Source organism: Pseudomonas sp. NPDC087690 (assembly GCF_044743175.1).
GTDB lineage: Bacteria > Pseudomonadota > Gammaproteobacteria > Pseudomonadales > Pseudomonadaceae > Aquipseudomonas.
In genome coordinates, this window is the sequence record NZ_JBIUVX010000025.1 from 1 (window position 1) to 49,392 (window position 49,392).

Here is a 49,392-nt window from a genome sequence, read left to right on the forward strand (position 1 = left end):
AGTCCGGTTGTTCCGGCGGCGTGTAGTTTTACTACAAATCTTCCGGCATTTCAGCCTTTCGGATGTATAGACGAGTAGTAAAACTACAGATGAAAGGCTTGTGGCCTCCGACTGCGTTGTGAGAATAATCGTTAAGGTTGGTCGATTACCATCCGTAAAAGGTGAAACTTTGATGTTGGATGCTAAAGAAGAAGAAATTTCAGCTATTTCTAACTTTTGTTCGACAGTCCTTCACGTAGCGGGTTTTCATCATTCACTACAAGCGGCCATTTACACGCCGATCAAGGATAGACCATGACCCTGCCCGTGCTTGCCGAACTGCCTGCCATTCTCCTGCCGTTGGTCACTCGATCCGAGCAGTCGTTCCGTACGGCCGTCGCCGCGCTTGAAGACGATCACGGCTTTGCCAACTGGACGCCAGAGCGCTGGGCGCAGTTCGCCCGCGTCACCGCCGCCAGCGAGTTTGTCATTGAACAGAGCGTTCGTGACCCTTTGATGTTGTTGGCGCTGGTGCAGTCCGGCGAGCTCGACCGGCCTTTTGCGCCGGGTGAATTGTGTGCGCAGATTTCTGCTGCCGTAAACGCGGCGCAAAGCGAAGACGAACTCGGTCGCGCCCTGCGCCGTCAGCGCGCCCGCCATCAGGTGCGGATCATCTGGCGTGACCTCACCCGTCAGGCCGATCTGGTGCAGACCTGCCGCGATCTCTCGGACATGGCCGACGCCACCATCGACCAGGCTTATCAATGGTTGTACAGCCGCCATTGCGAACAATTCGGTACGCCGACCGGGCGCCGCAGCGGTTTGCCGCAGCCGATGGTCATCCTCGGCATGGGCAAGCTCGGCGCCGTCGAGTTGAACCTGTCTTCCGACATCGACCTGATTTTCGCCTACCCCGAGGGCGGCGAAACGGTGGGCGTGAAACGCTCGCTGGATAATCAGGAATTCTTCATTCGTCTCGGCCAGCGCCTGATCAAAGCGCTGGATCCGATGACCGTCGACGGCTTCGTGTTCCGCGTCGACATGCGCTTGCGCCCATACGGTTCGTCCGGCGCGCTGGTGTTGAGTTTCAACGCGCTGGAGCAGTATTACCAGGATCAGGGCCGCGACTGGGAACGCTACGCGATGATCAAGGCGCGGGTGGTGGCTGGCGATCAGGTTGCGGGGGCGCAGTTGCTCGACATGCTGCGACCATTCGTTTATCGGCGTTACCTGGACTTCTCGGCGATCGAAGCGCTGCGCACCATGAAGCAGTTGATCCAGCAGGAAGTGCGGCGCAAAGGCATGGCCGACAACATCAAGCTCGGCTCCGGTGGTATCCGCGAAGTCGAGTTCATCGCTCAGGCCTTTCAGTTGATCCACGGTGGCCGCGACTTGAGCTTGCAACAGCGCCCTCTATTAAAGGTATTGAGTACGCTGGAGGGTCAGGGTTATCTGCCGCCGGCAGTGATCAGCGAGCTGCGCGAAGGCTACGAATTCCTTCGTTACACCGAACACGCGATTCAAGCGATTGCCGACCGCCAGACCCAGATGCTGCCGGATGGCGCGCAGGATCAGGCGCGCATCGCCTTCATGCTCGGTTTCGCCGATTGGGAGGCGTTCCACGAAAGACTGATGTTCTGGCGCGGCCGTGTCGCCTGGCACTTCGCGCAAGTGATCGCCGATCCCGACGAGGAAGACGGCACCGAAAGTGAAGTGGTGGTCGGCGGTGAATGGCTGCCGCTGTGGGAAGAAGAGCAGGACGAAGAGGCGGCTTGCCGACAGCTGGAAGAGGGCGGTTTCGCTGATGCGAGCAAAGCCCTGAAGGCGCTGGCCGGTTTGCGCAGCAGCCCGCAGTTGCGAGCTATGCAGCGACTGGGGCGTGAACGTCTCGATGCGTTTATTCCGCGTTTGCTGGCACAGGCAGTAGAGCACGCCAATCCCGATCTGGTGCTTGAGCGGGTGTTGCCGCTGGTGGAGGCGGTTGCCCGACGTTCGGCTTATTTAGTCTTGCTCACGGAAAACCCCGGTGCGCTGCGGCGCTTGCTGACGTTGTGCGCGGCGAGCCCGTGGATTGCCGAGCAGATCACCCGCTTCCCGCTGCTGATGGATGAATTGCTTAACGAAGGGCGTTTGTTCAAGCCGCCATTGGCGCCAGAGTTGGCCGCCGAATTGCGCGAGCGTCTGACGCGAATCCCGGAAGACGATCTCGAACAACAAATGGAAGCCCTGCGCCATTTCAAACTGGCGCACCGCCTGCGCGTCGCCGCCTCGGAAATCGCCGGCAGTCTGCCGTTGATGAAAGTCAGCGATTACCTGACCTGGCTGGCCGAAGCGATTCTCGAGCAGGTGCTGGCCCTGGCCTGGCGCCAGACCGTGGCCAAACACGGCACTCCGCTGCGCACCGACGGCACTTTGTGCGATCCCGGTTTCATCATTGTCGGTTACGGGAAAGTCGGCGGTCTGGAACTGGGACATGGTTCGGACCTGGATCTGGTGTTCATCCACGACGGCGACCCGCAGGCGGAAACCGACGGTGCCAAGCCGATTGATGGCGCGCAATTCTTCACCCGACTGGGGCAGCGGATCATTCATTTGCTGACGGCGCAGACCAACTCGGGTCAGCTCTATGAAGTGGACATGCGTCTGCGTCCGTCCGGTGCTTCGGGGCTGCTGGTGAGTTCGCTCGGCGCGTTTGCCCGCTATCAGGAAAATGAAGCCTGGACGTGGGAACATCAGGCCTTGGTACGGGCGCGGGTGCTGGTCGGCAGTCAGGATGTCGGTCAGGCGTTCGAGAAGGTTCGTGCGCAGGTGTTGGGCAAATCCCGCGATCTGGCAAAGTTGCAACAGGAAGTAAGCGAGATGCGCGCGAAGATGCGCGACAACCTCGGCACCAAGAGCACCGCGGCGGGTACAGCGGCAAATGCCTTCGACGCCACGGCGCCGTTCGACCTCAAGCAGGACGCCGGAGGTATCGTCGATATTGAATTTATGGTGCAATACGCGGCCCTGGCGTGGTCGCACAGCCACCCGCCATTGCTGCGCTGGACCGATAACATCCGCATCACGGAAGAGCTGGAACGCGAAGGGCTGATGCCCGCCGAAGACGCCAGCCTGTTGCGTGAGGCCTACAAAGCCTACCGCTCCGCCGCCCACCGGCAGGCCTTGCAGAAGGACCCGGGGGTGATTGCCGGAGACCAGTTTGTCGAAGAACGGCGGCAGGTTTTGCGGATATGGAAAGAGATGGGGCTAAGCTGAAACGCAGATGTAAGAATGAATGCAAAAACCTGTGGGAGTGAGCCTGCTCGCGATAGCGGAGTATCAGACGACAACAATGTTGAATGTAACGACCCCATCGCGAGCAGGCTCACTCCTACAATGGATCTGCGGTGAGTCGCAGATGTGTGAATAGATGCAAAACCATGTAGGAGCGAGCCTGCTCGCGATAGCGGAGTAACAGTCGACAGAAATGTTGAAGGTAATGACCCATCGCAAGCCGCCGGTGTTCCCACAGTGATTATCGAGGCGGGGAGGCGTAAATGCCTCCCCGGTTCGTTTTTGGAAACCACATGAATATTCTGATCGTTGGGCCCAGTTGGGTCGGTGACATGGTGATGGCGCAGACACTGTTTCAGTGTCTCAAACAGCGCCACCCGCAATGCGAAATCGACGTGCTGGCCCCCGAGTGGAGCCGGCCGATCCTTGAGCGCATGCCCGAAGTGCGCAAGGCCTTGAGCTTTCCGCTCGGCCACGGCGCGCTGGAATTGGCGACGCGTCGACGCATCGGCAAATCCCTGCGCGGTCAGTACGATCAGGCGATTCTGCTGCCCAACTCGCTGAAATCGGCGCTGGTGCCGTTCTTCGCCGGCATCCCGAAGCGCACCGGTTGGCGCGGCGAATTCCGCTACGGTCTGCTCAACGATGTGCGCACCCTCGATAAAGAACGCTATCCGCTGATGATCGAGCGTTTCATGGCCCTGGCCTATGAGCCGAACGCCGAACTGCCGAAACCGTATCCACGCCCAAGCCTGCAAATCGATCCGGTCACCCGCGAAGCAGCGCTGGCCAAATTCGGCCTGAGCCTCGATCGTCCGGTGTTGGCCCTGTGCCCCGGCGCCGAGTTCGGCGAATCCAAGCGCTGGCCGTCCGAGCATTACGCCAAAGTCGCCGAAGCGCGTATTCGCGAAGGCTGGCAGGTGTGGCTGTTCGGCTCGAAAAACGATCACGCGGTCGGCGAAGACATCCGCGCGCGGCTGATCCCGGGCCTGCGCGAAGAATCGGTCAATCTCAGTGGCGGCACCTCGCTGGCCGAGGCCATTGATTTGATGTCCTGCGCCGACTCGGTGGTGTCCAACGACTCCGGTCTGATGCACGTCGCCGCTGCGCTGAACCGCCCATTGGTGGCGGTCTACGGCTCGACGTCGCCGGGCTTTACCCCGCCGTTGGCCGAGCACGTCGAAGTGGTCCGGCTGGGGCTCGATTGCAGTCCGTGTTTCGACCGTACCTGCCGCTTCGGCCATTACAACTGCCTGCGCCAACTGATGCCGGACGCAGTCAACGATGCCTTGCAGAAACTGCAGGGCTCCGTGGTCGAGGTTCATTAAGTTGCGGGTACTGCTGATCAAGACTTCATCGCTGGGCGACGTGATTCACGCGTTGCCGGCGCTGACCGACGCCGCCCGGGCGATCCCCGGGATCAAGTTCGACTGGGTTGTTGAAGAAGGCTTCGCCGAGATTCCGACCTGGCACCCGGCCGTCGATAAAGTGATTCCGGTGGCGATCCGCCGCTGGCGTAAAAACATCTGGAAGACCATTACCAGCGGCGAGTGGAAACGCTTCAAGCAAAGCGTGCGCGCGAACAAATACGACTTGGTCATCGACGCTCAGGGTCTGCTGAAAAGCGCCTGGCTGACCCGTTACGTCAAAGCGCCGGTGGCCGGTCTCGACAAAGGCTCGGCCCGTGAGCCGATGGCTGCGCGTTTCTATGACCGCAAACTGGCCGTGGCCCGTGGGCAACACGCCGTCGAGCGTGTGCGGCAGTTGTTCGCCATCGCCCTTGGCTACGACTTGCCGAAAGGCTTGGGCGATTACGGCCTCAATGTCGAGCGTCTGGTCGAGCTGCCGCGCAAGAACGCTTTTGTGGTGTTCCTGCATGGCACCACGTGGGACACCAAGCACTGGCCGGAAGCCTACTGGCGCGAACTGACCGAACGCGTCGGCTACCTCGGCGTCGGCGTCAAACTGCCGTGGGGCAACCCGCAGGAAAAGGCCCGTGCCGAGCGTATTGCCGCCGGTTTCAAGCACGCCGAAGTGCTGCCGAAACTCAATCTGGCCGGCGTCGGCAAAGTCCTCGCCGGCGCGCAAGCCTGTGTAGCGGTGGACACCGGTCTCGGCCATTTGGCCGCTGCGCTGGACGTGCCGACCATCTCGCTGTTCGGCCCGACCAATCCGGGTCTGACCGGCGCCTACGGCAAATTGCAGATTCACCTGGCCAGCGACTTCCCGTGCGCGCCGTGCCTGCAAAAGAAATGTACCTATCAACCGACCGCGCAGGATGCCCGTCAGTTTGACCTGAAGCGTGAGCAGCCGCTGTGCTTCACGCGTCTGAACCCCGAGCGTGTCGCCAGCCGACTGAGCACGTTGTTAATGGCTGAGGAGCTGCGCTGATGCAATTGGCATTCGTCCTGTACAAATATTTCCCGTTCGGTGGCTTGCAGCGCGACTTCATGCGCATCGCCCTCGAATGCCAGCAACGCGGTCATCAGATCCGCGTTTACACGTTGATCTGGGAAGGCGAGGTGCCGCCCGGTTTCGAAGTGCTGGTGGCGCCGGTCAAGGCGTTCTTCAACCATCGTCGCAATGAAAAGCTCAGCGCGTGGATGGCAGCGGATCTGGCCAAACGCCCGGTGGATCGTCTGATCGGCTTCAACAAGATGCCCGGTCTGGACGTCTATTACGCCGCCGACGGCTGCTTCGAAGACAAGGCGCAGAACCTGCGCAATTCGCTGTACCGCCGCTGGGGCCGTTATCGCCACTTCGCCGAGTACGAGCGCGCGGTGTTCGCCAAAGACGCGAAGACCGAAGTGCTGATGATTTCCGAAGTGCAGCAGCCGTTGTTCATCAAGCATTACGACACGCCGCTTGAGCGCTTCCACCTGCTGCCGCCGGGCATCGCCCAGGATCGTCGCCGTCCAGCGGATGCTGATGAAATCCGCGCCGGTTTCCGCGCTGAATTCAATCTCAAGGATGACGAGCTGCTGCTGGTGCAGATCGGCTCCGGCTTCAAGACCAAAGGCGTTGATCGCAGCCTGAAAGCGCTGGCCGCATTGCCCGCGGAACTGAGAAAGCGCACCCGGCTGTTTGTAATCGGCCAGGATGACCCCAAATTGTTCCAGATGCAGAGCGCGACTTTGGGCCTGGGCGATAACGTGACGTTCCTCAAGGGGCGCAGCGATATCCCGCGTTTCCTGCTTGGCGCCGATCTGTTGATCCATCCGGCGTACAACGAAAACACCGGCACGGTATTGCTTGAGGCGCTGGTCGCCGGCCTTCCGGTGCTGGTCAGCGCGGTCTGCGGTTATGCCCATTACATCGCTGAGGCCGACGCCGGGCGAGTGCTGGACGAACCGTTCGATCAGGCGCAGCTGGCGCAATACCTGACTGACATGTTGAAAGACGACGCTGCACGCGCGGCCTGGAGCCGCAATGGTCTGGCCTTCGCCGAGTCGGCCGACCTCTACAGCATGCCGCAGCACGCGGCCGATGTGATTCTGGCGGAGCACGCTTAATGAAGTTGATGCTGGCTGAACCGTTCAAAAGCCTTTGGGCCGGACGCGACCCGTTCGCCGAAGTCGAAGGCTTGCAGGGCGAGGTATACCGCGAGCTGGAAGCACGCCGGACACTGCGCACGGAAGTCGACGGCAACGGATTTTTCGTCAAGATCCACCGTGGCATCGGTTGGGGCGAGATTTTCAAGAATCTGCTGACCGCCAAGCTGCCGGTACTCGGCGCGGGTCAGGAGTGGAAAGCCATCCAGCGTCTGCAGGAAGTCGGCGTGCCAACCATGACCGCCGTCGCTTACGGTGAGAAGGGCAGCAACCCGGCGGATCAGCATTCGTTCATCGTCACCGAAGAACTGGCGCCGACCATCAGCCTTGAAGACTTCAGCATCGACTGGGTCAAGCAGCCGCCCGAGCCGAGACTCAAGCGCGCACTGATCGCCGAAGTTGCGCGCATGACCGGCATGATGCACCGCGCCGGCGTCAATCACCGCGACTGCTACATCTGTCACTTCCTGCTGCACACCGATAAACCGGTGACGGCAGAAGATTTCAAACTCTCGGTGATCGACCTGCACCGTGCCCAGACCCGCGCGAAAATCACGCAGCGCTGGCGCAACAAGGATCTGGCGGCGCTGTATTTCTCGGCGCTGGACATCGGCCTGACCCGCCGCGACAAGCTGCGTTTCCTCAAGGGCTATTTCCAGCAGCCGCTGCGGCAGGTTCTCGCGGAAGAAGCGCCGTTGCTGAGTTGGCTGGAAGGCAAGGCCAACAAGCTCTATGCGCGCAAGCAGCGTTACGGGGATGCGCTCTGATGGCGGGTTGGATCCTTGAACCTGAATACAGCGATCTCGCCGACGACTTCGGCAGCCTCGAAGCGGTGTTCGCCCTGCAAGGCGAGCGCCTGACCCGCGACCCACTGTCGGAAGTCATCCGCGTCGAGCGCAATGGCGTCAACTACTACGTCAAACGCTACGTCGGTGCCGGTAAGGGCTTGCGCCGTTACCTCGGCAAGCCGCGGGTCAAGATGGAGTGGCAGAACCTCAAGCGCTTTGCCAAGTGGGGCATTCCCACCGCTGAAGTGGTGGCCTGGGGCCTGGAGCGACGTGGCGCGGCGTACGACCGTGGCGCGATGATCACCCGCGAACTGCCGCGTACCGAAGACCTCTCGGCGCTGGCTGAGCGCAACGATCCCAAGCTCAAGGATCGCGCCTGGGTCGATGGCGTGAGTCGGCAGTTGGCCGCTTATACGCGGATCATGCATGACCATCGCTTCACCCATAACGATCTGAAGTGGCGCAACCTGCTGATCGACGATCAGGCGCAGTTGTTTTTGATCGACTGCCCGAACGGCGATTTCTGGCGCGGTTTCTGGCTCAAGTACCGCATTACCAAGGATCTGGCCTGCCTCGACAAGGTCGCCAAATATCACCTGTCGAATACCCAGCGCCTGCGCTTTTACCTGCAATACCGTGGGCGTGATCGCTTGAATGCCGCTGACAAGAAGCGCATTCGCCACGTGGTGAGATTTTTCGAGGGACGCGAATGACTGATTTTCTGGCCGCTGAAGACCGTGCGCTGCTCGAGCGTAATGGCCTCGGCACTTTTGACGCCCTGTGGGCCAAGCAGCTCGAAGCGGTGGACGAACCGAACACCGACGGTGGCGGCTGGAGCAGCGTGTTTCGCCTTGAACTGGAAGGTCATGCCTATTACCTCAAGCGCCAGAGCAATTACCTGACCCGCACCTTGCACGCACCCTTTGGCGAGCCAAGTTTCGCCCGTGAGTTTCGCAATATCAGTCGTTACAACACGCTGGGGGTTCCGGCGCTGCAAGCGGCGTTCTTTGGGCAGCGCAAGGTCGACGGTGAAGTTCGCGCGATCCTGCTGACCCGGGCGTTGGACGGCTGGGATGACCTCGATTCGTTGTTGCAGCGCTGGTCAGAACTGACCGCCACGCAGCAATCGGCGATCCTCAAAGCCTGCGGGCAACTGGCGCGGCTGCTGCACGGTCTGCGTCAGGTGCACGGTTGTTTTTACCCGAAACATATTTTCTTGCAGGCCGACGGCGCGCAATATCAGGCGCAGTTGATTGACCTGGAGAAAACACGGCCACTGCTGTGGGGGATGCGCGATCGGGTCAAGGATCTGGAGCCGCTGCTGCGCCGCGCGCCACAATGGAACGAGGCGCAACTGCGCGAGCTGCTGGCGGCCTATGTCGATCAGTCGGTCGACAGCTCGCTGGTCAACGCGTGGGTTACGCGTCTGACCGCACGACGCAGTCGCAAGGAGACTCGCTGATGCACCTGTCCGACCTGAAAAATGCCGGGCGCACGCCAAGCCTGCCGCTGACGATTGCCCTGGCCGATGCCGCCGGGCCTGCCGATCTGCAGTTGCTGAGTCTGCTGCGGGTGTTGCCGGGGCAGCGTTATGTCGGTGCCGGTGTCTGGCGCGGTCGGCCAGTGCTGGCGAAGTTGCTGGTCGGCAGCAAGGCTGCGCGGCATTTTCAGCGTGAGCTCAATGGCGTGAAACTGCTGGCAGCGCAAGGCCTGACCACGCCGTTGCTGCTGGCCGATGGCTTGAAGGAAGGCGAAGGTGGCTGGCTGTTGTTCGAGTTTCTCGAAGGTGCCGAGAGCCTTGGCGATGCCTGGAGCCAGGTCGAGTCATTGCCGGTGCTCGCCGATGAGCAATCGGGGGTGCTGGCCGAAGCGCTCGGTGCGATCGCGCAACTGCACAGCAAAGGCCTGTGGCAGCAAGACCTGCACCTCGACAATCTGCTGCGCCACGACGGCCAGTTGTACTTGATCGATGGCGCCGGGATCTGCGCGGAAACCGCCGGTCAGCCGCTGTCACGGCAAAAGGTGCTGGAAAACCTCGGCGTATTTTTCGCCCAGTTGCCCAAATCGCTGGAGCCGTTTACCGAAGAATTGCTGGTGTATTACCTGCTGAGCAACGCTGAGCACGCGCTGCCGCTGGAAGCGTTGCAGAAGCAGATCGACAAGGTGCGCGCCTGGCGTCTGCGCGATTATCTGATCAAGGTCGGTCGTGAGTGCACACTGTTTGCGGTGCAGCGTGGTGCATTCGCTCTGCGCGCCATTCGTCGCGAGGAAGAAGCGGCGATGGTGCCGGTGCTGGAGCAGGCCGATGCGCTGCTCGATCAGGGGCATCTGTACAAGACCGGCGGTGCGGCGAGTGTTGGCAAGGTCGACGTGGCCGGGCGCACGCTGGTGATCAAACGCTACAACATCAAGAATTTTGCCCATTGGCTCAAGCGTTTCTGGCGCCCGAGCCGTGCGTGGCACTCGTGGCGTGAAGGCAATCGTCTGGCGTTCCTCGGCATCGCCACGCCGAAACCGCTGGCAGTGCTGGAAAAGCGTTTTTTGTGGCTGCGCAGCCGCGCTTATCTGATTACCGAATACCTGCCGGGGCCGGACATCATCGAGCGTTTTGCGCCGTATGTTGAAAGTGGCGATGCACCGGAAACCGAGTTGCAGGCACTGGATCAGCTGTTCGCGCGATTGATTGCCGAGCGCATCAGCCACGGCGATTTCAAGGGCCATAACCTGTTCTGGCAGGAAGATCGCTGGGCGCTGATCGATCTTGATTCGATGTGCCAGCATGGTTCGCTGGGGAGTTTCGCCCCGGCCTATGCCCGTGACCGGGCGCGTTTCATGCGCAACTGGCCGCAGAGCAGCGCGTTGTATCAAGTGATTGATCAGCGCTTGCCCAAAGACATCTCCGGCGCTGCCTGAGCCGCCTTCGCGAGCAAGCTCGCTCCCACATGAAATGCGTTCAGGATGTGGGAGCGAGCTTGCTCGCGAAGAGATCGGCCGAAACACTACAAATCCCCACGGGGAAACGGTGCACAACACCCACTGACTTCTCCTACAGCTTCTACAGAAGCCATGAACTGTGCGGCCTCCAGCCCCGATGCTAGTTTGCCTGACGACTTCGGAGGGCAACGCTTGATGATCAACAAGGCTGCAACACTGGCTGTTTTTTCATGGGTTTTATCGGGCTGCGGCAGTGCCCTGACCGTGCTGCAGGACGACGCCGACGTCGCCCGCGACATGCGCAAACAGAAAACCTACTGCCAATCCATTCCGCGCATCTACAGCGGTCTGGCCTTCGATTTCTGCGTATTGAACGCACCTCCCGATCCCACGGGCTTCCTGGTGCCCTTCGTGTTGCTGGACCTGCCGCTGTCCGGGGTATTCGACACGGTCTCGCTGCCGTACACGCTTTATCGGCAGATCGAAGATGGCAATCTGAATATTTACTGGCGTTCAGGTGGCGGGTAACTGGTTTGCCTTCGATAGCCAGGTACAGCGATGTCATCGTCTATGTCGATGAGAGCGGTGACCATGGGATGCAAACACTGGATCCCAAATATCCCGTTTTTGTGCTCGCGTTTTGCGCCTTCGACAAGCGGCATTACTGCGAAAAAGTCATTTCTGCCCTGCAGAAATTCAAGTTCACCCATATGGGCCACGACCTGATTGGTCTGCATGAACTTGAAATTCGCAAAGAGAAAGGCGCGTTCTCAGGACTTTTCATTTCCCGGGAGCACAAGAATGCTGTTCTTGAGGAGCTGACGTGCATCATTGAAGCCAGCAACTTCGTTCTGATCAGCTGCGTCATAGACAAGGCTGCTCTGCGCGAAAGGCAAGGCCCCAGCCATAATCCATACCACCTCGCTCTCGGCTTTTGTCTGGAAACGCTCTATGAGTTCTTGCAGGAAAAGAATCAGCAAGGGGCAACGACGCATGTGATTTTCGAGCGCCGAGGGAGGCGGGAAGATAACGAGCTTGAGTTGGAGTTTCGCAGGATGTGCGGTGGTGCGAATCGTTTGGGAATTCAACTGCCATTTGACATCGTCTTTGCCACAAAACAAGTGAATTCCACCGGTCTGCAGCTCGCTGATCTCGTTGCGAGACCCATCGGCATGAGCGTTCTGAAGGCTGGTCAGGAAAATCGTGCATTTGAAGTACTCAAGCGCAAATTTTACTGCAGCGGCGGGCGGAACAAAGTCGGACAGGGTTTCGAGAACTGGGGCTTGAATATTTTCCCCTCCCCAGAAAGCGAAAAGCCCCGGTGATCTCACCGAGGCATTAGCGCCGACCGGGATCCCCCAGTCCATTTGCGTACGAGCATATGACGAGAGGTACAGAGTGTCAACGCGCAGGCGCGGCAGTTCGGCTAGAGGCTTGTGGGCGCTTTTACGCTATAATCCCGCCCTTTAGCTGTCTCTCGCCCGGTGCGAGGGCACATCAATTTTCAAGGCGCATCGCGCCTGCATGCAGACTAAAGAGGCTAGACCCCTGTGGCATTGACGATTCTTGGCCTGTCCGGCGCCCTTAGCCATGATCCTTCAGCAGCCTTGTACATTGACGGCAAGCTGGTGGCGGCGGCTGAAGAAGAGCGCTTCGTACGCGATAAACATGCAAAGAACCGCATGCCCTACGAATCGGCGAAGTTCTGCCTGGAGCAGGCCGGTATCAAGCCGTCCGACGTTGACGTGGTGGCGATTCCGTTCGCGCCGATCAGCCTGTTCGGCGAGGCTCGCTGGCACTACGCCAAGCGCTACTGGTACGCGCCGGATCGCGCCCTCGATGCGATCCTGATGGGCAATCGTCGCTACAAGCGCTATCGCAACAAGATCGTCTGGTGCCTGGAACAGCTGGGTTTTGATCCGAAAAAGATCAAGATCGAGCCGGTCGAGCACCACCTGGCTCACGCCTCCAGCGCTTACCACTGTTCCGGTTTCCAAGAGAAAACCGCGATCCTCGGTATCGACGGCAAAGGCGAGTACGCCACGACCTTCTTCGGTTACGGCGAAAACGGCAAGATCCACAAGATCAAGGAATTCTTCGATCCGGACTCCCTCGGCGGCCTGTACGGCGCGATCACCGAGTTCCTCGGTTTCGAGATGCTCGACGGTGAGTTCAAGGTCATGGGCATGGCGCCGTACGGCGACGCCAGCAAATACGACTTCTCGCGTCTGGCCTCGTTCGAGAACGGCGAGCTGGTGATCAACACCGACTACGCCAACGTGATCGGCCTGCGTCGCTATAAAGAGAAGGGCAAAGGCTTCTACTTCTCGCCGAAGCTGATCGAATGGCTGGGTCCCAAGCGCGAAGGCGATATCGCTGACGAGCCGTACATCCATTACGCCGCAAGCATGCAAGCGCTGTTCGAAAAGATCTCGCTGCAGATGATCGACTACTACCTGGGCGACGTGCTCAAGGAAACCGGCAAGCTGGCGTTTGCCGGAGGCTGTGCGTTGAACGTCAAGCTGAACCAGAAAATCATCGCGCGCAATGACGTCAAAGAGCTGTTCGTCCAGCCGGCCTCCGGCGATGCCGGCACTGCTGTCGGCGCTGCCGCTTACGTTTCGCACGCCCGTGGCGTACCGGTCGAGAAGATGGAACACGTCTACCTCGGCCCGTCGTACAGCAACGAAGACGTGATTGCCGCGTGCGCCCGTCACGAAAACAAGCCGACCTGGCGCAAGCTCGACAACATGCCGGAGCAGATCGCCAGGATCATGGTCGATGGCAACCCGGTGGCCTGGTTCCAGGGCCGCATGGAATTCGGTCCGCGTGCATTGGGTGGTCGTTCGATCATCGGTTGCCCGAGCATTCCCGGTGTGGCTGACCGCATCAACCACCAGATCAAGTTCCGCGAGCGCTGGAGGCCTTTCTGCCCGTCGATGCTCGACACCGTTGCACCGCAGATGATCAAGATCGATCACCCGGCGCCGTTCATGACCTTCACCTTCGAAGTGGCGGATGAGTGGAAAACCCGCGTGCCGGAAGTCGTCCACGAAGACGGTACCTCCCGTGCCCAGGTGCTCAAGCGCGAATACAACCCGCGCTACTACGACATGATGAAGGCGCTGGAAGTCCTGACCGGCAACGGTGTGTCGCTGAACACCTCGCTCAATCGTCGTGGCGAACCGATGATCTGCTCGCCGACCGATGCGCTGAACATGTTCTTCGGCTCCGATCTGCAGTACCTGATCATGGAAGACATTCTGGTGGTCAAAGAGGGCGCAAACGCTTATGACTCGCTCGGCTGAACGCCATGTGCTGCAGTTCTGTCACGGCTATGACGGGCCGTTCCTCGACTGCGCACGGCAGTATGCCAGCCTGTTCGCGGGCACCGGTTATCGGGTGACCACGGTCTTTCTGACCGGGGTCGCCGATAGCGAGGTGGCCACCGCGTGTGCTTCCGATGAAGTGTTGTTCATGGAATACAGCTCCAAGGCCATTCGTGGCCTGAAGCTGGGCGCCATCGGCGATCTGCGCAAGATCGCCGCTTCCCGCAATTTCAGTTTCTGCATCGCCCATCGCTTCAAGCCGATCTATATCGCCTTGCTCGGCACTTCGTTGCCGGTGATTGGCGTGCACCACGCGTTTGACGATTACAAACGCGGTACGCGCAAGCTGTTTGCGCACATTTTCCGTAAGCGTCTGAGCCTGCTCGGCGTGTCCGATGCGGTGCGCGACGACATGCGTCGTTGCCTGCCGAAGTGGCCGCAAGAACGTATTCAGACGCTGTATAACCGTATTGATGTGCCTGCGCTGCAATTCAGTCAGGTGTCCGTCCGCGAAGCCCGCGAGACCCTTGGCCTTGCACCGGATGCGTGGATTGTCGGCAACGTTGGCCGGCTGCACCCGGACAAGGATCAGGCAACTTTGCTGCACGGCTTTGCTGCGGCTTTGCCGGGTTTGCCGGGCAACAGCCAGTTGGTGATTCTCGGCAAGGGCCGTCTGGAGCAGGACCTCAAGGAACTGGCGCGCGAACTGGGTATCGGTGATCGCGTGCTGTTCCTCGGTCAGGTGCCGGATGCGCGCAATTACTTCCGTGCCTTCGATGTATTTGCCTTGAGTTCCGATCACGAACCGTTCGGCATGGTGCTGCTGGAGGCCATGGCCGCCGGCGTGCCGCTGCTCGCCACTGCGTGCGGTGGCGCGAAGGAAGTGGTGGAAGGCGTGGGCATTCTGTTTCCGCTAGGCGATGCCGAACACTTGGCGCAAGGCCTGCAACATCTGGCTGGTATGGATGATCAACAGCGTCTTCAGTGCGCCGAGATGATGCTCGATCGTCTGCGTGAGCGTTTCTCCGACCGTGCGGTGCGTGACACCTTCTGGCGTCTGCCGCAAGTTACCGATCTGGCACCGAGGGGCTGATGCTCAACCGATTTCAAGGCTGGCGCGAACGTGGCTGGTCGCCCGTTGACGCCTCCACCTATGCAACCACCTGGCGGCGTTTCGGTGGCAGCGTTGCGACTCACCCATTGGTGGTGGAGCGTCTGGCTGATCTCGCCGGCATCCCGGTGCGTTACCTGGCCTGGGAGCAACAAGGCGAAATCAAGGCGGCGATCCCGACCTGGGGACGCGATCTGGCGTTGTCCAAGGACGTGCTCAAGCGCAATGGCAAAAAAGGCTTGTTCGACCTCGGCAATGCCGAGCTGATCCTGCCGGCCGCCGTTGAGGCCCAAGCCCCGCTGCGCCATCGCGCACGCTACCTGTCGGCCCTCAATGAAAGCCGCTTCAGCGGCCTGAAGTTGCAGACCGAACAACTGGCCATGGCCCGCACTCCGGAAGATCTGTCGAAGAAATTCCGCTACAACCAGCGCCGCGAACTGCGTTTGCTGGAAGAGGCGGGCGGCGTGGTGCGTGCGGTCAGTGAGTTCTCCAGCGCCGAACTGGCGGCGATCTACTGCGATCTGTTTCAGCGTCGCTGGGGCTTCCCCGCTACCGGCGCAGCGCGTATGGCTGATGTCATCGAGCTGCTGCGCGAGCTGCTGATAGGTTCGGTGATCTTCCTCAATGATGCGCCGATCGCGATTCAACTGGTGTACCGCGTCGAAGCGCCAGAGTGGATCAGCGTCGAATACATCAACGGCGGTGTCGATCCGCAAACCCGCGATTTCAGCCCCGGCAGCGTGTTGAGCTTTCTCAATACGCAAAGCGCCTGGGAGCACGCGCGAGCGCTGGACAAGCCGCTGCGCTTTTCCTTTGGTCGCGCCGACCGTGAATACAAGGATCGCTGGTGCAATCCTGTGCCGGTGTTCACCGTATGAGCCCGCCCATGAGTCGCAAACAACAATTGCTCAAGCGTCACCGGCGCAACAAACGCATCGGTCTGTTGATTGCGCTGGCCGTGTTGATCGCGGTCGGTGTACTGGTTGTTTGGTGGTTGCCGCTGGTGCTTGCAGTGATCGGCTGGATCACCCATGAGGCGTGGTTCGCCGATCATTTGTTCTATTCGCCGAAAGACGATTACCAGTACAGCTTTCCGCCGTTCACACCGCAGCCAAAAGTGCACCTTAACGGTGAACAATTGCGCCTCGATGAAGGCGTGATGCTGGTGGATGACGCCACGCTGATTCTCGCGGTGCACGTCAAAAGCACATGGCTGGGACGCTTCTTCGATCCGCGCATTGAGCTGGCAGGCGGTACGAATCCCGACGCGCAAACCTTTGAGCGCGGCGTCAACGGCCTGCGTTATCTGAACCTCAGCGGTCAGGCGCAAGCCTTGTCCCAAGGCGTGCTGCGCTTGCGCGGACGCTTCTGTCGCGTCTGGGGTGAGCCGCTGCTGTGGGCGCTGGAGCAAGCGGATTACCGCCGTTCGCGGGTGATGGTGATTGCTCCGCACGCCGACGATGCGGAACTGGCCGCCTACGGTTTGTACAGTCAGGCCGATGAAGCCTGGATCGTCACCCTGACTGCCGGCGAAATTGAAGCCGAACACTATCAGCAGATGGGCCTGAGCAAAGTCGAAGCCGCGCGGCTCAAGGGCCGATTGCGTGCCTGGGACAGCCTCGCCGTGCCGCGCTGGGCTGGCGTGCCACAGGAAAACTGCGTGCAGCTCGGTTATTTCTGTCTGCAACTGGCAGCGATGCAGGCTGCGCCGAGTCAACCGGTCGCTTCGCGCGAAGCTGATTTGAGCGATACCCGATTATTCCGTCAGTTGAATCCGTTCAGTTTGCCGAGCGACGTCGACGGCGCGCCGACCTGGAACAATCTGCTGGCCGACCTGCGCGAAGTGCTGCTGCGAGCGCGCCCTGACGTGATCGTCCTGCCGCATCCGTCGCTTGATCCGCATCCCGACCATCTCTGCAGTCAGCAAGCCGTGATGCAGGTGCTGAACAGCCTCGACTGGCAGCCGACCCTGCTCGGTTACGCCAACCATTTGCACGATAACGATCGCTGGCCGATGGGCAATGCCGGTGAAGGCGTTGCGTTGCCTCCGGCCTTCGATGGCGCCGTACCGATGCAGCCGCTGTGCTTGCCGCTAACCCTTGAGCAGCAACGCGACAAGGCCATGGCGCTGGGCATGATGCATGACTTGCAGCCGCCAGCACCGTTCAAGCGTCGTTTGCGCCGCTTGATTCAGCGCGTGCTGGCCGGGCGTGCGCCGTCGATATACGGCGAGAACGAGTTTTTTCGAAAAGCGGTCCGACGCCAGGAATTACTCTGGCTGCTGAAACCGGGTGAATCAGGCGTGAATCGGGGAGATTTATGAGTCAACGGTCAAAGGTTCTGCAGTTGCAACCTGACTACAACGTCAAAGCCCATGATTTCGCCGACCTTGCCGAGCAGATCGTCAAGGCGTTGCCGTCGGAGCGCTATGAGATCACTGCGGCTTTCCTGCGCGGTAAACCTGCGGCCGGTGAGCCAGTGAGTCGTGCTGACCGCTCGGTGTATTTCGAGTTTTCCGACAAGTCGCTCAAGGGCATGCGCCTGCGGGCGATGTGGCAGCTATACAAGTTCTGCCGCCGGGAAAAGTTTGACGTGGTGATCTGCAACCGCTTCAAACCGGTGAACATGATGCTCACGCTCAACCGCTGGTTGAAGGTGCCGTTGTGTATTGGCATCTCCCACGGTTTCGGCGAATACGACCGTTTCTATCGTCGTCGTCAGACCCAGCGCCTGATCGATCGGCACTGGCGTTTCGTCGGTGTTTCGCCAGCGGTCAAACAGTACCTGCTGGACTGCGATTGCGGGTTCACCGACCAGAATACCTACGCTATTACCAACGCCATCGACATCGAACAGGCCGAAGGCTTGCAACACAGCCGTGAAAGGGCTCGCGAACTGCTCGGTATCGATCCGGATGTGCGCCTGATCGGCGCGCTGGGGCGATTGGTTTCGGTCAAGGGCCATACCTATCTGTTGCAGGCGTTTGCCGCGCTCAAGGACAAATACCCGAACACGCAATTGGCAATCATCGGTGCCGGCCGCCTGCAAGCGCCGCTGGCTGCCGAAATTGAGCAGTTGGGCCTGGGCGGACGCGCACATTTGCTGGGCTTCAAGGAAAACGCCCTGCAATACGTGCGTGCCTTTGATATCTGGACCATGCCGTCGCTGGCTGAAGGCCTTGGCCTGGCTTTGCTCGAAGGCATGAGCGGGCACCTGCCGGTGATCGCCTCGAACGTGCCGGCCATGCTGCCGCTGATCGAAGGCGCAGGCGGGTTGTCGATTACCCCGAAAGATGTGCCGAGCCTGGTCGAGGCGCTGGATAATTATCTCGCGCTGTCCGATGACGAGCTCAAGGCCAAGGGCGAGCAGGCTTACCGCTATCTACAGGACCAGCATGATATCGAGGTGTTCCGTCAGGAATATCTGGACTTGATTGACTCTGGCCTGGAACAGGCTCGCAGGGAGCAGCCATGAGTGAACAAACAGCAACGAGCGAAGCGAACGCCCTCGTCACCGTCATCATCGCATCGTACAACCACGGGCCGTACATTGAGGAAAGCATCCTCAGTGTCATCAACCAGACTTACAAGAACATCGAACTGCTGGTGATCGATGACGGCTCGAACGACGACAGCGTCGAGCGCATCAGTGCTTTGCAGGCGCAGCACGGTTTCGATTTCCGTGTGCAGCAGAACCAGGGCCTGACCAATACGCTCAATGGCGCCATTGCGCGCGCCAAGGGCAGCCTGATCGTGCCGTTCGGCTCTGACGACATCATGTATCCGGAGCGTATTGCCACGCAGGTGGCCTACATGGCCGGCAAACCCGAAGTCGGGATCTGCGCCGGCAACATCGAACTGATGGACGCCGATGGCAATCTCTACCCGGAAAAACGTCAGCGCCGCGACGTACCGTTCCGCCGCCTCGATTTCGACGACATGTTCCTTGAGCGCAAACCGTATCCGCCGGCGCCGACGCTGATGATCCGGCGCGAAGCGCTGGACAAGGTCGGCGGGTTCGATCCAGCGATTCGTCTTGAAGATCTGTATATCGAGTTGAAGGTGACGCGTGCCGGTTATTTCATCGACGGCTTGAACATGGTCATGGCGCGCTACCGCAAGCACGCCACCAACTCGTACAAGAATCACCGTTTCATGATCGAAAGCATCCTGCGTATCTACGCATTGTTCAGCGATCATCCGCTGTATGACGAAGTGCGTTACAAGGCGCTCAACTCGATGTTCCTCAAGACCGCCAACCGCAATCGCAAGCTGGCGCGGGAACTGCTGGCGCAGATCCCGTTCAAGGCGTGGAACAAAAAGACCTGGCGCGGTCTTGGACGGTTACTGTTTTCGCCGCGGGAAAAGAGTTGAAACAGCGGTCGCCCGCGCTTAGCGGGCGACTTTCTCCGAGAGCTGCTTATCGCCTTTCTGGCGCGAGCGAATCCACAGCAGGACTTTTTTGCCGGCGGCCATGCCCGGCAACTCGATGTACAGAAAGCTCAGGCTGCTGATCAGAATCAGCAGGCACGTGCAGATCGCGATCAGCGGCAGATAGACATCCGCCTCCCGCGCGTCGAGATTCAGCAGCAGCGGCAGACGCTGCACCATCAGCCACAACACGAAACCGTGCAGCAGATAGGTGCTGTAGCTGATCTCGCCGAGCCAGCGGATGCTGCGTGGCTTGAGCGCACCGAACAGGCTGTTGCCCGACGCCACGATCACGAAAAACAGTGACAGCAGGAACAGCGGCCCGGTCTTGAAGGCACGGTTGAACGCGGTGAACGCAATCACCAGCGCCAGCAACGCAATGATTCCCGCCAGAGGTGTACGACTCCACGCCACCAACGCCGGTCGGCGAATCCAGTACGCCGCCGCGATGCCGCCGAGAAAACTGGCGATGAAGTGCTTCTTCAGCGAATGCTCCCAACCGACCACTTGATACAGCGCATAGATGCCGATCAGGCACAGCACCACTTGTACCCAGTTGCCGCGGTAGATGAAGACCATTGCGGCCAGCGGCAGCGCCAGATAGAAGAATACTTCATAGGCCAGCGTCCAGGTGACGTTGGAGATCAGCATGCCGGTTTGCGGATATTGGTTGATGTCGGGGCGGTCAAAAGTCAGCCACGCCAGAATCTGTTTGAACAGGGCGCTGCCAGGCTCCTTCAGCTCCCAGTTCTGCAAATGGAACACGGTGACAAAGACAATCAGCATCAGCGGAAGGTACAGCGGATAAAGTCGAAACACCCGCGAAATGCCAAACGCCAACCAATCGTGCTGACGCCCTTGGGTCAGCAGACGGTTCCAGAACAGAAATCCGGTGATCATGAAAAACAGCGCAACGCTGCCCTGACCGATCATCGAGTAAAAGTTGCTGGGCGGAAATCCGAACTCTCCAGTGCGCAGAAAAATCCAGGTAATGACCGTGTGGTGCACGAAAACACCAAACGCCAGATAGCCGCGCAAGCCATCAATGCTGGCATAGCGGCTTTCACCGGAATGCTGCAGATGGCGGGCGATTTTTGGCACGACGCGCAGCAATAGCGCGGCGGATACGATGGCCAGCGCATAGGCGCCCAGCGCAATCAGGGGGTTAGTCTCGATCATCAGTGAACTCGGGCCGGAGTGTTGCCGGCCAGCACTTGCCTGTGCAGATTATCCACCGCAGATTGCGACGCCGTGACGGCGTAGCCCTGAAGCAGTGCTTCGAAGTGTTCTTCGAACAGCCAGCGTTTGTCGACGGTGTAACGCTGCATATGGCGCAAATTTCGCTGGCGCAGGGCCAGACTGAGCGGGCTAGGGTAAACGCGCAGGTCAGCCAGATCAATCAAGCCGAACTCGCCATCCTCCAGCACCAACACGTTGCCTAAGTGCAGAGAGCGGAAATAGACGCCTTTCTCATGCAGTTGCGCCATGAACTTGCCAAAGCGTTCCACCAGCGCCTGACGAACGGCCGGTGCGGTAATGCTCTGCAATACCTGACGCAGAGTGTGGCCGGGCAGGGGGGCGTAGTGCACGGCGCTGCTGCCATCGTTGAGGCGATACAGGTTGAGCACTTGCGGGGTTGGAATGCCCATCAGGCGCAACTGTTCACTGTTGACGGCAAAGCGTTCGGAGTACGGATTGAAGTTGCCCGAGGTGTACCAGCGACGACGGCGGAACAGCTTGAGGAAGCTGCCATCGGTCAGGCGCAGGACTTTCGGGCCCAAACCATCCTCTTCGATCACCTGAGCGGCGTTGCTCAGATTTTGCAGGCCGGTGACGGTGAGTTTTTGCACCGGCATTGTCAGCAGGCGCCGCGCACGTTGATTGATGCTCAGTGCCGCGATCAGTGCCAGCGGAATCCACAACAGGAACCAGTGCTCCTTGGGCCGTGAAATGATTCCGCCACCTTCGGTCAGTCCGGCGCCGATGCCAAAGATCAGCAGCGTCGAGGCAACAATCAACAGTGGTTGTACGCGCTGGCGCCAACTGCTCAGCAGGCCCCAGAAAATGAAGAACAACCACGGCAACAGGCCGAAGATGCCGACGTAATAGAGAACGCCCAGCACGAAACTGTGCGGCTCCTGGAAGTTGATGCCGACACCGGGGTCGACAGACAGCGTGGCGCTGTAGCCGTGACCGATCCAGGGATGGTCGGCAATCATGTGCAGCACCTGTTTCCAGATTTCCAGTCGATACGAATCGCCACGTTCGATGATCATTTGTGCAAACAGGACGGCGACCGTTACACCGCTGAGCGCCAGGCCGATCAACAAGCCTATCGAGCGACGGTTCCAGCAAATGAAGCACAGCCACAACGCGGCCATGGTCAGCGCCACCAGCGGCGTTCTGGACCCGGTGCCGATTACCGCCATAAACATGATTGCCATTGCCGGCACACTCAGCCACATCATCTGGCGGCGTTTGCAGGTCATGGTCACGCTCAGCCAATAGGCGCTGAAGAAACCGAACAGGTGCGAGCTGAGCAGTGGGTTGTCAAAAGCGCCACCGCCGATCAGACGCATGCCCGGTTCGTAAATACGGGCGAATCTGAACAAGAACCACGTCGTTGCGACCAACGCCACCAACGCGGCGCCGAACAGCAGAGGTTGCAGGATCTCACTGCGATAACGCACCAGCAGATAGGTGCCGGCAAACAACAGCAAGGTGTGCAGTGACGGTTTGAACATCCCGGCGATACCTTCGTCGCGCGGTCCCCAACTGAGGCTGAGCAAGGCCCAGGCGACAAACACCAGCAGCGCGACGAACACCGGCTCGCGTAGCAACTCCTTGAGTTCACGCGGACGCAGGCACAAAGCGACCAATGTCGGAATGCTGAACAAGCCGTAAAAAAGCTTGTGATGCAGACTTCGGCCCGGCAGAAAAAACAGCGCGCACAAGAGCAGGAAGTAGCCGGCGGGAAGAATCCACAGGCTAATGAAATCGAATACTCGATTGGACGTACTGTTGAAGCCGCGAAGTTGCATGCTGTGAGATTCAATCCTGAAGTTGATCGACCATTCGGGTGATGGCTATTTGATGCTGAAAAACGTGCCTAACAATAACAGCCTTTCGCTGTTTGCCAGAACCCTGAAGAAGCTGTGCTAAAGTCACCGTCCTTTTTATCGACTTTCGCGTGATATGACCGATTCCAGTACCGCCGCAAGCCCTTCGAGCTTGAAAATCTACTTCCGCCTGCTCGGCTATGTTCGGCCGTACATCAGTCTGTTTCTGATCAGCATCGTCGGGTTCCTGATTTTCGCTTCGACCCAGCCGATGCTTGGCTACATCCTCAAGTATTTCGTCGACGGCCTGTCCAACCCGGAAGCGGTGCTGTTTCCAAGCGTACCTTACCTGCGTGATCTGCAACTGTTGCAGGCCGTTCCGCTGCTGATCATCCTGATCGCCGCGTGGCAGGGGCTGGGATCTTATCTGGGCAACTACTTTCTGGCCAAGGTTTCCCTCGGCCTGGTGCACGATCTGCGGGTGCAGTTGTTCAACAACCTGCTGGTGCTGCCGAATCGTTATTTCGACAAGCATAACTCCGGTCATCTGATTTCGCGTATCACCTTCAACGTGACCATGGTCACGGGGGCGGCAACGGATGCGATCAAGGTCGTAATCCGTGAAGGCATGACGGTGATCTTCCTGTTTGCTTCCCTCCTGTTCATGAACTGGAAGCTGACGCTGGTGATGGTTGCCATCCTGCCGCTGATTGCCGTAATGGTGCGCACGGCGAGCAAGAAATTCCGCAAACAGAGCAAGAAAATCCAGCTGGCCATGGGCGATGTCACGCACGTGGCTTCGGAAACCATTCAGGGCTATCGCGTGGTGCGCAGCTTCGGTGGCGAGGCTTACGAAGAAAAACGCTTCCTCGCTGCCAGCCAGAGCAACACCGACAAACAACTGCGCATGACCCGTACCGGCGCGATCTACACGCCGATGCTGCAACTGGTGATCTACAGCGCCATGGCGGTGTTGATGTTCCTCGTGCTGTTCCTGCGCGGCGATGCCTCCGCAGGAGATATGGTCGCCTACATCACCCTGGCCGGCCTGCTGCCGAAGCCGATCCGCCAACTGTCCGAAGTCAGCTCGACCATCCAGAAAGGCGTGGCGGGTGCCGAAAGCATTTTCGAACAACTGGACGTCGAGCCTGAAGTCGATACCGGTACGGTCACGCGTGACTCGGTGACCGGTCGTCTGGATGTGCGCAACCTGAGCTTCACCTACCCGGGCACCGAACGTCAGGTGCTCGACGGCATCAGTTTCTCCGCCGAACCGGGGCAGATGGTTGCGCTGGTGGGGCGTTCGGGCAGTGGCAAGTCGACCCTGGCCAACCTGATTCCGCGTTTCTATCACCACGACAAGGGTGAAATTCTCATCGACGGTGTGGAAGTCGAACAGTACAAACTGCTCAACCTGCGTCGTCATATTGCCCAGGTTACCCAGCACGTCACCCTGTTCAGCGACACCGTGGCCAATAACATTGCCTACGGCGATCTGGCCGGTGCGCCGCGTGAGGATATCGAGAAAGCTGCGCGGGACGCCTACGCGATGGACTTCATCGAGCAATTGCCGGAAGGCCTTGACACTCAGGTCGGCGAAAACGGCGTCCTGCTTTCCGGTGGCCAGCGCCAGCGCCTGGCAATTGCCCGGGCCTTGCTCAAGAATGCGCCGCTGCTGATTCTCGATGAGGCCACTTCGGCACTCGACACCGAATCCGAGCGGCACATCCAGGCCGCACTGGATCAAGTGATGAAAGGCCGCACTACGCTGGTGATTGCCCACCGTCTGTCGACCATCGAGAAAGCCGATCTGATCCTGGTCATGGATCAGGGGCGTATCGTCGAGCGCGGCACGCATGATCAATTGCTCGCGCAAAATGGCTATTACGCCCGTCTCAACGCCATGGGCCTCGATGCCCCGACTGAAGACATCGCCTGATAACCGGCAAAATCCCGTGGGAGCGAGCTTGCTTGCTCCCGCGTTTGTATCCAGTCCTTTACCCATCTTGACCAAACGGGAATAAATCCCGCTGCCGCGCTTGTTAAGGTTCCTCCACGAACTCTGAACTTGATTGAGGGGCTATCCCCTTCGCGCGGTGATCTGCATGTTGCAACGATATTTCTGGAAACTGCTGCCCAAGGCGCAGCGAGCCTTTTTGCTTGGGCGGCTGTCGGTGGTTGACCGTCAGGTCGTCAACAAATCGATGTCGGCCAGTCTGAATTTTCCGCAAGCGTTCACGCAACATGCCTGCCTGTTTATCCATGTGCCCAAATGCGCTGGCAGCAGCGTGTGCACGGCCATGTTCGACGGCTGGCGCCCAGGGCATTTGCCCCTGTATTGGTACGAAGAGCAGTTTCCCGAGCAGTTTGCGACGATGTACAAGTTCGCCTTTGTCCGTGATCCGCTGGAGCGTGCTTACTCCGCTTATGCCTTTCTGCACGGAAACGAACTCAGTGGTCGCGATCAAGCCGCACAGCGACTGGTTCGGCAGTACCGTGATTTCGATGATTTCGTCGCGCGCTGGCTGCACCCGGAAAACATTCCGCGACAATTGCATTTTGCAGCGCAAACCGACTTTCTGACCGACTCGCTGGGCCATCTGGCGCTGGACTTCATTGGCTATCAGGAGCATTTGCAACGGGATTTTCGGTTGGTTTGCGAGCGTTTGGGGGTGACCAGCCGGTTACCCCACGTCAACGTTTCTCGACAACGCCAACAGTTGCCCGCGCGTGAGTTCTGTTCTTTGCGTACACGGCGCCTGGTGCGACGGGTTTATCAGCGCGACTATGAGCTGCTCGGTTATGAATGAGTGCTTGTCTTTGCCGGCACGGACGCTGGATATCCATCCCTATGGCCTGGCGTTGTCGAGTCAGGCGCGTGCCGCGCTCAAGGCGCAACGCCCGAGCTGTGTGTGGCTGACCGGATTTTCCGGTGCTGGCAAGTCTACGTTGGCCAATGCTCTGGAGATGCATCTGCATCAATCCGGCCTGCACACGTTTCTGCTCGATGGCGACAATGTGCGCAACGGGCTGTGTCGGGATCTGGGCATGGGCGATGCTTGCCGCCGCGAGAATACCCGCCGTATGGCTGAAGTGGCGCGGTTGATGGTCGACGCCGGACTGATCGTGATTGTCGCCGCCATTTCGCCGTTTCGTGCCGAGCGCGAAGCGGCGCGGCAACTGTTTGCCCACGGCGACTTTATTGAAGTGCATGTCAGTACGTCACTCGAGGTCTGTGCCCGGCGTGACCCGAAAGGGTTGTATCAAGCCGTGAGGGAAGGGCGAATCAAGCATTTCACCGGCGTCGACAGTCCTTACGAGGCGCCGTTGGCAGCCGATTGGCAAATTGATACCGAGGATCTGCACTTGTCCGAAGCGTGCCGCCAACTGACTGCTCTGGTGCTCAAAAAATGAGCAAAAAAGCCAGCTGTTTCATCCTGTTGCAGCCCGCGCACAAGCCTTCGCCAACCCTGTGTTAATATCGCGCCCCTGTTCATTTTGTATGTGGGTTGCTCCATGAAGTTGTCCATGCCGCGATTCGATCAAGCCCCTGTCTTGGTGGTCGGCGATGTCATGCTCGACCGTTACTGGCATGGTGGTACCTCACGGATTTCCCCTGAGGCGCCGGTTCCGGTCGTTAAAGTCGAGCAAATCGAAGATCGTCCGGGCGGCGCTGCCAACGTTGCCTTGAACATCGCCGCTCTGGGTGCGCCGGCGTCGCTGGTCGGTGTGACCGGCGATGACGAAGCCGCCGACAGCCTGAGCAACAGTCTCAAGGGTGCGGGCGTACGCGCGTTGTTCCAGCGCATTGCGCATCAGCCGACCATCGTCAAGTTGCGGGTCATGAGCCGGCACCAGCAATTGCTGCGTATCGACTTTGAAGAACCGTTCGCCACTGATGCCCTGGCCCTGGCCTCGCAGGTCGATGACCTGCTCGAAGGCATCAAGGTGCTGGTGCTGTCGGACTACGGCAAAGGCGCGTTGAAAAATCATCAGGCCTTGATCCAGGCAGCGCGTGCCAAGGGTATTCCGGTTTTGGCCGATCCCAAGGGCAAGGATTTCTCGATCTATCGCGGTGCTAGCCTGATCACGCCGAATCTCAGTGAATTCGAAACCATCGTCGGCGGTTGCGCCGACGAGCACGAGTTGGTGAGCAAGGGCGCAGCCCTGATGCACGACCTCGATCTCGGTGCGCTGCTGGTCACTCGCGGCGAGCACGGCATGACCCTGTTGCGCCCGGATCATCCGGCGTTGCACTTGCCGGCCCGCGCCCGTGAAGTGTTCGACGTGACGGGTGCTGGTGATACGGTGATTTCGACGCTGGCGGCGGCGATTGCGGCCGGTGAAGAATTACCTCACGCCGTGGCTCTGGCCAATCTGGCGGCGGGCATCGTCGTCGGCAAACTGGGTACGGCGGCAATCAGCGCGCCGGAACTGCGTCGTGCCATCCAGCGCGAAGAAGGCTCCGAGCGTGGTGTGTTGGGCCTGGAGCAACTGATTCTGGCGGTGGCCGATGCCCGTGCGCATAACGAGCGCATCGTCTTCACCAATGGCTGCTTCGATATTCTCCATGCCGGCCATGTCACCTACCTCGAACAGGCGCGCGCACAGGGCGACCGTCTGATCGTGGCGATCAACGATGACGCGTCCGTCAGCCGTCTTAAAGGTCCTGGCCGTCCGATCAACAGCGTCGACCGGCGCATGGCGGTGCTCGCCGGCCTCGGTGCGGTGGACTGGGTGATCAGCTTCCCGGAAGGTACCCCGGAAAACCTCCTGCGCGAGGTCAAGCCGGATGTGCTGGTCAAGGGCGGGGATTACGGCATTGATCAGGTGGTCGGCGCCGATATCGTCACGGCCTATGGCGGTACGGTAAAAGTGCTGGGGCTGGTTGAAAACAGCTCGACCACGGCGATTGTGGAAAAAATCCGCGGTCATTAAGGTCAAAAGATCGCAGCCTGCGGCAGCGCCTACAGGGAAATACATTCCAATGTAGGCGCTGCCGCAGGCTGCGATCTTTTTGCTTTCAGGAATTCACTTTCTTGCGCGGTACGATTTTTTTCAGCAGTTGCCTGGCCTTGCCGCGCAACCGCGCCAGACCAGTCGCCTTCTCCGGCGGCGTGAGCCCCTGTTGGCGCAGCCAGTCCTTCCAGCGAATCCGCTCCTCACGCACCAGCCAGCCATCCTGTTTGGCGAAGCTCTCGGCCAGATACAGACCGCGAGTGCCTGCCGGGTACAACTGACCCTTTTTCAACGTATACAACTCAGGCAGCGGTTCGCCGTCCTGCAATGGCATCAGGTACAGATCCGGCCGTTTACGATCCAGCCGCGCCACCAATTGATCACCTTCCAGCCGCTCATCGACATGAAACAGGCTCAAGGATTTGGCTTCCTTGGGCACTTCCAGTCGCAGGTCGTAGATCAATTGCAGTGAAGCAGTGGGCAGATGCACATACGCCCGTGGGCGTTCCTGCAGTTGCAGATTGGCGCAGCGCACCGGGCGCGCCGAACCGGATAGTGGCGTCAGGCGAAAAGGCAGGGCTTCGCGATAATGCAGGGCCGTCGCATAAGGCGCTGGCAGCCAGGTGTCATTGAAACGCCCGCCAAGCCAGCCTTCCGGAGTTTCCAGCAGGCACTCTTCAGCAATTTCCTGAATGGCGGTGTGCAGGGGAATGTTCAGCTCGTGGGCCGGCACATAACCGGAAATCAGCTTGAGCACCACGTCGCCGCGATCCTGCCGACGCTGGCGCACCAGAACCCAATAGTCGCGATTCTGCCAGTGCAGGGTCAGGCGCACCGATACCCCAAGGTTGGCCAGCTCCAGCGCAAAGCGCTCGGCGTCCGCTACGCTGACCGGTTTGCGCCGTTGCAGGGTCTGGGTGAAATTCAGCGGCATGCCAACGCTCTGGTAGGTCAGGCCTTCGGGCGTGGCTTCGACGAACAATGGCAGGGTCTTGAAGTTGCTCGGGTTCTTTCTGATGAGCGTGCGCGGCATATCGGCTCCTGCTTAAGGCCGCGAAGCGGCGTCAGTGACCACGAAGGACCTGGGCAACGGTCGCAACGTTGTGGGCGAGGTGCAGCGGATTGATCGTGCCGACAATAGCACTGGCCACGCCAGGCTGGGCGAACAGCAATTCAAAGCTGGCGCGCACCGGGTCCACGCCCGGGCTCAGGCAAACATGACCGCTGGCCAAGGCTTTTTTCACCAGAATGGCTTTGCCGTGCGCAGCAGCATAGTCAATGACAGTCTTCTCGTTTTGTTCGTTCAGATTGTAGGTGACCATCGCGCAGTCGCCTTGCTCCAATGCTTTCAAGCCGCCTTCGACGGTTTTGCCGGAGAAGCCGAAGCCACGAATCTTGCCCTCGGCCTTGAGCGCCGCGAGGGTGGCGTACACCTCTTCGTGCTCGAGGATCGCCATGTCATTGCCGTCAGAGTGCACCAGCACCAGATCGATAAAATCGGTTTCAAGACGTTGCAGGCTGCGCTCGACCGACATTCGCGTGTGCGTCGCGCTGAAATCGTGGTGGGACAGACCATCGGCAAACTCTTCGCCGACCTTGCTGACGATCACCCAGTCCTGACGCTGGCCGCGCAATAGCGGGCCGAGGCGTTCTTCGCTGCGACCGTAAGCCGGGGCAGTGTCGATCAGGTTGAGGCCCAGCTCGCGCGCCTGACGGAGCAGCATCCGTGCTTCGTCGTCGCCGGGAATCTGGAAACCGTTGGGGTATTTCACCCCTTGGTCGCGGCCCAGTTTCACGGTGCCCAGGCCCAGTGGCGAAACCATCAGGCCAGTGCTGCCCAGCGGACGGTGCAAGTCATGCAGGTTGGCGATACTCATGGCAGCAATTGCTCCCAGGCTGGAACGCCCATCGGGGGCTGCGGCAAAGCCGGAAACGGTTGGTGGGCCTGCGGCTGGATGCCGTCGCGTTGCAGGGCGGCGATCACACGGTCGGCGAAATCTGGCGCCAGCGCCAGTTTGGTCGGCCAACCCACCAGCAGGCGACCTTCTTCGGCAAGGAAAGCGTGGTCCGGGCGAGTCAGCCCGGTTTGCAGTGGTTCGGCGCGATCCACCCGCAGGGTCGCCCATTGCGTGGTGCTGAGGTCGATCCACGGCAGCAACTGGGCGATTTCTTTTTGCGCGGTGGCGATTTGCTCGGCGGGCTCGCGATGGACACCTTCGCTCTCGGCGATGTCGCCGCCCATGTACCAGACCCAGTTGCCATCCGCCGCCGGGTGCGTGGTCACGGTGATGCGCGGTTTGGTGCCGCCGCCCAGGCAGTGTGCGTACAGCGGCTTCAGCCCCGGGCCTTTGGCGATGATCATGTGCAGCGGGCGGCGTTGCATGGCCGGGCGGCTGAGGTTCAGGGTTTCGAGCAATTGCGCGGTGCCGGCGCCCGCGCTGAGAACGATACGTTGTGCGCGAATCTCGCGGCCATCGACTCTGAGGCCGACCAGCACACCGGCTTCCAGCAGCGGCTCGATGATTTGTCCGGCAAGCAAGCCATCGCCGGCCAGATCGGCCAGGCGCTGAACCAGGCTCGGCACATCCACCACCAGCTCGGCCAGGCGGTAGACCTTGCCTTTGAAGCGCTTGTCTTGCAGGGCTGGCGGCAGTTGCTCGCCCTTGACCTGATCAACCCGGCCACGCACGGCTTTACTGGCGAAGAAACTGGTGAGGTTGCCCGCCAGTGTGCCCGGCGACCACAGGTAGTGAGCCTCGGAAAGCAGGCGCACACCGGACAGGTCCAACTCGCCGTCGCCGGCCAACGCTTCACGCCAGCGGCGCGGCATGTCGGCGATGGCTTCCGAAGCACCCGTCAAGGCACCGTGCAGCGCGTATTTGGCACCGCCGTGGATGATCCCTTGCGACTTCACAGTCTGCCCGCCGCCGAGGCTGGCGCTTTCCACCAGCACGGTCGAAAAACCCTGACGGCGCAGACGCGCATTCAGCCAGAGGCCGGCGACACCAGCGCCGACAATCAGAACGTCGGTGGAAATAACGGATGGCATGCAGCGACCTCAGTGTTCAAGACGAGGGCGCAGTATACAGACTCGGGAAAGAGGCGGATTTGTCGATGATCAACAGAGGGAATGCAAACCTGTGGGAGTGAGCCTGCTCGCGATAGCGATCTGTCATTCAACATTTATGTCGTCTGATAGACCGCTATCGCGAGCAGGCTCACTCCTACAGGGGGATGCGTTTTGTCTTTAGTGGCCGGCGGTTTTCGAGAACAGCTGGATCACGACGACGCCGAGCACGATCAACGCCATCCCGAGCATCGCCGGCACATCCAGTTTTTGCCCGTAGATGAACAGCGCCGCGACGCTGACCATGACGATGCCCATCCCGGCCCACACCGCGTAGGCCACGCCGACCGGAACGGTGCGCACTACCAGGATCAACATCCAGAACGCGATGGCGTAGCCCACGATCACCACCAGCAGAGGCAGCGGCGTGCTGAAGCCTTTGACCGCTTTCATCGAGACGGTGGCCATGACTTCGGCACAAATGGCGATGGCAAGGTAGGCGTAGGCGTTCATGTGTATTCCTCAAGTGGAGCGTTACTGTCTGAGGTCGGCATTCTAGTGATTCTCCAGATGCGGTAAAGTCATTACCTATCTGTTGGAAAGATGGGTTGGGCGCGCAGCATGCAGTGGAATCTAGATCAATTACGCACATTTATCGCGGTCGCCGATCAACGCTCGTTCTCCGCCGTGGCGCGTCAGCAGCGCAAAGCGCAGTCGGCGGTCAGCAGCGCGATTGCCATGCTCGAGGACGATCTGGGCGTCAGTCTGTTCGAGCGCAGCAGCGGCCGCCAGCCAACCCTCACCGAAGCAGGTGAAGCGCTGCTCGAAGAAGCACGGGAAGTGCTGCGCCAGTGCGAACGCCTTAACGGGCGTGCCATGGCGATGATGCGTGGCCAGGAAGCGCAACTGCGCGTCGCCCAGGACGAGGCGATGCCGTATCAGGCGCTGGTGGAAAGTTTCGGCGCCCTCGCCGAGCAATTCCCCAGTCTCGAAGTGCAACTGACCAGCGCCGCCCAAGGTGAAGTCGCGCGCAAACTGGTGGAGCGGCGCGCCGATCTCGGCCTGCTGTTCTATCACGATGAAATCCCTGAGGCGCTGGAGCGGCGCGTGCTCGGCAGCGTGGAAATGGTCACGGTCTGCGGGATCAATCATCCGCTGGCCAAACAGTCCTACGTGACCTGCGAGCAACTGGCGCAACACCGGCAGTTGTTGATGTCGACACAAACCAGCGTCTATCCGGGCAACGAGCCGGCCAGCCCGCAGGTGTGGCGCGCCGACAGTTTCTATGTGATGGCTGAGTGGCTGGTGCGCGACCTTGGCTGGGCCTGGCTGCCCCGGCATGTGGTGCAATACTCGGCGTATCACGGCCTGATGGTCGAACTCGACAGTGAATGGACGCCGCCGGCGCTGGTGGTCGAATTGGTCTGGCGCCGCGACGAGCCCCTTGGCCCGGCCGCGAGGTGGCTGGCCGAACGTTTTGCCGTGCACTTGCGCGCGATCGGCGACAAAAGTCGATAAACTCCGCCGCCATGAATAGAACTCTCTACACCGCGCTGTTTTATCTGGGGCTGCCATTGGTGGCGATTCGGCTGTGGCTGCGGGCGCGCAAGGCGCCGGCGTACGCCAAGCGTATCGGCGAACGTTTCTCTTACGGGATGCCGGCGCTGCAACCGGGTGGCATCTGGGTACATGCGGTATCTGTTGGCGAGAGCATCGCCGCCGCGCCAATGATTCGCGCTTTGCTGCAGCGTTACCCACAACTGCCGATCACCGTGACCTGCATGACCCCGACCGGTTCGGAACGGATTCAGGCGTTGTTCGCCAACGAGCCGCGCATCCAGCATTGCTACCTGCCGTATGACTTGCCATGTGCAGCGGCGCGCTTTCTGGATCGCGCGCAACCGAAGCTTGCGGTGATCATGGAAACCGAGTTGTGGCCCAACCACATTCACCAGTGCGCCAAGCGCGGCATTCCGGTGGCGCTGGCCAACGGGCGTTTGTCCGAGCGCTCCGCCAGAGGCTATGGCCGTTTCAGCAAACTCACCGCGCCGATGCTTGCCGAGATGAGCCTGTTCGCCGTGCAGACCGAAGCCGAAGCCCAGCGTTTCCGCGATCTCGGCGCGCGTCCGGAAACAGTCGATGTCACCGGTTCGATCAAATTCGACCTGACCATCGACCCGCAATTACTGCAGCGCGCCGCTGATTTGCGCGGCCAATGGCAAGCGCAAGAGCGCCCAGTGTGGATCGCCGCCAGCACTCACGAAGGCGAAGACGAGGTGGTACTCAATGCCCATCGTCGCTTGCTGGCCAATCACCCGGACGCGCTGCTGATTCTGGTGCCGCGTCATCCCGAGCGTTTCAATTCGGTGTTCGAGCTGTGCCAGCGCGAAGGCTTCGCCACGGTGCGGCGTTCGACCGGGGTCGATGTCGATGCGCAAACGTCAGTGCTGCTCGGCGACACCATGGGCGAATTGCTGTTTCTCTACGCACTGGCGGACAGCGCGTTTGTTGGCGGCAGCCTGGTGGCGAACGGCGGGCACAATCTGCTGGAGCCGGCAGCACTGGCGAAACCAGTGATCTGCGGCCCGCACTTGTTCAACTTCCTCGACATTGCGGCGCAGCTGCGTGAAGCCGGGGCGTTGGCGGAAGTGGATGATGCCGAAGGGTTGGCGGTGGAGGTGCAGCGACTGTTCGAGCTGCCGCGTGATGCACAGCGCATGGCCGAGGCCGGGCTGGCAGTGATGCGCCGTAATCAGGGCGCGTTGCAGCGGTTGCTGGATGGCTTGGGCCGACTGATCAAATAAAGCAAAAAGATCGTCCGATCGCGGCCCGAGCCTGCGGCAGCTCCTACATTGGAATGCATTTTCCTGTAGGAGCTGCCGCAGGCTCGGGCCGCGATCGGACGATCTTTTGCTTTTTAAGGGCGGGCCTTGAGCTGCGCTTCGGCTGCCTTGGCCAGATCCGGCGGGAGGAAATCCTTGTCCGGGTTGTAGTCGGCCTTCAGATAACGCCGCAGATCTTCCAGATCCCCCGGATTCAACGTCCCCGCTGCCTGTTTCAAGCGCAGGTTGTCGAGAATGTAGTCGTAACGCGTGTTGTTGTAGTTGCGCACCGAGGTGTACAGCTGACGTTGCGCATCGAGCACGTCAACGATATTGCGCGTACCCACCTGATAACCGATTTCCGTGGCTTCCACCGCGCTTTGGTTGGAAATGATTGATTGCTTGCGCGCCTGGACCTGCTCGACGTCGGTGTTCACCGCGCGATGCAGGTTGCGGGTGTTCTCGACGATCTGCCGACGCAGGGATTCGCGCTGCTGCTCGCTCTGATCCAGTTGCGCGTAAGACTGGCGCACCTGCGAACTGGTCAGCCCGCCGCTGTAGATCGGGATGTTCAGTTGCAAGCCGACCGTGCTCTGTTCGACGTTGCCACCGTAAGGCGCGCCGAATGAATTCGGGTTGCCGAAGCCAAGGGCGTCGTTGTCACCTTTTTCGTATTTGGCCACGGCGTCGAGGGTCGGCAAGTGGCCGGCCTTGCGCTGCTTCAGGGTTTGCTCGGCCGAGCTGACGGCAAAATTGCTCGCCAGCAGATTGAGGTTCTGTTTCGCTGCGGTATCGACCCAGGCCTTGGCGTCATTCGGCGCCGGCGGCAGGATCGGCAGTGAATGGACGATGCCTTGAATCGAGTTGTACTGACGGTTGGTCAGGGTGATCAGCGCTTCAAACGCATCATCGACCTGACGCTGGGCGACGATACGGTTGGCGCGTGCGGTGTCGTAACTGGCTTGCGATTGCAGGACGTCGGTCTTGTCCGACAGACCGACATCGAAGCGCTCGTTGGACTGATCGAGCTGGCGCTTGAACGCGGCTTCTTCAGCCTTGGTCGAGGCCAGGTTGTCCTGGCTGCGCAGCACGTTGAAATAGCTTTCGGCCGATTGCAGGATCAGATTCTGCTCGGTCGCCGACAGTTGCAGTGCCGCTTGCTCATTGACGTCCTTGGCCGCTTGGTACTGGAACCAGCGATCGGCGCGGAACAACGGTTGCGCAAGGGTCGCCTGATACGAGTGCGCGCTGCGATTGGCAATGGCCGAGGGCTGATCGATCGAGGTGCGCACGTTGGCGGTCTCGGCACCGCCGGAAAGATTCGGCAGCAACCCGGCGCGGGCCTGCGGCACCACTTCTTTCTGCGCGCCGTACTGGGCGCGCGCAGCGGCCAGATCGGCATTGTTGTCGACCGCTTCCTGATAGACGCTGACCAGATCGGTTTTGGTCGACAAGGGCGCTTCTGCTGCCCAGGCCATTGCGTTGGACGCACAAGACACGGCAACAGCCAGTGAGAGTTTGCGCAGCATGAGGCGATCCCTAGCATTAATATTATGGAAGTAATCCGGGCGCCAAAGGTACGGCGCAGGCCCCGCAGCGTCAAGGCGTGGCGGGGCAAGGCGAGTGTAGTTGCGCAATCGGTTCACAACAATCGGCCAAGCCCCTGTATTTGCGCCATTCATCATGGTGATTGCTGCGGTGTTGGCGTTCTTTGCCAGTTGTGTCTAGACTGGCCGGGTTCTTGTCGGGGTGCCTTGCTATGAGGCTGAGATCGAATAATTTCGGATCCCGTTGAACCTGATCAGGTTAGCGCCTGCGTAGGGAACAAGATTTCTCGTCACCCGGCGAGTCCTCTTGTGCTTCGTCCGGGAAATTGTTCGACAATCGAACGCTCGACGACGATGCACAGCACCGGTCCTGGTGCGTCCGTGCCTTTCAGGTTCTGCTCCGACAATCCACTGCCTGGATGCTGTCTGGAGAGCCCGTGATGACTACAAAATCAAAAAACGCGATCAACCTGAGTGACTCGGCCAAGGTCGACGAACAATCGGTCAAGCCGTTCACCCGTTCGCAAAAAGTCTACGTTCAGGGCTCGCGCCCGGACATCCGCGTACCGATGCGCGAAATCACCCTCGATGTGACCCCGACCGACTTCGGCGGCGAAATCAACGCGCCAGTCACCGTCTACGATACCTCGGGCCCGTACACCGATCCGAACGTGGTGATCGATGTGCGCAAAGGCTTGGGCGACGTGCGTTCGGCGTGGATCGATGACCGTGGCGACACCGAGCGCCTGGCAGGCCTGAGCTCCAACTTCGGCCAACAGCGTCTGGCCGATGCCGAGCTGACCAAGCTGCGTTTCGCCCACGTCAACAACCCGCGCCGCGCCAAGGCCGGTGCCAACGTCAGCCAGATGCATTACGCCCGTAAAGGCATCATCACCGCCGAGATGGAATACGTCGCCATCCGCGAAAACATGAAGCTGCAAGAGGCCCGCGCCGCCGGCCTGTTGACGCAGCAACACGCCGGCCACAGCTTTGGCGCAAGCATCCCGAAAGAAATCACTGCCGAATTCGTCCGCGAAGAAATCGCCCGTGGTCGCGCGATCATTCCGGCCAACATCAACCACGTTGAACTGGAACCGATGATCATTGGCCGTAACTTCCTGGTGAAGATCAACGGCAACATCGGCAACAGCGCGCTGGGTTCTTCGATCGAAGAAGAAGTGGCGAAACTGACTTGGGGCATTCGCTGGGGTTCGGACACCGTGATGGACTTGTCCACCGGTAAACACATCCACGAAACCCGCGAATGGATCATCCGCAACTCGCCAGTGCCGATCGGTACCGTGCCGATCTATCAGGCGCTGGAAAAAGTGAACGGCGTCGCCGAAGACCTGACCTGGGAGCTGTTTCGCGACACGCTGATCGAGCAGGCGGAGCAGGGCGTCGACTACTTCACCATCCACGCCGGCGTGTTGCTGCGCTACGTGCCGTTGACCGCCAAGCGCGTGACCGGCAGCGTTTCCCGTGGCGGCTCGATCATGGCCAAGTGGTGCCTGGCGCACCACAAAGAGAACGTCCTCTACACCCACTACGACGAAATCTGCGAAATCATGAAGGCCTACGACGTCAGCTTCTCGCTGGGCGATGGTCTGCGTCCGGGCTCGATTGCCGATGCCAACGATGAAGCGCAGTTCGGTGAACTGGAGACCCTCGGCGAGCTGACCAAGATTGCCTGGAAGCACGACGTGCAGTGCATGATCGAAGGCCCGGGCCACGTGCCGATGCAGTTGATCAAAGAGAACATGGACAAGCAGCTGGAGTGCTGCGACGAGGCGCCGTTCTACACCCTCGGCCCGCTGACCACCGACATCGCGCCGGGCTATGACCACATCACCTCGGGTATCGGTGCGGCGATGATCGGCTGGTTCGGTTGCGCGATGCTTTGCTACGTGACGCCGAAGGAACACTTGGGCCTGCCGAACAAGGATGACGTGAAGACCGGGATCATCACCTACAAGATCGCGGCGCATGCGGCGGACTTGGCCAAAGGGCATCCGGGCGCGCAGATTCGCGACAACGCCTTGAGCAAGGCGCGTTTCGAGTTCCGTTGGGAAGACCAGTTCAACCTCGGTCTCGACCCCGACACCGCCCGTTCGTATCACGATGAAACCCTGCCGAAGGATTCGGCCAAGGTCGCGCATTTCTGTTCGATGTGCGGGCCGAAATTCTGCTCGATGAAGATCACCCAGGAAGTCCGCGAGTACGCGGCCAACCAGCGCATCGATGCGGTCGACGTGGACGTTGCCCAAGGCCTGGCGGAACAGGCCGAGCGGTTCAAGAAGGAAGGCAGTCAGCTGTACAAGAAAGTTTGACCCCGTACTGATCGTTCCCACGCTCCGCGTGGGAATGCAGCCCGTGACGCTCCGCGTCACTGGACGCAGAGCGTCCCTAGAGGCATTCCCACGCAGAGCGTGGGAACGATCACAACACAACAAAAATGTCCCTCTGAGATAACACCCTTGAGCATTCAACCCAGCACTTATTCCCCCGACCTCGCCGTGCCCGCCGACAAGCGTGTGTTCGGCGGTCGTGATCTGTTTTCCCTGTGGTTTTCCCTCGGCATCGGCCTGATGGTTTTGCAGACCGGTGCATTGCTCGCGCCAGGCTTGGGCCTGTCCGGTTCGCTGCTGGCGATTTTCCTCGGCACGCTGGTCGGCGTGCTGCTGTTGGCCGCCGTCGGCGTGATCGGCAGCGATACCGGTCTGTCTTCGATGGCCGCGCTGAAACTCAGCCTCGGCAGCAAAGGCGCGAGCCTGCCGGCGCTGCTCAACTTGCTGCAACTGATCGGTTGGGGCTCGTTCGAAATCATCGTCATGCGCGACGCTGCGAGCCTGCTCGGCACCCGCGCGTTCAGCGAAGGTTCGCTGTGGTCGAACCCAGTGTTGTGGACGTTGTTTTTCGGCGCCCTCGCGACGTTGCTGGCGGTCAGCGGGCCGCTGACTTTCGTCCGGCAGATTCTACGCAAGTGGGGCATCTGGTTGCTGCTGGCAGCGTGCATCTGGCTGACCTGGAACCTGTTTGCCAAAGCCGATCTGGCCGATCTCTGGTCGCGTGCCGGTGACGGTTCGATGCCGTTCGCCGTGGGCTTCGACATTGCTATCGCGATGCCGCTGTCGTGGCTGCCGCTGATCGCCGACTACTCGCGTTTCGGCAAGCGTGCGAAGAATGTTTTCGGCGGTACCGCCGTCGGTTTCTTCATCGGCAACTTCTGGCTGATGAGCCTCGGCGTCGCCTACACCCTGGCCTTCGCGCCAAGCGGTGAAGTCAACGCGCTGTTGCTGGCACTGGCCGGGGCTGGGCTGGGCATTCCGTTGCTACTGATTCTGTTGGACGAGTCGGAAAACGCCTTCGCCGACATTCACTCGGCAGCGGTTTCGAGCGGGATTCTGTTGCGCCTGAAAGTCGAGCATCTGGCCTTGGCCATAGGCGTGATCTGCACGCTGATCGCCCTGCTGGCGCCGTTGGCGCAGTACCAGAATTTCCTGCTGCTGATCGGCTCGGTGTTTGCGCCGCTGTTCGGCGTGGTGCTGGTCGATCACTTCATCCTGCGCAAGCGCAGTGCTCAGGTCGCGTCAGCCGCGTTGCGCTGGCCGGCGTTGTTGGCGTGGCTGGGTGGCGTGAGCACCTACCATTTGCTGGCGAATCTGTATCCGGATGTCGGCGCAACCCTGCCGGCGCTGGTGCTGGCAGGGCTGTTGCAGCTAGTACTCGGTCGGGCCTTCAGTTACGGCCGGGAAACAGCTCGGGCTTGAGAATGCCGTTCAGACGCGGATAAGGAATCTTCAGTTCGACGTGGCCCAGCGCGTAAGGCGCGATGGTGGTCACGTCGTACTTGAGGATCACGCCGCCATAGGTCAGCGCCACGTTCGGGGTTTTCACGAACGGCCAGTTCGCCACGAACTCCGGCTCCTGATCGAGCTTGGTGCTGATCAACCAGCTGTTGTGCGCCACCTGCGCCGCTTTCCAGAATGCGTCTTCCTGACCTGGCAGCAACATGTCGGACAGGTTCAGCACCTTGTGCTGCTGGCGCGAATAGTTGATGAAACCGCGACCCGGTGTGCCATGCGCGCCGCCGGTGTCGAGGTAGCTCGACACCTCGATGATCACCAAGCCGTCATGCTGTTCGCGTACTTTTGCTTGCAGGTAGCTGCTGTTGCGCGGGCCGGCGCTGGCCAGAAACTGCTCGCGATAGGCCGCCAGGGTGGGCGCCACCGGCGCGTTTTTCTCGGTGCGGGTCATTTGCAGCAGACGTTTTTCGATGATGCCGTCCAGCGCAGGTTCGGCCGGGAAGCGCAGGGTGTCGATGTTCACCAGTGGGCAGTCAGGGTTGGAACAACCGGGTTTCAGTTGTTCCGACGCATCGCGGGTGGTTTCCAGCGGCGTGCGGTAGTTGGGCTGGAACAGGCTGGCGCACGCGCCCAGGGTCAGGGCGATGGCGGCCACGGAGGCAATTTTGAAAAGCGACATGGGCGTCCTTTCGAAAGCAAGGGAAGGCAAAAAGTTACCGCTTCGACTCTCCACGAAGCAGTCAGTTCGCCACTAAGCTAATTAGAGTGCGTTTCGCCGCCACCGTCCATCCCGCTGACGGTAAAGGGGCTGCATCAAACCGTGCGGGCGCGTTAGGATGGCGCGAAGTCGAGGTTGCCAGTCACACACAGCAACCTCGTAATGGATCTGCAGTAAAGAGGATGCTCATGACTGATTTTGCCAACGCCATTCCGACCGCCGTCGATATCGTGCGGCGCGAAAAATGCTACGAGGGCTTTTACAAGCTCGACCGTGTTCACCTGCGCCATGAATTGTTCGCCGGTGGCATGAGCCGCGAAATCAACCGTGAAATATTTGTCCGCCACGATGCCGTGTGCATGCTGCCGTACGATCCGCAGCGCGACGAAGTGGTGTTGATCGAGCAGTTTCGCATCGGCGCCATGGGCAAGACCGACAATCCGTGGCTGGTCGAGCTGGTCGCTGGTCTGATCGACAAGGATGAACAACCGGAAGAAGTTGCTCACCGCGAGGCGCAGGAGGAAGCTGGGCTGGACATCAAGGCCCTGTGGCCGATGACCAAGTATTTCCCGTCGCCGGGCGGTAGCAACGAATTCGTGCACTTGTACCTGGGGCGTTGCAGCACCGAAGGCGTTGGCGGCCTGCATGGTCTGGAAGAAGAGGCAGAAGATATCCGCGTCACGGTCTGGGCCTTTGAAGATGCCTTGCAGGCCGTCCGTGACGGACGCATTGCCAATGCGGCGAGCATCATCGCCTTGCAGTGGCTGGCGCTGAACCGCGCCGAAGTGAGGGGGTTATGGTCGTAAACAAGTTGCGCGATCGCTATCGAGTCGACCTCGCGGGGCTGCAAGCCGCCTGCGAGGCCAACTACGCGCGTCTGATGCGACTGGTTCCGGACATGCGCAACGAGCCCGAGGCGCGGCGCATCGCCGTGACTCAAGGCGAGCAGATGCTCGGCGTGCTGGCCCTCGAAGTGCTGCAAACCTGCCCATACACCACGACGTTGCAAGTGCGCCAGGAACACAGCCTGCCGTGGTTGCCGGTGCCGCAACTGGAAGTGCAGGTCTATCACGACGCACGCATGGCCGAAGTGGTCAGCGCCGAACATGCACGACGCTTTCGCGGCATCTATCCTTATCCGAACGCGGCCATGCATCAACCGGATGAAAAGGCCCAGCTCAATCTGTTCCTGGGGGAATGGCTGAGTCATTGCCTGGCGTTGGGGCATGAGTACGAAGTCGTACGCTAGTTGTGAACTGCGTCCGGTTCGACGGTTTCCTCTTTTACTGATCCCCCAGCATAATTGCGGCACTCGATCGATTCCGTGCTTTTGCCTTGGGAGAACGCCTTGCCGAGCGTATCCACGTTGACCACCGCCGATCCGGCGTTGCTGGTGCAGTTGTCCGACAGCCATTTGTTCGCTGACGCGGACGGTACGCTGCTGGGCATGAATACCCGCGAGAGCCTGCAAAAAGTCATTGAGCTGGTACTGGGGCAGCAGCCGCAGATCGACCTGGTTCTGGCCACCGGGGATATCTCGCAGGACGGCACGCTGGAGTCGTACCAGCAGTTTCGTCAGATGAGCACGCAGATCGATGCGCCGGCGCGGTGGATTCCCGGTAATCACGACGAACCGATGATAATGGCCCAGGCCGCCGTGCAGAGCACGCTGCTGGAGCCGGTGGTCGATATCGGCAACTGGCGGGTGACGCTGCTGGATTCGGCAGTGCCGGGCTCGGTGCCGGGGTATCTGCAGGACGATCAACTGCAACTACTCGCGCGCTCTTTGAGCGAAGCGCCGGAACGCCATCATCTGGTGTGCTTTCACCATCATCCGGTGCCGATCGGGTGTGCGTGGGCAGAGCCTATCGGCCTGCGCAATCCAGACGCGTTTTTCGAAGTGCTGGATCGTTTTCCACAGGCTCGTGCGGTGTTGTGGGGGCATGTGCATCAGGCGTTTGATCGCGAGCGCAACGGCGTGCGCCTGATGGCATCGCCGTCGACCTGCATTCAGTTCGAGCCGGGCAGTGAGGACTTCAAGGTCGGCGAGCAGGCGCCGGGGTATCGCTGGTTGCGGTTGTTACCGGATGGTCGCTTGGAAACCGGCGTCGAACGCGTCAGCGGTTTTGCCTTCACGGTTGATTACGGTTCCAACGGCTACTGATCGAATCAAAAGCCCCTCACCCCAGCCCTCTCCCGGAGGGAGAGGGGGCCGACCGAGGTGTCTTTCGCTATCCATCGACCTGAAGCAGCGTTGTCGATTATGGATTCACAGCAAGGCGTTCAGGTCGATGTAGTTCGTAAATATCCCCCATTCGGTCCCCTCTCCCTCCGGGAGAGGGCTAGGGTGAGGGCCGCTCCTGCTGAATGACCAATTTCTCGAAACCACCCCCCAATCCAATCTTCTCTCCCTGTAAACTCCGCAAACCCAAACCGACACTCAGGGAGCTCAAATGTCCGGTTCGATCCTCTATATCCACGGTTTCAACAGCGCCCCGGCCTCGAAAAAGGCCTGTCAGCTGGTAACGGTGATGGAGCAACTGGGTTTGAGCGAGCAACTGCGTGTTCCGGCCCTGCATCACCATCCGCGCGAAGCCATCGGTCAGTTGGAGCGAGCAATCGCCGAGCTGGGCAGCCCGCTGCTGGTGGGAAGCTCCCTCGGCGGCTACTATGCGACTCACCTGGCCGAGCGCCATGGTCTGAAAGCCCTGCTGGTCAACCCGGCGGTCAGCCCGCACCGGATGTTCGACGGCTATCTGGGCACGCAGAAAAACCTGTATACCGATGAAACCTGGGAATTGACCCACGACCACGTCACGGCCCTGGCCGAACTGGAAGTGCCTGCGCCGCAGGATGGCCAGCGCTATCAGGTATGGTTGCAGACTGGCGATGAAACACTGGATTATCGCCTCGCCCAGCAGTATTACCGCGCCTGTGCCTTGCGCATTCAGGCCGGCGGCGACCACAGTTTTCAGGGTTTTGCCGGGCAATTGCCGGCGCTGCTGAGTTTTGCCGGCATTGGCGCCGATGTGTATTCGGCAATCGATTTCACCGCACTGTGAAGTCTTGCCCCTATTTCATGAATGACTGACGACGAGACCCTATGGCCACTCCCAGCGCTAGCTCTTATAACGCCGACGCCATCGAAGTCCTCTCGGGCCTCGACCCGGTGCGCAAACGCCCCGGCATGTACACCGACACCAGTCGGCCGAACCACCTCGCCCAGGAAGTCATCGACAACAGCGTCGACGAAGCCTTGGCCGGCCACGCCAAATCGGTGCAGGTCATCCTGCACGCCGACCACTCGCTGGAAGTCAGCGACGACGGCCGTGGCATGCCGGTCGACATCCATCCGGAAGAGGGTGTGTCGGGCGTCGAACTGATCCTCACCAAACTCCATGCGGGCGGCAAGTTTTCCAACAAGAACTACCAGTTCTCTGGCGGTCTGCACGGTGTGGGTATTTCCGTGGTCAACGCCTTGTCGACCGAAGTCCGCGTACGTGTAAAACGTGATGGCAACGAATACCAGATGACTTTCGCCGATGGCTACAAGGCCACCGAGCTGGAAATCGTCGGTACTGTCGGCAAGCGCAACACCGGTACCAGCGTGTACTTCGCGCCGGACCCGAAATACTTCGATTCACCAAAATTCTCCATCAGCCGCCTCAAGCACGTGCTCAAGGCCAAGGCTGTGCTGTGCCCGGGGCTGCTGGTCAGCTTCGAAGACAAAGGCACCGGCGAGAAAGTCGAATGGCATTACGAAGACGGCCTGCGCTCCTATCTGGTCGATGCCGTCAGCGAATTCGAACGCCTGCCGAACGAGCCGTTCTGCGGCGCTTTCGCCGGTAACAAAGAGGCGGTCGACTGGGCGCTGCTGTGGTTGCCGGAAGGTGGCGATGCGGTACAGGAAAGCTACGTCAACCTGATCCCGACGGCGCAGGGCGGTACCCACGTCAACGGTTTGCGTCAGGGCTTGCTCGATGCCATGCGCGAATTCTGCGAATTCCGCAGCTTGCTGCCGCGCGGCGTGAAGCTGGCGCCGGAAGACGTCTGGGAGCGCATCGCGTTCGTCCTGTCGATGAAAATGCAGGAGCCGCAATTTTCCGGCCAGACCAAAGAACGTCTGTCGTCGCGTGAAGCGGCGGCGTTCGTCTCCGGTGTGGTCAAGGACGCCTTCAGCCTGTGGCTCAACGCCAACCCGGAAACCGGTCTGGCGCTGGCTGAACTGGCGATCAACAACGCCGGCCGCCGCCTCAAGGCGAGCAAGAAAGTCGAGCGTAAGCGCGTCACCCAGGGCCCGGCGTTGCCGGGCAAACTGGCGGATTGCGCCGGGCAGGACCCGATGCGTTCCGAGCTGTTCCTGGTCGAAGGTGATTCCGCCGGCGGTTCCGCCAAGCAAGCGCGGGACAAGGAGTTCCAGGCGATCCTGCCGTTGCGCGGCAAGATTCTCAACACCTGGGAAGTCGACGGCAGCGAAGTGCTCGCCAGCCAGGAAGTGCACAACATCGCCGTGGCCATCGGTGTCGATCCGGGCGCGGCGGACATGAGCCAGCTGCGCTACGGCAAGATCTGCATCCTCGCCGACGCCGACTCCGACGGTCTGCACATTGCGACATTGCTCTGCGCCTTGTTCGTCCAGCATTTCCGCCCGCTGGTGGATGCCGGTCACGTCTACGTCGCCATGCCGCCGCTGTACCGCATCGACCTGGGCAAAGAGATCTACTACGCCCTCGACGAAGCCGAGCGCGATGGCATTCTCGACCGCCTGGTCGCCGAGAAGAAACGCGGTAAGCCGCAAGTCACCCGATTCAAGGGGCTGGGTGAAATGAACCCGCCGCAGCTGCGCGAAACCACCATGGACCCGAACACTCGGCGTCTGGTGCAATTGACGCTGGGCGAAGACTACGCACAAACCTCGGAAATGATGGACATGCTGCTGGCGAAGAAACGCGCCGGCGACCGCAAGACCTGGCTCGAATCCAAAGGCAACCTCGCCGAGGTGCTGACCTGATGCAGTTTGGCTGGGCCTTGGCGGGAGCCTTGCTGCTGAGTTCAATGAGCGTGTCGGCCGAGCCGATACAGGAATTGCGCCTGCTCGCCGAGCATCCGGTCGACGGCATGCGCGGCGGCAACCTGTCGGGGCTGGCGTTGTGCGGCAATGAGTTGTGGACGGTGTCTGATCGCGATGACGATCAGATTTACCGTCTCGATACCCGCGATCAGGTCTGGCAGGCCGAAACCGTGCACATCGACGTCCCGCCGGTGCCTGAAAGCGGCTTGCCGTGGGGCCTCAGCTCGCGTACCTGGGCGGCGTCGTTTATCCGTGGTGGCGAGCTGGACTTCGAAGGCATCACCTGCGACAGCGCCGGCAACCGCTACATCGTCAGCGAGGCGCATGCAGCCGTGTTGCAAGTGCCACCTCAAGGCCCGGCGTCGTGGCTGAAAATCTCGCCGATGCTGGTGAAAGAAGCCCGGGCCAGTGGCATGTTGCTGCACTTCAATGCGTTGTTCGAGGGCTTGGCGATCAATCCGGCGGGCGATCAGTTGTGGTTGGCGGCCGAGCGCGAGCGTCGCGGCCTGCTGAAGATCAAGCGCCAGCAAACGGTCTGGGATTGCGACGGTGCTTGCGTGCTGCTCAGCGAAGCCGGGGTCGAAATGCAGCCGTCGCAGTTTCCCAAGGCGCGCGCCGTGACTCGCGATTTTGCTGACCTGTCGCTGTTCAATGGCAAGCTGTTTACCCTTGAGCGTAATGCCTTTCAGATCTGCCGCCGCGATGCAGTAACCGCTAAGGTCGAGCAATGCTGGTCGTACGCCGAAGACGCTTTGCAGCCGCAACGCCGCTATTCCCAGGCCTATGGCCTGGCGGAAGCGCTGGTGGTGGATGCGCAGGGCGCATGGATCGGCCTCGACAATAATGACGGCGTCCGTGCCGACGGCGAAAAACGTCCGATCGTCTGGCGTTTCGCCGCACCTGACGGTGGCTGGAGCGCCAAGCCGTGAGCCAGCAACCGCCGGGCAAGCGCGCCGGTCGCGTGCTGATGATTCTGGCGTGGTGCGCGGCGCTGTTTCTGGCTACGCGGTTCTTTGGCCAGTGGGAGCAGCGTCAGCAGAATCCGAATGTGGTGGTCAGTTCGCAGCAAGGCGAAGGTTTTATCGAAGTGAAACTGGCGGGCAACGCCCAAGGGCATTTTGTCGCCAGCGGTCAGATCAACGGCGAACCGGTCGAGTTCATGCTCGACACCGGCGCAACCGATGTGGCGATCCCGGCGGATCTGGCCAAGCGATTGAAGCTGGAAGAAGGTTTCGGTGTGACCCTGAGCACGGCCAATGGCCTGAGCCAGGGCTACCGGACAAAAATTGCCCGCCTGCAACTGGGCGACATCGTGCTGCGGGATGTTCGCGCACTGGTGGCGCCGGGGCTGCATGGCGATCAGGTGCTGCTTGGCATGAGCGCCCTGAACAAACTTGAATTTACTCAGCGCGGTGGCACCATGCTGCTGCGCCAGACAACGAACCGATGAGGCCTGCATGAGCAACCCCCTTGATCTCAGCCTGGACGGTGTAGAACGCCGCTCGCTGGCCGACTTCACCGAAAGTGCCTACCTCAACTACTCCATGTACGTGATCATGGACCGTGCTCTGCCGCATATCGGCGACGGCCTGAAACCGGTACAGCGTCGCATCATTTATGCGATGAGCGAGTTGGGGCTGGACGCCGATTCCAAGCACAAGAAATCGGCGCGTACCGTCGGTGACGTGCTCGGTAAATTCCACCCGCACGGCGACTCGGCGTGCTACGAAGCGATGGTGCTGATGGCCCAGCCGTTCAGCTATCGCTACACGCTGGTCGACGGTCAGGGTAACTGGGGTGCGCCGGACGATCCGAAGTCCTTCGCCGCCATGCGTTACACCGAAGCGCGTTTGTCGCGTTATTCCGAAGTGCTGCTCAGCGAGCTGGGTCAAGGCACTGCCGATTGGGGCCCGAACTTCGACGGCACCCTGCAGGAACCGCTGGTGTTGCCGGCGCGTCTGCCGAACATTCTGCTCAACGGCACCACCGGCATCGCCGTGGGCATGGCCACCGACGTGCCGCCGCATAACCTGCGTGAAGTGGCGACCGCTTGCGTGCGTTTGCTCGATGAGCCGAAAGCCACGGTCGAGCAGCTCTGCGAGCACATTCAGGGCCCGGACTATCCGACCGAAGCGGAAATCATCACGCCGCGCGCCGACCTGCTGAAAATGTACGAAACCGGCAAGGGCTCGGTGCGCATGCGTGCCGTGTACCACGTCGAGGACGGCGACATCATCGTCACCGCGCTGCCGCACCAGGTCTCCGGTGCGAAAGTGCTGGAGCAGATCGCCGCGCTGATGCAGGCGAAACCGTCGAAAGCCCCGCAGATCGCTGATCTGCGCGATGAATCCGACCACGAAAACCCGTGCCGCATCGTGATCATTCCGGTCAACAGCCGCGTTGATCACGACGCGCTGATGCAGCACCTGTTCGCCAGCACCGAGCTGGAGTCGACCTACCGGGTCAACGTCAACATCATCGGTCTGGACGGCAAGCCACAGCTGAAAAACCTCCGCGCCTTGCTGGTTGAATGGCTGGAATTCCGCGTGCAGACCGTGCGTCGCCGCCTGCAATTCCGCCTCGACAAGGTCGAGCGTCGTCTGCACCTGTTGGACGGTTTGTTGATCGCTTACCTCAACCTGGATGAAGTGATCCACATCATTCGTACCGAGGAACACCCGAAAGCCAAGCTGATCGAGCGTTTCGCCCTCAGCGAGATTCAGGCCGACTACATCCTCGACACCCGTCTGCGTCAGTTGGCGCGACTGGAAGAGATGAAGCTGCGCGACGAGCAGGACGAACTGCTTAAAGAACAAGCCAAGCTGCAAGCGCTGCTGGGCAGCGAAGCCAAGCTGAAGAAGCTGGTGCGCACCGAACTGCTGAAAGACGCCGAAACCTATGGCGATGATCGCCGTTCGCCGATCGTCGAACGTACCGAAGCGAAAGCGCTGACCGAGCACGATCTGCTGCCGAACGAGAAAGTTACCGTCGTGCTGTCGGAAAAGGGCTGGATCCGTTCGGCCAAGGGCCACGACATCGACGCAACCGGCCTGTCGTACAAGGCTGGCGACGGCTTCAAAACTTCGGCGGCGGGGCGTTCCAACCAGTCTGCCGTGGTGATTGACTCCACTGGCCGCAGCTATTCGGTCGCCGCGCACACGTTACCGTCGGCCCGTGGCCAGGGCGAACCGTTGACCGGTCGTCTGACGCCACCGCCGGGTGCGACGTTTGAATGCGTGCTGATGCCGGAAGACGATGCGTTGTACGTGATCGCGTCCGACGCCGGTTACGGTTTCGTCGTCAAAGGTGAAGACCTGCAAGCCAAGAACAAGGCCGGCAAGGCTTTGTTGAGTCTGCCGAACAACGCCAAGGTGATTGCGCCGCGTCCGGTGGCTGATCGCGAGCAGAACTGGCTGGCCTCGGTGACGACCGAAGGTCGCCTGCTGATCTTCAAAATCAGCGATCTGCCACAATTAGGGAAGGGCAAAGGCAACAAGATCATCGGTATTTCCGGTGAGCGGGTGGCCAGTCGCGAAGAATATGTTACGGACATCGCCGTCATTCCGGAAGGCGCCACCCTGGTGCTGCAGGCCGGAAAACGGACCCTGTCGCTGAAGGTTGAAGACCTCGAACACTACAAAGGTGAGCGCGGTCGACGTGGTAACAAGCTTCCGCGTGGCTTCCAACGGGTCGATGCGCTGCTCGTCGAAAACCTCAATTAGGCGTCCTAGAGGCGTCGATCCACGATTTAACGCGTAGATCGACGCTTTGGCGCTGGAGTCGGAACGCATATTCACGGATGATATGCCCTTTCCAAGCGCCGGCGTGGCCGAGCGTTCTTCATATTTATTGAGTATTTTCACTGTGGTCAGCCTTGTGGCGGCCACCTGGACGGGATGATGACTGCTCTGCGCCCCCTTATTTTTCTGCTCGCCGGCGTTTTGGGCCTGGCGGGTTGCAGCGTTCACCAGCCGGTGTCGCTGTATCAACTGGACAGCGGAAGTCCGGTTCAGCCTGCGCAAAGCGCAGGCATGGCGGTTTTGTTAGGGCCGGTGGTCTTGGCCGACTACCTGCAACGTGAAACATTGCTGCAACGTCAGCCGGACGGCAGTCTGCAGGCGGCGACCGACGGTCGTTGGGCCGGTAGTCTTTCGTCGGATATTGACCAGCTGTTGATGCGTCAGGTTGCAGGTCATCTCGACAGCCAGCGTGTGGTGCTGGCACCGGCCACCAGTGGGTTTACCCCGGATGTGCAGGTGTTGCTGACCATCACGCGTCTGGACTCCGGCGAGAAACAACCGGCGATCCTTGATGCGCAATGGCGATTGATCGATCGTCGTGGTCAGGTGCGCGATAACCGTATCGTCCATCTGCAAGAGCTGCATGCCGGCAGCACGGCTTCGCAGGTGCAGGCGCAGGGCATTTTGCTGCAGCGTCTGGCCGAGCAATTGTCCGTGGCACTCAAGCCACTGGCCAATCAGCCTCCGGTGGCCGAGGCACCGCGTAAATCGGCACCAAAACCGGCCGCGCCGGCGGCGGAAGCCGAGAAGCAGCCGAAGATTCCGATGGCTTCGCCGATTCGTACGGATATGGAAGTGTTCCGCTTCTAACGCCGGATCGAATCAAACAGAGCCCGCCTTGTGCGGGCTTTGTTGTGTCTGGGGTTCTGCGTGAAAGATCAAAAGCCCCTCACCCCAGCCCTCTCCCCGAGGGAGAGGGAGCTGACCGAGGTGTCTGGCGCTATGCATCGACCTGAAAGAGCTTGGCGATTATGGATTCCGTAGGGCAGGGGCAGGTCGGTGTGGCTCTGGAATATCCCCGGGTCAGTCCCCTCTTCCGGAAGGAAAGGGGACTGACCGAGGTGTCTGGCGCTATGCATCGACCTGAAAGAGCTTGGCGATTATGGATTCCGTAGGGCAGGGGCAGGTCGGTGTGGCTCTGGAATATC

At 60.3% G+C, this 49,392-nt stretch carries 40 protein-coding genes, 1 pseudogene and 1 riboswitch; of the genes and pseudogenes, 33 read left to right on the plus strand and 8 right to left on the minus strand.

What is annotated here, in order from left to right:
- The first annotated feature begins 294 nt into the window (after positions 1-294).
- From glnE to ACIPIZ_RS20435, 16 genes and pseudogenes are all read left to right on the plus strand, one after another.
- Positions 295-3,234 (plus strand): bifunctional [glutamate--ammonia ligase]-adenylyl-L-tyrosine phosphorylase/[glutamate--ammonia-ligase] adenylyltransferase, encoded by a 2,940-nt coding sequence (gene glnE, locus ACIPIZ_RS20360; RefSeq protein WP_150647786.1) that lies wholly within the window; start codon positions 295-297, stop codon positions 3,232-3,234.
- 311 nt (positions 3,235-3,545) lie between these two features.
- Positions 3,546-4,580, plus strand: coding sequence for a lipopolysaccharide heptosyltransferase II (waaF, locus tag ACIPIZ_RS20365; RefSeq protein ID WP_064387782.1), 1,035 nt, complete (start codon positions 3,546-3,548; stop codon positions 4,578-4,580).
- 1 nt (position 4,581) lies between these two features.
- Positions 4,582-5,643, plus strand: coding sequence for a lipopolysaccharide heptosyltransferase I (gene waaC / locus ACIPIZ_RS20370; RefSeq protein WP_053116715.1), 1,062 nt, complete (start codon positions 4,582-4,584; stop codon positions 5,641-5,643).
- Complete coding sequence (locus ACIPIZ_RS20375; RefSeq protein ID WP_401167039.1) at positions 5,643-6,764, plus strand: glycosyltransferase family 4 protein; 1,122 nt, start codon at positions 5,643-5,645, stop codon at positions 6,762-6,764. The genes waaC and ACIPIZ_RS20375 overlap by 1 nt, the downstream gene beginning before the upstream one ends.
- On the plus strand, positions 6,764-7,570 hold the full coding sequence (rfaP, locus tag ACIPIZ_RS20380; protein ID WP_401167042.1) for a lipopolysaccharide core heptose(I) kinase RfaP: 807 nt from the start codon (positions 6,764-6,766) through the stop codon (positions 7,568-7,570). Before ACIPIZ_RS20375 ends, rfaP begins: the two co-directional genes overlap by 1 nt.
- Positions 7,570-8,304: a lipopolysaccharide kinase InaA family protein gene (locus ACIPIZ_RS20385; RefSeq protein ID WP_064387786.1), complete on the plus strand. Its 735-nt coding sequence runs from the start codon at positions 7,570-7,572 to the stop codon at positions 8,302-8,304. The genes rfaP and ACIPIZ_RS20385 overlap by 1 nt, the downstream gene beginning before the upstream one ends.
- On the plus strand, positions 8,301-9,053 hold the full coding sequence (locus tag ACIPIZ_RS20390) for a lipopolysaccharide kinase InaA family protein (protein ID WP_064387787.1): 753 nt from the start codon (positions 8,301-8,303) through the stop codon (positions 9,051-9,053). Before ACIPIZ_RS20385 ends, ACIPIZ_RS20390 begins: the two co-directional genes overlap by 4 nt.
- Positions 9,053-10,504 (plus strand): lipopolysaccharide kinase InaA family protein, encoded by a 1,452-nt coding sequence (locus ACIPIZ_RS20395; protein WP_401167046.1) that lies wholly within the window; start codon positions 9,053-9,055, stop codon positions 10,502-10,504. Before ACIPIZ_RS20390 ends, ACIPIZ_RS20395 begins: the two co-directional genes overlap by 1 nt.
- 216 nt (positions 10,505-10,720) lie before the next feature.
- A complete protein-coding gene (locus ACIPIZ_RS20400) occupies positions 10,721-11,053 on the plus strand; it encodes a YceK/YidQ family lipoprotein (protein ID WP_177430978.1) in 333 nt (110 codons plus the stop codon).
- A gap of 20 nt (positions 11,054-11,073) precedes the next feature.
- Positions 11,074-11,850, plus strand: a pseudogene (locus ACIPIZ_RS20405) (DUF3800 domain-containing protein); the annotation flags it as partial.
- Positions 11,851-12,075: 225 nt separating this feature from the next.
- Positions 12,076-13,833, plus strand: a complete 1,758-nt coding sequence (locus tag ACIPIZ_RS20410) for a carbamoyltransferase (RefSeq protein ID WP_064387790.1) — start codon at positions 12,076-12,078, stop codon at positions 13,831-13,833.
- A complete protein-coding gene (locus ACIPIZ_RS20415; protein WP_064387791.1) occupies positions 13,817-14,947 on the plus strand; it encodes a glycosyltransferase in 1,131 nt (376 codons plus the stop codon). The genes ACIPIZ_RS20410 and ACIPIZ_RS20415 overlap by 17 nt, the downstream gene beginning before the upstream one ends.
- Positions 14,947-15,843 carry an antimicrobial resistance protein Mig-14 gene (locus ACIPIZ_RS20420; RefSeq protein ID WP_401167050.1) on the plus strand — a complete coding sequence of 299 codons (897 nt, stop codon included), beginning with the start codon at positions 14,947-14,949 and terminating at the stop codon, positions 15,841-15,843. The genes ACIPIZ_RS20415 and ACIPIZ_RS20420 overlap by 1 nt, the downstream gene beginning before the upstream one ends.
- A gap of 8 nt (positions 15,844-15,851) precedes the next feature.
- The gene (locus ACIPIZ_RS20425) at positions 15,852-17,288 is read left to right on the plus strand and encodes a PIG-L family deacetylase (RefSeq protein ID WP_401167053.1); all 1,437 of its coding nucleotides are present in this window, start codon (positions 15,852-15,854) and stop codon (positions 17,286-17,288) included.
- Positions 17,285-18,439 (plus strand): glycosyltransferase family 4 protein, encoded by a 1,155-nt coding sequence (locus tag ACIPIZ_RS20430; RefSeq protein ID WP_064387794.1) that lies wholly within the window; start codon positions 17,285-17,287, stop codon positions 18,437-18,439. The genes ACIPIZ_RS20425 and ACIPIZ_RS20430 overlap by 4 nt, the downstream gene beginning before the upstream one ends.
- Entirely contained in the window at positions 18,436-19,338 is a 903-nt protein-coding gene (locus ACIPIZ_RS20435; protein ID WP_064387795.1) for a glycosyltransferase, read from the plus strand. Before ACIPIZ_RS20430 ends, ACIPIZ_RS20435 begins: the two co-directional genes overlap by 4 nt.
- 18 nt (positions 19,339-19,356) lie before the next feature.
- Here ACIPIZ_RS20435 and ACIPIZ_RS20440 read toward each other — a convergent pair whose 3' ends face one another.
- Together ACIPIZ_RS20440 and ACIPIZ_RS20445 are read right to left on the minus strand one after the other, a co-directional pair.
- Positions 19,357-20,574 carry an acyltransferase gene (locus ACIPIZ_RS20440; RefSeq protein WP_064387796.1) on the minus strand — a complete coding sequence of 406 codons (1,218 nt, stop codon included), beginning with the start codon at positions 20,572-20,574 and terminating at the stop codon, positions 19,357-19,359.
- Complete coding sequence (locus tag ACIPIZ_RS20445; protein ID WP_122661082.1) at positions 20,574-22,436, minus strand: bifunctional O-antigen ligase/aminoglycoside phosphotransferase family protein; 1,863 nt, start codon at positions 22,434-22,436, stop codon at positions 20,574-20,576. Before ACIPIZ_RS20445 ends, ACIPIZ_RS20440 begins: the two co-directional genes overlap by 1 nt.
- A 154-nt stretch (positions 22,437-22,590) precedes the next feature.
- Here ACIPIZ_RS20445 and msbA point away from each other — a divergent pair, with 154 nt between their 5' ends.
- The 4 genes from msbA to hldE all read left to right on the plus strand — a co-directional run bounded on the left by msbA (position 22,591) and on the right by hldE (position 27,392).
- Positions 22,591-24,393 (plus strand): lipid A export permease/ATP-binding protein MsbA, encoded by a 1,803-nt coding sequence (gene msbA, locus ACIPIZ_RS20450; protein ID WP_105705930.1) that lies wholly within the window; start codon positions 22,591-22,593, stop codon positions 24,391-24,393.
- 166 nt (positions 24,394-24,559) lie between these two features.
- Positions 24,560-25,264 carry a sulfotransferase family 2 domain-containing protein gene (locus ACIPIZ_RS20455; protein WP_401167056.1) on the plus strand — a complete coding sequence of 235 codons (705 nt, stop codon included), beginning with the start codon at positions 24,560-24,562 and terminating at the stop codon, positions 25,262-25,264.
- On the plus strand, positions 25,257-25,868 hold the full coding sequence (gene cysC / locus ACIPIZ_RS20460; RefSeq protein ID WP_105705928.1) for an adenylyl-sulfate kinase: 612 nt from the start codon (positions 25,257-25,259) through the stop codon (positions 25,866-25,868). The genes ACIPIZ_RS20455 and cysC overlap by 8 nt, the downstream gene beginning before the upstream one ends.
- 102 nt (positions 25,869-25,970) lie before the next feature.
- Positions 25,971-27,392, plus strand: coding sequence for a bifunctional D-glycero-beta-D-manno-heptose-7-phosphate kinase/D-glycero-beta-D-manno-heptose 1-phosphate adenylyltransferase HldE (gene hldE, locus ACIPIZ_RS20465; protein ID WP_064387801.1), 1,422 nt, complete (start codon positions 25,971-25,973; stop codon positions 27,390-27,392).
- An 85-nt stretch (positions 27,393-27,477) separates the two neighbouring features.
- On the opposite strand, the gene ACIPIZ_RS20470 is transcribed toward hldE, so the two are convergent.
- The 4 genes from ACIPIZ_RS20470 to ACIPIZ_RS20485 all read right to left on the minus strand — a co-directional run bounded on the left by ACIPIZ_RS20470 (position 27,478) and on the right by ACIPIZ_RS20485 (position 30,993).
- Positions 27,478-28,446: a hypothetical protein gene (locus ACIPIZ_RS20470; protein WP_064387802.1), complete on the minus strand. Its 969-nt coding sequence runs from the start codon at positions 28,444-28,446 to the stop codon at positions 27,478-27,480.
- A 31-nt stretch (positions 28,447-28,477) separates the two neighbouring features.
- The gene (locus ACIPIZ_RS20475; RefSeq protein WP_236428616.1) at positions 28,478-29,290 is read right to left on the minus strand and encodes an aldo/keto reductase; all 813 of its coding nucleotides are present in this window, start codon (positions 29,288-29,290) and stop codon (positions 28,478-28,480) included.
- Positions 29,287-30,462, minus strand: a complete 1,176-nt coding sequence (locus tag ACIPIZ_RS20480; protein WP_401167061.1) for an NAD(P)/FAD-dependent oxidoreductase — start codon at positions 30,460-30,462, stop codon at positions 29,287-29,289. Before ACIPIZ_RS20480 ends, ACIPIZ_RS20475 begins: the two co-directional genes overlap by 4 nt.
- A gap of 198 nt (positions 30,463-30,660) precedes the next feature.
- Complete coding sequence (locus ACIPIZ_RS20485) at positions 30,661-30,993, minus strand: multidrug efflux SMR transporter (protein WP_105705923.1); 333 nt, start codon at positions 30,991-30,993, stop codon at positions 30,661-30,663.
- Between the two features lie 108 nt (positions 30,994-31,101).
- On the opposite strand from ACIPIZ_RS20485, the gene ACIPIZ_RS20490 reads away from it, so the two are divergent.
- Together ACIPIZ_RS20490 and waaA are read left to right on the plus strand one after the other, a co-directional pair.
- Positions 31,102-31,998 (plus strand): LysR family transcriptional regulator, encoded by an 897-nt coding sequence (locus ACIPIZ_RS20490; RefSeq protein WP_064387813.1) that lies wholly within the window; start codon positions 31,102-31,104, stop codon positions 31,996-31,998.
- 11 nt (positions 31,999-32,009) lie between these two features.
- The gene (gene waaA, locus ACIPIZ_RS20495) at positions 32,010-33,284 is read left to right on the plus strand and encodes a lipid IV(A) 3-deoxy-D-manno-octulosonic acid transferase (protein ID WP_064387805.1); all 1,275 of its coding nucleotides are present in this window, start codon (positions 32,010-32,012) and stop codon (positions 33,282-33,284) included.
- A gap of 113 nt (positions 33,285-33,397) precedes the next feature.
- Here waaA and ACIPIZ_RS20500 read toward each other — a convergent pair whose 3' ends face one another.
- A complete protein-coding gene (locus ACIPIZ_RS20500) occupies positions 33,398-34,831 on the minus strand; it encodes a TolC family outer membrane protein (protein WP_064387806.1) in 1,434 nt (477 codons plus the stop codon).
- Between the two features lie 206 nt (positions 34,832-35,037).
- Positions 35,038-35,143, plus strand: a riboswitch (TPP riboswitch).
- Between the two features lie 146 nt (positions 35,144-35,289).
- Between ACIPIZ_RS20500 and thiC the strand changes: the two genes are divergently transcribed.
- Entirely contained in the window at positions 35,290-37,179 is a 1,890-nt protein-coding gene (gene thiC, locus ACIPIZ_RS20505; protein ID WP_401167067.1) for a phosphomethylpyrimidine synthase ThiC, read from the plus strand.
- A gap of 147 nt (positions 37,180-37,326) precedes the next feature.
- Positions 37,327-38,619, plus strand: coding sequence for a putative hydroxymethylpyrimidine transporter CytX (cytX, locus tag ACIPIZ_RS20510; RefSeq protein ID WP_008079251.1), 1,293 nt, complete (start codon positions 37,327-37,329; stop codon positions 38,617-38,619).
- Here the strand turns inward: cytX and ACIPIZ_RS20515 are convergent.
- A complete protein-coding gene (locus ACIPIZ_RS20515) occupies positions 38,588-39,334 on the minus strand; it encodes an RsiV family protein (protein ID WP_064387809.1) in 747 nt (248 codons plus the stop codon). The two genes, cytX and ACIPIZ_RS20515, sit on opposite strands and share 32 nt — an antisense overlap.
- A gap of 227 nt (positions 39,335-39,561) precedes the next feature.
- Here ACIPIZ_RS20515 and ACIPIZ_RS20520 point away from each other — a divergent pair, with 227 nt between their 5' ends.
- The 9 genes from ACIPIZ_RS20520 (at position 39,562) to ACIPIZ_RS20560 (ending at position 49,054) form a co-directional block, all read left to right on the plus strand.
- Entirely contained in the window at positions 39,562-40,179 is a 618-nt protein-coding gene (locus ACIPIZ_RS20520; protein ID WP_064387810.1) for an NUDIX domain-containing protein, read from the plus strand.
- Complete coding sequence (locus ACIPIZ_RS20525) at positions 40,170-40,622, plus strand: DUF1249 domain-containing protein (protein ID WP_064117171.1); 453 nt, start codon at positions 40,170-40,172, stop codon at positions 40,620-40,622. The genes ACIPIZ_RS20520 and ACIPIZ_RS20525 overlap by 10 nt, the downstream gene beginning before the upstream one ends.
- Positions 40,623-40,721: 99 nt before the next feature.
- Positions 40,722-41,537 carry a 3',5'-cyclic-AMP phosphodiesterase gene (cpdA, locus tag ACIPIZ_RS20530; RefSeq protein ID WP_064387811.1) on the plus strand — a complete coding sequence of 272 codons (816 nt, stop codon included), beginning with the start codon at positions 40,722-40,724 and terminating at the stop codon, positions 41,535-41,537.
- 289 nt (positions 41,538-41,826) lie between these two features.
- A complete protein-coding gene (locus ACIPIZ_RS20535; RefSeq protein ID WP_064388584.1) occupies positions 41,827-42,435 on the plus strand; it encodes a YqiA/YcfP family alpha/beta fold hydrolase in 609 nt (202 codons plus the stop codon).
- Positions 42,436-42,476: 41 nt separating this feature from the next.
- The gene (gene parE / locus ACIPIZ_RS20540; protein ID WP_105705912.1) at positions 42,477-44,384 is read left to right on the plus strand and encodes a DNA topoisomerase IV subunit B; all 1,908 of its coding nucleotides are present in this window, start codon (positions 42,477-42,479) and stop codon (positions 44,382-44,384) included.
- Positions 44,384-45,373 carry an esterase-like activity of phytase family protein gene (locus tag ACIPIZ_RS20545; protein WP_064388586.1) on the plus strand — a complete coding sequence of 330 codons (990 nt, stop codon included), beginning with the start codon at positions 44,384-44,386 and terminating at the stop codon, positions 45,371-45,373. The genes parE and ACIPIZ_RS20545 overlap by 1 nt, the downstream gene beginning before the upstream one ends.
- The gene (locus tag ACIPIZ_RS20550; RefSeq protein WP_064388588.1) at positions 45,370-45,894 is read left to right on the plus strand and encodes a TIGR02281 family clan AA aspartic protease; all 525 of its coding nucleotides are present in this window, start codon (positions 45,370-45,372) and stop codon (positions 45,892-45,894) included. The genes ACIPIZ_RS20545 and ACIPIZ_RS20550 overlap by 4 nt, the downstream gene beginning before the upstream one ends.
- Positions 45,895-45,901: 7 nt before the next feature.
- Complete coding sequence (gene parC / locus ACIPIZ_RS20555; RefSeq protein ID WP_401167075.1) at positions 45,902-48,166, plus strand: DNA topoisomerase IV subunit A; 2,265 nt, start codon at positions 45,902-45,904, stop codon at positions 48,164-48,166.
- 177 nt (positions 48,167-48,343) lie between these two features.
- Positions 48,344-49,054, plus strand: a complete 711-nt coding sequence (locus ACIPIZ_RS20560) for a membrane integrity-associated transporter subunit PqiC (protein WP_122661076.1) — start codon at positions 48,344-48,346, stop codon at positions 49,052-49,054.
- Positions 49,055-49,392: the final 338 nt, after the last annotated feature.

Coding starts and splice junctions, on each gene's coding strand:
- waaF (WP_064387782.1), top strand. CDS start 3,546: ATGAATATTCTGATCGTTGGGCCCAGTTGGGTCGGTGACATGGTGATG.
- ACIPIZ_RS20520 (WP_064387810.1), top strand. CDS start 39,562: ATGACTGATTTTGCCAACGCCATTCCGACCGCCGTCGATATCGTGCGG.
- cysC (WP_105705928.1), top strand. CDS start 25,257: ATGAATGAGTGCTTGTCTTTGCCGGCACGGACGCTGGATATCCATCCC.
- ACIPIZ_RS20425 (WP_401167053.1), top strand. CDS start 15,852: ATGAGTCGCAAACAACAATTGCTCAAGCGTCACCGGCGCAACAAACGC.
- ACIPIZ_RS20535 (WP_064388584.1), top strand. CDS start 41,827: ATGTCCGGTTCGATCCTCTATATCCACGGTTTCAACAGCGCCCCGGCC.
- parE (WP_105705912.1), top strand. CDS start 42,477: ATGGCCACTCCCAGCGCTAGCTCTTATAACGCCGACGCCATCGAAGTC.
- glnE (WP_150647786.1), top strand. CDS start 295: ATGACCCTGCCCGTGCTTGCCGAACTGCCTGCCATTCTCCTGCCGTTG.
- ACIPIZ_RS20375 (WP_401167039.1), top strand. CDS start 5,643: ATGCAATTGGCATTCGTCCTGTACAAATATTTCCCGTTCGGTGGCTTG.
- ACIPIZ_RS20475 (WP_236428616.1), bottom strand. CDS start 29,290: ATGAGTATCGCCAACCTGCATGACTTGCACCGTCCGCTGGGCAGCACT.
- ACIPIZ_RS20480 (WP_401167061.1), bottom strand. CDS start 30,462: ATGCCATCCGTTATTTCCACCGACGTTCTGATTGTCGGCGCTGGTGTC.
- hldE (WP_064387801.1), top strand. CDS start 25,971: ATGAAGTTGTCCATGCCGCGATTCGATCAAGCCCCTGTCTTGGTGGTC.
- ACIPIZ_RS20420 (WP_401167050.1), top strand. CDS start 14,947: ATGCTCAACCGATTTCAAGGCTGGCGCGAACGTGGCTGGTCGCCCGTT.
- ACIPIZ_RS20500 (WP_064387806.1), bottom strand. CDS start 34,831: ATGCTGCGCAAACTCTCACTGGCTGTTGCCGTGTCTTGTGCGTCCAAC.
- ACIPIZ_RS20445 (WP_122661082.1), bottom strand. CDS start 22,436: ATGCAACTTCGCGGCTTCAACAGTACGTCCAATCGAGTATTCGATTTC.
- ACIPIZ_RS20395 (WP_401167046.1), top strand. CDS start 9,053: ATGCACCTGTCCGACCTGAAAAATGCCGGGCGCACGCCAAGCCTGCCG.
- ACIPIZ_RS20440 (WP_064387796.1), bottom strand. CDS start 20,574: ATGATCGAGACTAACCCCCTGATTGCGCTGGGCGCCTATGCGCTGGCC.
- ACIPIZ_RS20455 (WP_401167056.1), top strand. CDS start 24,560: ATGTTGCAACGATATTTCTGGAAACTGCTGCCCAAGGCGCAGCGAGCC.
- ACIPIZ_RS20435 (WP_064387795.1), top strand. CDS start 18,436: ATGAGTGAACAAACAGCAACGAGCGAAGCGAACGCCCTCGTCACCGTC.
- rfaP (WP_401167042.1), top strand. CDS start 6,764: ATGAAGTTGATGCTGGCTGAACCGTTCAAAAGCCTTTGGGCCGGACGC.
- ACIPIZ_RS20385 (WP_064387786.1), top strand. CDS start 7,570: ATGGCGGGTTGGATCCTTGAACCTGAATACAGCGATCTCGCCGACGAC.
- ACIPIZ_RS20490 (WP_064387813.1), top strand. CDS start 31,102: ATGCAGTGGAATCTAGATCAATTACGCACATTTATCGCGGTCGCCGAT.
- ACIPIZ_RS20525 (WP_064117171.1), top strand. CDS start 40,170: ATGGTCGTAAACAAGTTGCGCGATCGCTATCGAGTCGACCTCGCGGGG.
- ACIPIZ_RS20400 (WP_177430978.1), top strand. CDS start 10,721: ATGATCAACAAGGCTGCAACACTGGCTGTTTTTTCATGGGTTTTATCG.
- ACIPIZ_RS20485 (WP_105705923.1), bottom strand. CDS start 30,993: ATGAACGCCTACGCCTACCTTGCCATCGCCATTTGTGCCGAAGTCATG.
- ACIPIZ_RS20430 (WP_064387794.1), top strand. CDS start 17,285: ATGAGTCAACGGTCAAAGGTTCTGCAGTTGCAACCTGACTACAACGTC.
- ACIPIZ_RS20560 (WP_122661076.1), top strand. CDS start 48,344: ATGACTGCTCTGCGCCCCCTTATTTTTCTGCTCGCCGGCGTTTTGGGC.
- ACIPIZ_RS20545 (WP_064388586.1), top strand. CDS start 44,384: ATGCAGTTTGGCTGGGCCTTGGCGGGAGCCTTGCTGCTGAGTTCAATG.
- msbA (WP_105705930.1), top strand. CDS start 22,591: ATGACCGATTCCAGTACCGCCGCAAGCCCTTCGAGCTTGAAAATCTAC.
- ACIPIZ_RS20515 (WP_064387809.1), bottom strand. CDS start 39,334: ATGTCGCTTTTCAAAATTGCCTCCGTGGCCGCCATCGCCCTGACCCTG.
- parC (WP_401167075.1), top strand. CDS start 45,902: ATGAGCAACCCCCTTGATCTCAGCCTGGACGGTGTAGAACGCCGCTCG.
- waaA (WP_064387805.1), top strand. CDS start 32,010: ATGAATAGAACTCTCTACACCGCGCTGTTTTATCTGGGGCTGCCATTG.
- thiC (WP_401167067.1), top strand. CDS start 35,290: ATGACTACAAAATCAAAAAACGCGATCAACCTGAGTGACTCGGCCAAG.
- ACIPIZ_RS20390 (WP_064387787.1), top strand. CDS start 8,301: ATGACTGATTTTCTGGCCGCTGAAGACCGTGCGCTGCTCGAGCGTAAT.
- ACIPIZ_RS20470 (WP_064387802.1), bottom strand. CDS start 28,446: ATGCCGCGCACGCTCATCAGAAAGAACCCGAGCAACTTCAAGACCCTG.
- ACIPIZ_RS20415 (WP_064387791.1), top strand. CDS start 13,817: ATGACTCGCTCGGCTGAACGCCATGTGCTGCAGTTCTGTCACGGCTAT.